General features: G+C 41.1%; 44 protein-coding genes and 4 pseudogenes (2 of these 48 cut by a window edge). 19 read left to right on the forward strand and 29 right to left on the reverse strand.

What is annotated here, in order from left to right; genetic code table 11:
• Both ACZ1G6_RS15595 and ACZ1G6_RS15600 read left to right on the forward strand, forming a co-directional pair.
• Positions 1-635, forward strand: the 3' end of a protein-coding gene (locus ACZ1G6_RS15595; RefSeq protein WP_472617130.1) for a DUF1800 domain-containing protein. The gene continues 1237 nt to the left of window position 1, outside the view; the window shows 635 of its 1872 coding nt (coding positions 1238-1872); the start codon falls outside the window, past its left edge; its stop codon occupies positions 633-635.
• A gap of 11 nt (positions 636-646) precedes the next feature.
• Positions 647-2008 (forward strand): DUF1501 domain-containing protein, encoded by a 1362-nt coding sequence (locus ACZ1G6_RS15600; RefSeq protein WP_472617131.1) that lies wholly within the window; start codon positions 647-649, stop codon positions 2006-2008.
• 148 nt (positions 2009-2156) lie between these two features.
• Here ACZ1G6_RS15600 and ACZ1G6_RS15605 read toward each other — a convergent pair whose 3' ends face one another.
• From ACZ1G6_RS15605 to ACZ1G6_RS15625, 5 genes are read right to left on the reverse strand one after another with little or no spacing between them, the layout of a single operon-like run.
• Positions 2157-2261, reverse strand: coding sequence for a hypothetical protein (locus ACZ1G6_RS15605; protein WP_472617132.1), 105 nt, complete (start codon positions 2259-2261; stop codon positions 2157-2159).
• Between the two features lie 14 nt (positions 2262-2275).
• Positions 2276-2923, reverse strand: coding sequence for a hypothetical protein (locus ACZ1G6_RS15610; RefSeq protein ID WP_472617133.1), 648 nt, complete (start codon positions 2921-2923; stop codon positions 2276-2278).
• 1 nt (position 2924) lies between these two features.
• Positions 2925-3734, reverse strand: coding sequence for an Ig-like domain-containing protein (locus ACZ1G6_RS15615; RefSeq protein ID WP_472617134.1), 810 nt, complete (start codon positions 3732-3734; stop codon positions 2925-2927).
• A 1-nt stretch (position 3735) separates the two neighbouring features.
• Positions 3736-4989: a hypothetical protein gene (locus tag ACZ1G6_RS15620; protein WP_472617135.1), complete on the reverse strand. Its 1254-nt coding sequence runs from the start codon at positions 4987-4989 to the stop codon at positions 3736-3738.
• Positions 4946-16870 carry a tandem-95 repeat protein gene (locus tag ACZ1G6_RS15625; RefSeq protein WP_472617136.1) on the reverse strand — a complete coding sequence of 3975 codons (11925 nt, stop codon included), beginning with the start codon at positions 16868-16870 and terminating at the stop codon, positions 4946-4948. Before ACZ1G6_RS15625 ends, ACZ1G6_RS15620 begins: the two co-directional genes overlap by 44 nt.
• A gap of 417 nt (positions 16871-17287) precedes the next feature.
• On the opposite strand from ACZ1G6_RS15625, the gene ACZ1G6_RS15630 reads away from it, so the two are divergent.
• Both ACZ1G6_RS15630 and ACZ1G6_RS15635 read left to right on the forward strand, forming a co-directional pair.
• Positions 17288-17692: a c-type cytochrome gene (locus tag ACZ1G6_RS15630; RefSeq protein ID WP_472617137.1), complete on the forward strand. Its 405-nt coding sequence runs from the start codon at positions 17288-17290 to the stop codon at positions 17690-17692.
• A gap of 42 nt (positions 17693-17734) precedes the next feature.
• Positions 17735-20317, forward strand: coding sequence for a bifunctional diguanylate cyclase/phosphodiesterase (locus ACZ1G6_RS15635; protein ID WP_472617138.1), 2583 nt, complete (start codon positions 17735-17737; stop codon positions 20315-20317).
• Between the two features lie 10 nt (positions 20318-20327).
• Here ACZ1G6_RS15635 and rep read toward each other — a convergent pair whose 3' ends face one another.
• Positions 20328-22328: a DNA helicase Rep gene (gene rep, locus ACZ1G6_RS15640; protein WP_472617139.1), complete on the reverse strand. Its 2001-nt coding sequence runs from the start codon at positions 22326-22328 to the stop codon at positions 20328-20330.
• 116 nt (positions 22329-22444) lie between these two features.
• On the opposite strand from rep, the pseudogene ubiK reads away from it, so the two are divergent.
• Positions 22445-22701, forward strand: a pseudogene (gene ubiK, locus ACZ1G6_RS15645) (ubiquinone biosynthesis accessory factor UbiK).
• Between the two features lie 50 nt (positions 22702-22751).
• On the opposite strand, the gene ACZ1G6_RS15650 reads toward ubiK, so the two are convergent.
• Together ACZ1G6_RS15650 and ACZ1G6_RS15655 are read right to left on the reverse strand one after the other, a co-directional pair.
• The gene (locus ACZ1G6_RS15650) at positions 22752-22943 is read right to left on the reverse strand and encodes a DUF3185 family protein (protein ID WP_472617140.1); all 192 of its coding nucleotides are present in this window, start codon (positions 22941-22943) and stop codon (positions 22752-22754) included.
• An 18-nt stretch (positions 22944-22961) separates the two neighbouring features.
• Positions 22962-23636: a glutathione S-transferase family protein gene (locus ACZ1G6_RS15655; RefSeq protein ID WP_472617141.1), complete on the reverse strand. Its 675-nt coding sequence runs from the start codon at positions 23634-23636 to the stop codon at positions 22962-22964.
• Between the two features lie 338 nt (positions 23637-23974).
• Between ACZ1G6_RS15655 and ACZ1G6_RS15660 the strand changes: the two genes are divergently transcribed.
• Together ACZ1G6_RS15660 and ACZ1G6_RS15665 are read left to right on the forward strand one after the other, a co-directional pair.
• Positions 23975-24811, forward strand: coding sequence for a substrate-binding periplasmic protein (locus ACZ1G6_RS15660; protein ID WP_472617142.1), 837 nt, complete (start codon positions 23975-23977; stop codon positions 24809-24811).
• A gap of 223 nt (positions 24812-25034) precedes the next feature.
• Positions 25035-25241 (forward strand): PLDc N-terminal domain-containing protein, encoded by a 207-nt coding sequence (locus ACZ1G6_RS15665; protein ID WP_472617143.1) that lies wholly within the window; start codon positions 25035-25037, stop codon positions 25239-25241.
• A 47-nt stretch (positions 25242-25288) separates the two neighbouring features.
• Here ACZ1G6_RS15665 and ACZ1G6_RS15670 read toward each other — a convergent pair.
• The 3 genes and pseudogenes from ACZ1G6_RS15670 to ACZ1G6_RS15680 all read right to left on the reverse strand — a co-directional run bounded on the left by ACZ1G6_RS15670 (position 25289) and on the right by ACZ1G6_RS15680 (position 29944).
• A pseudogene (locus ACZ1G6_RS15670) lies at positions 25289-28394 on the reverse strand (beta-galactosidase).
• Positions 28395-28486: 92 nt separating this feature from the next.
• Positions 28487-29350 (reverse strand): 4-hydroxybenzoate octaprenyltransferase, encoded by an 864-nt coding sequence (ubiA, locus tag ACZ1G6_RS15675; protein WP_472617144.1) that lies wholly within the window; start codon positions 29348-29350, stop codon positions 28487-28489.
• 9 nt (positions 29351-29359) lie between these two features.
• Positions 29360-29944, reverse strand: coding sequence for a chorismate--pyruvate lyase family protein (locus ACZ1G6_RS15680; protein ID WP_472617145.1), 585 nt, complete (start codon positions 29942-29944; stop codon positions 29360-29362).
• A gap of 72 nt (positions 29945-30016) precedes the next feature.
• Here ACZ1G6_RS15680 and ACZ1G6_RS15685 point away from each other — a divergent pair, with 72 nt between their 5' ends.
• Positions 30017-30463, forward strand: a complete 447-nt coding sequence (locus ACZ1G6_RS15685; protein WP_472617146.1) for a flagellar basal body-associated FliL family protein — start codon at positions 30017-30019, stop codon at positions 30461-30463.
• Positions 30464-30476: 13 nt separating this feature from the next.
• On the opposite strand, the gene ACZ1G6_RS15690 is transcribed toward ACZ1G6_RS15685, so the two are convergent.
• The 7 genes from ACZ1G6_RS15690 to ACZ1G6_RS15720 all read right to left on the reverse strand — a co-directional run bounded on the left by ACZ1G6_RS15690 (position 30477) and on the right by ACZ1G6_RS15720 (position 36282).
• Positions 30477-31331: a rhomboid family intramembrane serine protease gene (locus ACZ1G6_RS15690; protein ID WP_472617147.1), complete on the reverse strand. Its 855-nt coding sequence runs from the start codon at positions 31329-31331 to the stop codon at positions 30477-30479.
• A 34-nt stretch (positions 31332-31365) separates the two neighbouring features.
• Complete coding sequence (gene glpE, locus ACZ1G6_RS15695) at positions 31366-31689, reverse strand: thiosulfate sulfurtransferase GlpE (protein ID WP_472617148.1); 324 nt, start codon at positions 31687-31689, stop codon at positions 31366-31368.
• 13 nt (positions 31690-31702) lie between these two features.
• Positions 31703-32731 carry an L-threonine 3-dehydrogenase gene (tdh, locus tag ACZ1G6_RS15700; RefSeq protein ID WP_472617149.1) on the reverse strand — a complete coding sequence of 343 codons (1029 nt, stop codon included), beginning with the start codon at positions 32729-32731 and terminating at the stop codon, positions 31703-31705.
• 1 nt (position 32732) lies between these two features.
• On the reverse strand, positions 32733-33926 hold the full coding sequence (locus ACZ1G6_RS15705) for a glycine C-acetyltransferase (RefSeq protein ID WP_472617150.1): 1194 nt from the start codon (positions 33924-33926) through the stop codon (positions 32733-32735).
• Between the two features lie 198 nt (positions 33927-34124).
• Positions 34125-35165, reverse strand: coding sequence for a glycosyltransferase family 9 protein (locus ACZ1G6_RS15710; RefSeq protein WP_472617151.1), 1041 nt, complete (start codon positions 35163-35165; stop codon positions 34125-34127).
• A gap of 17 nt (positions 35166-35182) precedes the next feature.
• Entirely contained in the window at positions 35183-35485 is a 303-nt protein-coding gene (locus ACZ1G6_RS15715; protein WP_472617152.1) for a glycosyltransferase, read from the reverse strand.
• On the reverse strand, positions 35482-36282 hold the full coding sequence (locus tag ACZ1G6_RS15720) for a glycosyltransferase (RefSeq protein WP_472617153.1): 801 nt from the start codon (positions 36280-36282) through the stop codon (positions 35482-35484). The genes ACZ1G6_RS15715 and ACZ1G6_RS15720 overlap by 4 nt, the downstream gene beginning before the upstream one ends.
• A 119-nt stretch (positions 36283-36401) precedes the next feature.
• On the opposite strand from ACZ1G6_RS15720, the gene ACZ1G6_RS15725 reads away from it, so the two are divergent.
• From ACZ1G6_RS15725 to ACZ1G6_RS15735, 3 genes are all read left to right on the forward strand, one after another.
• Positions 36402-37172, forward strand: a complete 771-nt coding sequence (locus ACZ1G6_RS15725) for a 3-deoxy-D-manno-octulosonic acid kinase (RefSeq protein WP_472617154.1) — start codon at positions 36402-36404, stop codon at positions 37170-37172.
• Between the two features lie 125 nt (positions 37173-37297).
• A complete protein-coding gene (locus ACZ1G6_RS15730) occupies positions 37298-37741 on the forward strand; it encodes a hypothetical protein (RefSeq protein ID WP_472617155.1) in 444 nt (147 codons plus the stop codon).
• A 12-nt stretch (positions 37742-37753) separates the two neighbouring features.
• Positions 37754-38065: a helix-turn-helix transcriptional regulator gene (locus tag ACZ1G6_RS15735; RefSeq protein WP_472617156.1), complete on the forward strand. Its 312-nt coding sequence runs from the start codon at positions 37754-37756 to the stop codon at positions 38063-38065.
• A gap of 29 nt (positions 38066-38094) precedes the next feature.
• Here the strand turns inward: ACZ1G6_RS15735 and ACZ1G6_RS15740 are convergent, their stop codons facing one another.
• Complete coding sequence (locus ACZ1G6_RS15740) at positions 38095-39555, reverse strand: capsule assembly Wzi family protein (RefSeq protein WP_472617157.1); 1461 nt, start codon at positions 39553-39555, stop codon at positions 38095-38097.
• Between the two features lie 164 nt (positions 39556-39719).
• On the opposite strand from ACZ1G6_RS15740, the gene coaD reads away from it, so the two are divergent.
• Positions 39720-40202: a pantetheine-phosphate adenylyltransferase gene (gene coaD, locus ACZ1G6_RS15745; protein ID WP_472617158.1), complete on the forward strand. Its 483-nt coding sequence runs from the start codon at positions 39720-39722 to the stop codon at positions 40200-40202.
• A gap of 22 nt (positions 40203-40224) precedes the next feature.
• On the opposite strand, the gene mutM is transcribed toward coaD, so the two are convergent.
• The 6 genes and pseudogenes from mutM to radC form a co-directional block, all read right to left on the reverse strand.
• Positions 40225-41040, reverse strand: coding sequence for a bifunctional DNA-formamidopyrimidine glycosylase/DNA-(apurinic or apyrimidinic site) lyase (gene mutM / locus ACZ1G6_RS15750; RefSeq protein ID WP_472617159.1), 816 nt, complete (start codon positions 41038-41040; stop codon positions 40225-40227).
• A 19-nt stretch (positions 41041-41059) separates the two neighbouring features.
• On the reverse strand, positions 41060-41539 hold the full coding sequence (locus ACZ1G6_RS15755; protein WP_472617160.1) for a hypothetical protein: 480 nt from the start codon (positions 41537-41539) through the stop codon (positions 41060-41062).
• A gap of 140 nt (positions 41540-41679) precedes the next feature.
• Positions 41680-41836, reverse strand: a pseudogene (gene rpmG / locus ACZ1G6_RS15760) (50S ribosomal protein L33).
• Positions 41837-41847: 11 nt separating this feature from the next.
• Positions 41848-42084, reverse strand: coding sequence for a 50S ribosomal protein L28 (rpmB, locus tag ACZ1G6_RS15765; RefSeq protein ID WP_472617161.1), 237 nt, complete (start codon positions 42082-42084; stop codon positions 41848-41850).
• A 156-nt stretch (positions 42085-42240) separates the two neighbouring features.
• The gene (locus ACZ1G6_RS15770; RefSeq protein WP_472617162.1) at positions 42241-42981 is read right to left on the reverse strand and encodes a glycosyltransferase family 25 protein; all 741 of its coding nucleotides are present in this window, start codon (positions 42979-42981) and stop codon (positions 42241-42243) included.
• Between the two features lie 13 nt (positions 42982-42994).
• Positions 42995-43669 (reverse strand): RadC family protein, encoded by a 675-nt coding sequence (gene radC / locus ACZ1G6_RS15775; RefSeq protein WP_472617163.1) that lies wholly within the window; start codon positions 43667-43669, stop codon positions 42995-42997.
• Between the two features lie 91 nt (positions 43670-43760).
• Here radC and coaBC point away from each other — a divergent pair, with 91 nt between their 5' ends.
• Together coaBC and slmA are read left to right on the forward strand one after the other, a co-directional pair.
• Positions 43761-44972: a bifunctional phosphopantothenoylcysteine decarboxylase/phosphopantothenate--cysteine ligase CoaBC gene (gene coaBC, locus ACZ1G6_RS15780; RefSeq protein ID WP_472617164.1), complete on the forward strand. Its 1212-nt coding sequence runs from the start codon at positions 43761-43763 to the stop codon at positions 44970-44972.
• A gap of 37 nt (positions 44973-45009) precedes the next feature.
• The gene (slmA, locus tag ACZ1G6_RS15785) at positions 45010-45600 is read left to right on the forward strand and encodes a nucleoid occlusion factor SlmA (RefSeq protein WP_472617165.1); all 591 of its coding nucleotides are present in this window, start codon (positions 45010-45012) and stop codon (positions 45598-45600) included.
• Positions 45601-45657: 57 nt separating this feature from the next.
• On the opposite strand, the gene ACZ1G6_RS15790 is transcribed toward slmA, so the two are convergent.
• Both ACZ1G6_RS15790 and ACZ1G6_RS15795 read right to left on the reverse strand, forming a co-directional pair.
• Positions 45658-46470 (reverse strand): hypothetical protein, encoded by an 813-nt coding sequence (locus ACZ1G6_RS15790; protein ID WP_472617166.1) that lies wholly within the window; start codon positions 46468-46470, stop codon positions 45658-45660.
• 151 nt (positions 46471-46621) lie between these two features.
• Positions 46622-48296: pseudogene (locus tag ACZ1G6_RS15795) on the reverse strand (M28 family metallopeptidase).
• A 213-nt stretch (positions 48297-48509) separates the two neighbouring features.
• Here ACZ1G6_RS15795 and ACZ1G6_RS15800 point away from each other — a divergent pair.
• From ACZ1G6_RS15800 to ACZ1G6_RS15810, 3 genes are all read left to right on the forward strand, one after another.
• Positions 48510-49076, forward strand: a complete 567-nt coding sequence (locus tag ACZ1G6_RS15800) for a TetR/AcrR family transcriptional regulator (protein ID WP_472617167.1) — start codon at positions 48510-48512, stop codon at positions 49074-49076.
• A gap of 136 nt (positions 49077-49212) precedes the next feature.
• The gene (locus tag ACZ1G6_RS15805) at positions 49213-51339 is read left to right on the forward strand and encodes a sensor domain-containing diguanylate cyclase (protein WP_472617168.1); all 2127 of its coding nucleotides are present in this window, start codon (positions 49213-49215) and stop codon (positions 51337-51339) included.
• Between the two features lie 97 nt (positions 51340-51436).
• Positions 51437-53992 (forward strand): hypothetical protein, encoded by a 2556-nt coding sequence (locus ACZ1G6_RS15810; protein ID WP_472617169.1) that lies wholly within the window; start codon positions 51437-51439, stop codon positions 53990-53992.
• 22 nt (positions 53993-54014) lie between these two features.
• On the opposite strand, the gene ACZ1G6_RS15815 is transcribed toward ACZ1G6_RS15810, so the two are convergent.
• The gene (locus tag ACZ1G6_RS15815; protein ID WP_472617170.1) at positions 54015-54392 is read right to left on the reverse strand and encodes a GFA family protein; all 378 of its coding nucleotides are present in this window, start codon (positions 54390-54392) and stop codon (positions 54015-54017) included.
• A 1-nt stretch (position 54393) separates the two neighbouring features.
• On the reverse strand, positions 54394-55218 hold the full coding sequence (locus tag ACZ1G6_RS15820) for a sterol desaturase family protein (protein WP_472617171.1): 825 nt from the start codon (positions 55216-55218) through the stop codon (positions 54394-54396).
• Positions 55219-55424: 206 nt separating this feature from the next.
• Between ACZ1G6_RS15820 and ACZ1G6_RS15825 the strand changes: the two genes are divergently transcribed.
• Positions 55425-56234: an SDR family oxidoreductase gene (locus ACZ1G6_RS15825; protein ID WP_472617172.1), complete on the forward strand. Its 810-nt coding sequence runs from the start codon at positions 55425-55427 to the stop codon at positions 56232-56234.
• Between the two features lie 24 nt (positions 56235-56258).
• A protein-coding gene (locus ACZ1G6_RS15830; protein WP_472617173.1) for a DUF4153 domain-containing protein crosses the window boundary here: on the forward strand, positions 56259-57671 show its 5' portion. 327 nt of this gene lie beyond the right edge of the window; 1413 of the gene's 1740 nt are visible here — the first part of the coding sequence; its start codon is at positions 56259-56261; its stop codon lies beyond the right edge, outside the window.

Genomic DNA, 57671 nt, shown 5'->3' on the forward strand with positions numbered 1-57671 from the left:
TAGAAACGGCACTCGGTGATAACACATTTGGCAAGTTGCGAGAACCGGTGTTACGCCTTAGTCATTTTATGCGGGCTTTTAATACTGACATGAGCACGCCAGAATATGTTGCTCAGTTATACGACACGTCTTCTTTGGGTGCTCTAGGGCAGCATCCTTATCGCTCACCGTCAGTATTTAATTTTTATCGCCCCGGATACTTAGCCCCGGGCACTTTATCGGCGCAAGAAGGACTTGTTGCGCCTGAATTACAAATACTCAATGCATCGAGCATACCTGGTTATATCAATCTTCTTTCGTTTGGTACGTTTAGACAGCAAAGTGCTAATCCAGATCAAATGCGAACTGTGTTTACTCGATTTGGTGTTCCCTTTAACCAGAGCCAATCGCGACAAACCTTTATTGCTGATTATCAAGACGCATTGCCGCTGGCTGATAACTCTGAATTGCTTATTGATTACCTAAATGAATTACTCGTTTACGGCACGATTAGTGAAAGTACACGACAAGAATTAATTGCGACCTTAGATACCTATCCACGCAATGGCACTTTGGATGATGACACGCGAGAGCGAATAGTTGGTTACGCCGTGCTCATGGTGATGTCTACACCTGATTATCTAATTCAACGTTAAGGACACTTACTATGAAATTATCCCGACGTGACTTTTTGCGCTATTCGATTTCGGCATCGCTTGCGAGCACTACTTTACTGGGCTTGCCCGGCGCACTCACCGCTCATGCAGCTCAAAGTACTGATTATAAAGCGCTGGTATGCGTGTTTTTATTTGGCGGTATTGACGGCCACGACTTGCTTATTCCTTACGATATTGAGTCGTATAATGGCTTTGCAAACATCAGGCAATCGCTGTTGAATCGATATGATGGTGCTCGCTCAAGAGAAAATCTTTTGCCACTTCGACCCGACAATGCAACAAATTTTGGCAGCCGAGAATTTGCGCTTCCGCCTGAATTAACACGGTTGAAATCAATCTTTGACCAAGGCAGAGCAGCCTTCGTAGGGAATGTTGGCCCCTTAATCGAGCCCGTGAGTCGCCAAACATTTGCTAGTGGTGCAGCACATTTACCTCCGCGCTTATTCTCGCACAACGATCAACAGTCAATATGGCAGTCGAGTGCCCCAGAAGGCGCACAATTTGGCTGGGGCGGTCTATTTGCTGATGCGATCTTAGCTGCAGGTGCCAATAACGGCATAAGCCAATTTACCACCCTTGCGACCGCTGGCGTGGGACCTTTTCTAACTGGTAATGTGGTATCGCCATACCAAGTATCGCCAAACGGCTCGGCAGGTATTACAGCCTTAGATGGAGCAAGTGTGGGTGGCACTAACGGCGAGTTTGCTGACTTTATTGCATCTGCTCGCGATAAATTTAGAGCACAAGGGTTTCGTCCATCTAATATTCTAGCTCAAGATGTTGCTAATAAGCTAAAAACGAGTATTGATGCCAATTCAGTATTTGATGCCGCCCGCTTATCGGCACCCGCGTTAACAACTGAATTTCCATCATCATCACTTGGTAGTCAGCTCAAAGCTGTTGCCGAAACGATGTCTATTCGAAGTAGCCTTTCTGCTAACCGTCAGATCTTTTTTGTTGGCACTGGCGGCTTCGATACTCATTCTAATCAAGCAAGTGACCTTCCTGCTTTGTTGTCACAACTTGACGCTGCCCTGGGCGCATTTGACGCTGCTATGTTAGAGCTTGGTTTGTCGGAAAATGTCACTACATTTACCGCCTCTGATTTTGGTCGTACGTTGACCGTTAATGGTGACGGTACTGATCATGGCTGGGGTAATAATCAAATTGTAATGGGAGGGGCTGTGCGCGGACGTAACATATTCGGTGATATACCACCTGCACTTTTAGGGCACGACTTAGATGCCGGAAATGGTCGGTTTATACCTACCTTAGCGGTCGAGCAATTCGCTTCGCCAATGGGACAATGGTGGGGATTGTCAGATACAGAAATCAGGGAAGCCCTGCCTTAGTTTAGGTAATTTCAATCATGTGAACCTAGGTCTTTTTACCTAACGCTAGCCGCCAAATAAGCAATTAGATAAATTGAGGGCATCCATGTGATGCCCAAACTTACATGATGCCAATTAGATTAAAGTGTATATTGGCAGCCCATCGCTTTTATTCTTCAAAGTGATATGTCAGGCCTAGCCATAACACATCGTCTTCAAAATCATCAAAGTGATAACGCTCAATTTCTAAGTTAGCTTCAAATCTGTCATTCAATTTGTATGATGCACCTAGTCCATAATATAAGTCGTTACCTTTGTCACCTTTAGCAGGCTTTCAAGCTGACGCTGACCAAACACATCAAACGACTGGTACTCGCCTTCCCAGTGAAATAGTCCGCCACGAACATAGGTATACCAATCTTCTGCGACATAAAAACTATATACAAGTCCTACTGTAATCCCCTGTACTTTTTCAGGCCTTACGCTTCGGGCGACATCAAAAAAGCGATCTGGGTCGGTCGTAAAAGTCGAAAACGCAATCGATGCATCGTTAAGCTTTGTATAACCAAACTCAACCACTAAGTCTTTGGTCAAAGTGGCGCCTAATACACCCTTATACGACGCGCTACGGTCACCTACTTCGATATCAAAAGGTTCAAATCCAATGGCCCTTGCAGCGTTAGCAACATCAATATCAGTGACACCGCTTAAGTTCTTGCCACCATAAAAACCTGCATAAAAATACTCAAACACACATTCGCCATCGTTTTTCACGTCTGCACATTTCGATTTATTAAATCCTGCTTTTATCTCATCTGTAAGCTTTGTACTTGCATTGGCATGATGATCAGCTGATGCAGATGTGCTTAGCATGGCTAATCCTAAGCATATAGCTGGCCCGATTAACTTCACGTTTTTGACAGTAAATACCTTCATACTATCTTTCCTTATTTTTATTATTAATTAGGCTGACTAACCCTTGTTTAGAATTTGCAACGCTATGCCATGGTCGTCTAAACACAAGGCATAACATACACAGCAACATCCATAGAATGCTCAAGGTACCGCCACCGGTAGATTCGTTTTCGATTCTAACCAGTTTGCCTTGAACATTAATACGCACAGTTGCAACGGCGATAAGCCCTTGTTCATCGGTAATGGTATATGTCAATGTTGCTTGAGGCCCTACGCCCGGATTCGGCGTGAACTGTATCCGCCCATCAGCCAATATCACTACCGTGCCATCGCTTGAGTTGACCGCCGTTACTTGTATATCGGTGCCTCCAGCTGTTAAGTCAGGGTCACTATCATTTGCTAACACGTTTATAGTGACACTATTGCCAAAGGTAACGCTGGCTGAATCATCAACTGCAATTGGTGGCATATCACCAATTACAATCACAAATATCGTAGCAACGTCAGTCCCACCGTTTCCATCGCTGATGCCATAAGAAATTTGATCAGCACCTGTGAAGCCTATAGCAGGTTGATACAACACTTGATTACCCACAATTGAAACCGTACCGAAGAAAGAATTAACCGACGTAATGGTCAATAAATCTCCGTCAGGATCACTGTCGTTAGCAATCGCGTCAATTGTCACTGGCACTTCTTGGCGTGTTTGTGCAATGTCGTCCTCTGCAACAGGTAATTCATTAGGCTGAGCAAAAACAACTCCCACAAAACCAGGGTCGATAATATTCTTATTGGCAATACCATCAGCATCGTTTGCTTCGCCATCGACCATTTCAAGCTGTACACACCAATGACCTGGATTTAATCCTGGCTGTCCAATAGTCGCCACCTGGTGGTGGACAGAATCCCGGCTCGCCTGGTGTAGACCATAAACGATTACCGCCGGTTTCTTCAAAAAACTCCCAGCCATCTGCTTCAGTGTACTTACGATAAACTGCGTTTTCTGGTACTGGTCGCTGCTGTGGCAAGACTATTTTATAGCTTTGGCCTCTTAATGGCAGACCATAAGCGATGAAGTCAAAAATTCCACCGATATTGGTTGCAATTGGGTCGGCTGGTATTTCTTGTCCTAGTCCCACTTCGCTATCTAGTATTCTGGCGCCGCCGCTGGCTTTACCTAATACAAAGTTACCTAAACGTAAACAAACACCTGGGTCACCTTCAACTAAGAATGCATCTAATGAGTCAGCTTCCTCTGGTAAAACATTGCACTCAGGGATTGCATCTAAATAATCAGGTACTCCGTCACCGTCACTATCATTTAGGCCTTCTTCGTTATCTGGTATGCCATCGCCGTCTGAGTCCTCATCACCTAACACAGGCAGCATATCAGTCACTCTGATAAACAATACGGTGTTATCGGTAAACGTAGGGTCATCAATATCGATAATCTCGACATTAATCTGATACACCCCTACCGGTATGTTCGATGGGTCAAATGTGAAAGTGTTATCTTGAGTATCTACATCAATCAATACACCTTCTTCGTTTGTCCAAATGAAACTGTATTCATTATTTGGATCTGGATGCGTAATCAGACTATCAACTGTTACAAGGCCTGCTGTGTTAAGCACAAAGTTTGTTTGAATGCCATTTTGACTAGGAATAACATCAATCTGTGGATTCACGTTGTCTTCTCTAATTTCAATAATGTGCTCAAACTTATTACCAATGTTAACCGTGTCCGACAAAGTAATAATGACGGTTTCAATTCCCTCATCAATGTTGTCAACAAAGCCTTCAAAGTCGATAAACGTTTCTGTCACATTGTTAAAGACCACCTCTCCAGATATCAGGTTATGGTCACCTCCATCAGCTGTTCCACTAACTTCAAACGGCACTACTAACGGATACACTGGTGCTTGGCCGTTTAAGTGAACCGACACACGCATATTTCGACCTTCAAGCACTGACTGGTCTTTTTGAATCGAGATAAGCGGGTTCACTCTTACAAGCTGACTGGCGATGGTGCGTCGCCCTTCACTATCTTCTGCTACGTAAAACACAGTATTCACGCCTGTACTCATATAAAATCAAACCATCGATTACAGATACCGGCAGTGGATTACCGAAGCGATCAACGGCTGTAGCCACCCCTAAATCGACTTTAGTAAATAAGGCTGTTGCATCAATAAAGATATCATCTGGCACGTTGATAACTGGGAATAAGCTTCCCTCGCCACGGGCAATACTAATTAAGACTCTAGCTGGTGATGTCTCCCCGTCTGGGTCAGTAATGATGTAATCAATAACAGCAACACCTACAAACCCTACTGGCGGCGTATAAACAAGTTGGTTGTTGACTATCTCTACATCACCAATAGTAACTTGTGCAGAAATAACTCTTAAGTCATCACCGTCCGCATCAACATCATTCTCTAATACATTGATTGTTGCACTTGTCGCTTGATCATCTAGCTCTACAAAATCATCAAACGCCACTGGCGGATCGTTTACCGGAATAACGGTAATGGTCACTGTTGCGATATTTGAATCTTCCTCACCGTCATTAGCAAGATACGTAAAGCTTGTGACTCCGGTAAAATCATTTGGTGGAATATAGGTGAAGTTTGGTGCATTACCAAGCAACTGGCCATTAGGTGCACTCACGATGCTAAAGGTAAGTGGGTCAAGCTGCGCATCACTTGCGCTGATTTGCACTTGCACACTGGTATCTTCGAGCGTAGTGAAGTCTGCATCTAAAGCTATAGGTGGCGTATTGGTGATTGTGACCGTAATGGTGATGGTTGAGCACACTTGAACACCAAACTCATCTTCTACACATACAATGGCAATCGCCACACCTTCAAATCCAAATGGCGGCTCAAAAGTCACCGTGCCATCAGGATTAATAGTGATAGTACCTACTGAAACACTGGCATCAACAATAGTAATGTCTGTCGAATCAACATCCGTCACTAAATCAAGAATATTGATATCAGTTGCTTGATTGCCCTCTACATCAATATCAAGATCATCAATAACCGGCGCATCATTCACTCCCACAACATCTACAGTAATGGTAGCGGTTACTGTACCGCCGTTACCATCATCAATGGTGTAAGTTATAAGGGCAGGCCCCTCGTAATTAGCAGGTGGCGTGTAACTAATAGTGCCATCTGAATTAATCACAACCGTGCCAGTATCAACGCTAATCGCACTAATCGTTAAGGTATCATTATCAGGGTCGCTCGCAAGCGGCAGCACATCAATCGTTAGCACTGTATCTTCGTCTATCACTCTAAATAAATCTGGAGCAACAGGAGGATCGTTTACCGGAACAACGGTCACTGTCACAAAACTGCTTGCTACTTCGCCGCTTTCATCTTGAATGACATATTCAATGATGGCTTCGCCCGTAAAGTTTTCATTTGGTGTGAATATGACATCGCCATTAGCGTCAATGGTCACTGTTCCGTTATCTGAACGTGCTTCAATAACGGTTAGTATCTCATTTTCAGCATCGGTATCATTTGCAAGAACATCCACCACGACAGGCGTATCTTCTGGCGTAGTTGCCGTGTCTGGATTTGCTATTGGAGCATCCACAACAGCCTGAACGTTGATGTTAATGGTGACCGCAACTGTACCGCCGTTGCCATCATCCACAAAGTAAGTGATAGTCACAGGGCCGTTAAAGTCAGGCTCAGGTGTGTATGTGATTGTGCCATCAGGGTTAATGACTATTGTACCTGAAGACACCACAACGTCCGTAATTGTTAAGGTATCACCATCTGCATCTGTTGCATTGATAAGTGGGTCAATAACAAGTGGGGTGTCTTCTTGCGTTTGTAATGTTTGATCACTAGCAAGTGGCGGATCATTTACTGGTGTAACTTCAACGCTAGCGGTACCTGTTACTGTCTCACCTGTGCCATCGCTTAAGGTATAGTTAATTGTTGCCGTACCATTAAAATCTGGGTTTGGCGTAAACTCTACCTCACCATCGGCATTGATAGTCACGGTTCCATCAGGTGAAGTTGCGCCTGTAATGGTCAATGGGTCGCCGTCAGGGTCCGTATCATTGGCTAACACATCAATTGTAACAGGCGTGTCTTCAGGCGTTGTAGCTGTATCAGGATTAGCTACTGGTGGATCGGTTAAAGCTGCCACGTTTATCTCAACTGTCACGGTAATAGTACCGCCATTGCCATCATCAACGGTATAGGTAATAACGACAGGACCATTGTAGTTAGGGTCTGGTGTATAAGTAATTGTTCCATCTGGGTTTTGAGTCACCGTGCCATTTGATACAACAATATCAGTCACGGTCAAGGTATCACCGTCTACATCTACCCCATTAGCTAAAGGATCAAACGTAACAGGGCTGTCTTCTTGTCCTTCGAGTATTTGGTCAGGCACAACAGGTGGGTCGTTAACTGGTGTTACGTCGATGGTAACTGTCCCGGTGTCAACTTCACCCGTTGCATCAATGAGTGTGTAAGTAATAACAGCGATACCGGTAAAGTCTGGCGCGGGCGTAAAATCAACCGTGCCATCTGGGTTAAGTACAACGGTGCCATCATTTGACGAAGCATTTGTCACTGATATTGCATCACCATCGCCGTCAAAGTCATTTGCGATGACATCGATATTAACTGGGGTATCTTCTGGTGTTGTTGCTGAATCAGGCACTGCGGTAGGCGCATCACTTTGTGGAGCGACATTAATAGTAATGGTTACTGGCACCACACCACCATTTCCATCATCAACATTATAAGTAATGGTGACAGGTCCGTTAAAGTCTGGGTCTGGCGTAAACTCTAAAGTACCATCAGGATTAACCGTAACTGAGCCACTACTGCTCACAATATCTGTAACTGTTAAGGTATCACCATCAGCATCCGTTGCATTTAACAAAGGGTCAATGGTAATTGGTGTGTCTTCATCAGTTGCTAATGTCTGATCATTTACAACAGGATCATCATTAACCGGCGCAACCGTTACTTCCACTGTGGCGGTGCTTGTACCGCCATTACCATCACTTACGGTATAGGTAATGGTTGTTGTACCATTGAAGTCATCGTTAGGCGTAAAGACCACATCGCCATCGCTATTGATGGTTACTGTTCCATCGGGCGAGCTGGCGGTGGTAACCGTTAAAGTATCGCCATCAGCGTCGGTGTCATTTGCTAAAACGTCTACAATGACAGGCGTATCTTCATCGGTAGTCGCAGTATCATTATTAGCGACAGGATCATCATTTACAGCAGTCACATTGATAGTCACTGTGACTGTGGTCATGCCACCATTGCCATCATCAATGGTATAACTTATCGTCACCACTCCAGTAAAGTCAGGTTCTGGCTCATAGTTAAGTGTACCATCAGGATTAACCGTAACCGTGCCAGAAGACGCTGTTACTCCCGTTACCGTTAATGTGTCATTTTCAGCATCGGTAGCACCTGCAAGCGGATCAATCGTGATTGGCGAATCTTCTGCTGTAGAAAGCGTTTGATTTGGTGCCTGCGGTGGATCGTTTACCGGGGCAACGTTCACTGTCACCGTTGCGGTTGATGTGCCGCCATTACCATCACTGATCGTATAAGTAATGGTGGTGCTTCCGCTGAAGTCTTCACTTGGGGTAAATACAATCTCACCGTCTGCATTAATGACAACGGTACCATTGGGCGAACTTGCAGAATCAATGGTCAATGTATCGCCATCAATATCCGTATCATTGGCAAGGACATCTATAATGACAGCCTCGTCTTCATTGGTAGTCGCGGTATCTGGGTTTGCTACCGGATCATCATTTACACCCGTTACGCTTATCGTTATAACACCAGAAGATGTGCCGCCTGCACCATCAGTAATCGTATATGCGATGGTCTCGTTACCCACAAAATCTTGTGCTGGTCGGTAGTTAATCATGTTCAAGCTGGCATTAAATGTGACACTACCTCCTTGGCTTGGAGTGCCAACAGTGGTGATGCTAAGAGTTTGCCCAGTATCATCGTCGGTATCGTTTGATAGCGGCATGATCATGGTAAAACCTGCATCTTCTTGAATCACCGGATTATCATTTACTGCAACTGGTGGACGGTTATTAAGAATCACTTCAACATCGTCACTACTAATGGTTTGAGCAATATCCAATTCATTATTAAATTGTAAGTTACTAACGACAGTAAAGGTCTGTGTCGCTTGTGTAGGTACAATACTGGTGGTATCGATTATCAGCTCAATAACAAAGCTTGCCGCGTTAACATCGTCATCAGTGGTAAAGACATTTGCTAAATCAACAAACAAAGCACTCTTGTTAGTCCCACTTGAGAACTCAACACTTGGTGTTACATTGACGTATGTATCAGTTGCCGAAGCATTAACACTGCCAGGGTTGCTACCGGCAGATATATTGTTATCAAAAATACGTTTTATACGCGCCGTTGCATCAATATTTTCAAAACCAGAAGGCAAATCAAACACCATTCGTGCATCGCGCGTTAAGCCAACAGGGAAATCTGCTGTAAATTCAAGGGTTAAGAACTCTCCTTGCACGAAATTATTAGCTGTTGTAGACGTATCAGACGTCGCACTAAGTATAGTTGCTACAGCATACTCAGGAGCTGATGTAACCGCTACATTAATCAGTGTAGGCGTTGCACCATCTGATAAATCTGCATTTGCATCTGAATCAACCGGCGTAAAGTTATCACCTGTTACTTGTTGTTGAGAGCTAAGCAATGTATTGACGCTAAGACTGTCAACCGTCACATAGAAACTAGTGGTTACCGTCTCACCCGGTGCAATAGAACCAATGTTTGCGCCATAATTACCAGCTCCAGCATCTGTCACAACGCCTCGGCTAGTTGCGCCACTGTTAGCAACAGCCGTTGTATTAGTCGGTATCGCTTGTCCTGCACTTACATTTGATGCAGTAGCAGAGCCAAGGTTTGTGATGGTGGTCACGTAATCAACCGTATCGCCCGGGTCGACTAAACCATCGCCATCTATATCATTCACCAAGATATAACTTTGTGATACAGCAATGTTCGGCGCTGCTGTTACACCGCTGTCAACCGCGGTAATTGAGACCGCTTGCGCCCCATCATCAGGATTTCCGTTACCGTCTGCTAATAATGTATCAATTTGATCACTTTCGATACTTGCTTGCATAGAAAAGACTTCAGTACCGACATTGCCATCTTCATTTACCAACGGAGAATCAATGTCTACAAGCACGGTGATTGTGATAATTTCACCCGCATCAAGGTTTGCAATTGCGATGTCGATATCACTACCGCTGACACTGATTGTATCATTTGCATCAGCAGGGCCACTAATTAAAGCGGTATTGTCAGAGCTTGTTAACCCTGTTGGTATTAGGTCGCTTAGCGCAAGGTTAGTCAGTGCTAAATTACCGACATTTTCAAGTGTATAAGTGACACGCAACTGGTCGCCTGCGCTAATAGCTTGATTGCTATCTGCATCAACAATTTGACTGATATTTTGTAAAATCGTCAACGCTGGGCTAAGTTCGCTAATAGTGCCGGTTCTTATTTGGTTGGCTTGATCACCATTGCTATCAATGCCATCGGAATCAGTTGGCTCAAGAATCGTACCATCTGAATCTACTTGACCTTGAGCAATAATCACGGTGCCATCTGGCGTGCCTGAATCAACAGTAAATTCAAAGGTGATTGTTACCGTATCGTTTGGCAACATTTCACCCACATCGACATTGATACCACTTGTATCATTTAATGCTCCGGTCGTGCTACTTAGACTTGTAGCGACATAAGTGGTGTTACTAGGAATATCTTCAGTAAACACAACACCCGAAACTCGTGGGCCGTTGTTTGTCAATACAACGGATTTACCCAAGGTATCGCCTGGGTCTGCGACGCCATTTCCATTTACATCATTAGTAATGCTTAGGGTCTGTACCGCATCAATAAAACTTGCATCATCAGAGCGCACTGTTGTTGTATTGGCAAAACTGTAAGCCCTGTCATTTGTTTGCACGCCAGCTTGTGATGAGAAAACACCGTTTTCAATCATAAATATAAAATCAAGATCGATACCTGAGTCATTATCAAGTTGTGCATCAAACACAAAGGTCTTGATACCATCACTTGCTAAGAGCACGTCCATATCTACATTTAGGCGAGTTGGGTCACTTTCATCTATCGTCCCAGGACCTACTAAGGTGCCAGCTTGATAAGTAAAGCCTGAAGGAATCACGATATCAAACACCGTACCTTGTGCATCGGTCGCAAAGTCAGTGGCGCTGATTTCAACGCTAAAGCTTACTATATCACCCAATGTAACAACGCTTTGACTTGGCGTTATGCGCGCACTCACATCAGGCTCAACAATGTCAATGGAAAGAGTACTTGGACCAACGTTCGTGCCAGCACCAGTTGCGCTAGCTGAGTTTTGTAATACAGTGCCTTCGATATTTGCGGGTACATCTAGTACTAGTGCTTCGATTGTGACCGTTAAAAAGTCATTACTTGGGTCGTTGTCTGCGCTGTTGGTAATCGTACCAAAATCAATTTCAATACTATTACTCGAATCAACGCCTAGTCCAGTACCAGTAAAGGTCAGTGTAGCGGGAGCTTCAACGGTAGCCTCAATAAAGCTCAAACCATCTGGCAATATGTTGGTGATGCTAGTATTGGGCTCTTGTCCTTCATTAACATCTAAGCGAATATCAATAAGCACCGTGTCACCAATGGTAAAATCATTATCGGCATGCACTGCACTCAACGAGGACTGAATAGCTAAATTATCGGCTAAGGTTACCGTGCTTGAAGCGCTTTCATTATAGTTGTTTAGATCACTGTCGTTATCATCATCACTATTAGCAGTAGCACCGCTTCGACTATCGGTATCAGCGTTACTATTATAACTGGCGCTACTATTATTCGACAATTGCGCGCCTGCAGCAGCTGTATTGCTAACAACTACCGTGTATTCAATAACAAGGCTACTGTTAGCGGGCATATCCATTGTGCCATTAAGGGCTAATGTGTCGTCACTTACGTTGGTCGTTTGTATAACAAAATCACTATCGCCAATTGCTGTGTTGGTGTTAAAACGTACGACTTCATTTGCAGGGTTGGTGACCGTAATATTGGTAATGGTAGTGCCACTGCCTGTGCCATCTGGAGCACCAAGTAACTGTGCATCTAGCACATCTTGAAGACTCACATTGTAGGCCGTAGCTTGACCTGAAGTATTTCTTATCGTCGTTTGATACTTGATCACATCACCAGCATCAGACCCAGTCGCGCCTTCTACAATAACTTGGTTAATCTCAAGGTTTGCTTCAATAACACTGATTTGATCTGAAGCGATTGGTTGATTTGCACTACGAGAAGCAAACTCAAGTGCAACAGATGGACGCAATACCGTGCTGTTTTGATTACCGGCGATGTTATCGACAATCACATCAAATTCAATCGACACCTCAACCGGTTGGGATTCTGAATTAGCAATATCACCAAAATCTAACACAATAGGACTTGTACCGTTACCAGGATTAGTGTTTGGAGTAAGGCTTGAACTAAAACCAGACACCGGCTCAGTAATACGGATAGTCTCGTTTTGATACAGCAGTCCGCTTGGTAAGCTTAGTGTTAATACAAAATCGTCAGTTGAACCGGTTGGTAGCGACACATCAGTCGTGATAGTGAGCGTTTCGCCCACTTGTAGTCGCTCATCACTTAACACCATATCAATAGTGGGCGACTCAGCGGTAACGGTTGCCGTCTTAGCAAAGTACAAATCATTGACTGACTGACCCGAATCATTGGGTAATCGGCTGCCGGTTCGCTCGCCAGTATCTGAGCTAGGCGCCCCTGGCGCAGAGTTACCGGTACCGTTACTTCCCGGTAGGCTTGTTGCGGTAAAAATAGCACGCCCTGTTGCTTGTTGTTCAAATTGAATATCAGGGTCAACCGCTGCCTCAACACGCACTGTAATGCGTTCGTTTTTGTCTAAATACGCCTGAGCGGCACCTAAACAGCTAGTATCTAAAGTGTATACTTGACCTAACAATGAAATACAGCCTGAAATATCTGTATTACCGCGTGAAAGAATGGCTGACACTACACCAATAGGTGTCAAATCATCTGGTATTTGCTGCTCAAGAGTAAAGTCCCATGCACGCGTATTATAAGTACCGTTAAGGTTGCGTATGGTTGTATCATAAAAAACCGTCGCTCCGCCATTTACGGTCGATGCTCTGACTCTGTAGTCTAAGCGTAGGCGCGGCTCAGCGATTCTAGATACCGCTGAAGTTCTTCTAAATTGTGTTCTATTAGCAGAATTTGCATAAACTAAGTTTGCATTCACCGTTTTACTATTATTACGATTAACGTTGCGTAAGTTTTGTACCAACATATCAAAGGTGATGATGATTTTCTCGTCATTCATATCATCATCATTATTGGTGATATCACCTAGAGCAAACCTGAACTTGTTGCCGATAATGGTAGGGGTAATCGCGGTGTTAGAACCTGATAAGGCACCTAAGTCGACAGTCGTGATACCAGTATCAAACTCTCCCCTTATCTGCGCGCTGCCAGTTTGATATTGATAACCTGTAGGTAACTGAACCTCAAATACATAACCTGCACTTGAGCTTGCGCCCGTTAGGCCCTCTGGGAATGATGTTTCAAACTGATAAGTGACAAGCTCACCGATTGCAAAAATATCTTGTGTTGACGTTCCCGTCCACGCCTCGGATGTACTGATAACTTGTAAATTACCAATACTGGGCGCTTCGGTACTGATTAAAGCTGACTCTTCAGTGCTTGCTGTTCGCTCGACGCTTGGTGTTCCACTTTGGCTAGACCCAGTTGCAGTATTATCAAGATTAAAGCTTGAACCTGCTCGTACACCGTCTTTGACCGTTGCTTGATAAACAAAGGTAATACTATCGCCATTGTTTAAGGTTGTCCCAGCCCCTGCATAATTGACGTTAGGACTAGCAAAACCATAAGTAAAACCAGCAGGCGTAGTTAGTTGGCTGACCGTTGTTAAATCGAATAAATCACCATTTACAATGGAGCTTAAATCTACGTCATAAGCAGGCGCAGTACCAATATTTTCAATCGTGATACTAATATCAATCACGTCTCCAGCTTCAAATCCACTTGTTGCACCATCTGCGCGGGTGGTAGTGGTGGTAACGCTTAAGTCATGCTCTGCAAAATTACTCGACACTTGCGCTGCAGTATTCACACCATCACTACCTGTAAAAGCGCCAGTGGTACCAAGGTTCTTCGTTTGCGTTGCTGCTTTACCATCATTAACAACTTCATCAGCAACAATAACATCAAAGGTAATGCTAAAACTGTCATCGCTTGTGACGTTATTTGACGTAGTAACTAACGTGCCATTTAACACAAGTGATACACTTTGCCCCGTTGCAACTGCTCCGCTAATTGCTTCGCCAATAGAGGCTGGCACGGTGCCGGTGTAGCCTGTAGCATCTGATGAAGCGCTACTTGTTACAAATTCTAATCCCGCTGGCAGACTCAAGTTAACGGTAAAATCATCAACTTCACTTTCAGGCATGGTAATCGTTGTGCGGTAAGTAATGGTATCTCCCACAACGATGTTTCCACTTGAGCCACCGGGATTAACGGCGTCAATTGCAGTGGAAATTGCGAAATCATCTATATTAAGTTCGATTTCAGATTCAATCGCTGGGAAAGGAGCAACGGCAGGTGCACCGGCCCAAGTAGTTTGTGCTAATGACGTTAATGTTTGCTCGGGAGTTACATCATCGGCAATGAGTCGATTGAAAACAAGCACTACTTTTTGGCCAGCAGCAAGCGGCCCATCAATGTTGAAATCACCACTAGCAAAACTACCACTAGTTGAAGGGCTTGCATTTGCAATGCTACCGTCACTATTTTGAATTTCTATGCTATCTAGTAAGGCAGGGTCTAAGCCAAGTGCAGCTGGCACATCGACCTTTATATCAAATGCATCAGCACCGCCGACATTTTCCAAGGTAAGCGTATACTCAACCTCATCGTTACCATCGATAACCGTAGGTAGAACTTGTGTGATTTCGCCTTCAAGAATTGGCGCGCGAGCATCGAATGAAACGGGACTTAATAAAGTTGTTGCAGTAGCTTGGGAGTTATTGGTTTTTAACTCTAATATATTGGTCAGCGTGAGAGGATCTGAAAATGGTTCCGTGCTGATATTTGTTTCTACTTCAAACTCGATAATCTCGCCTGATACCCCAGATAAATCAGAAAATTGCAACACGATAGAATTGGTAGCGGCATCGCGAGTAAAACTGGTAGGCGCTTGTGCCAAGGTATTGCTGGCGCTAAAACGAACATCATTACCAAATGTCGCATCGATATTATTGACATTTAGCACGGCCAACGGAAGATAATCGGTGACCGTAAAAGTATCAATATCACCTGATGGCACGTTGACTCTAAGCACAAAGGTAATTGCTTCACCTGGATCAAACTCAGTTTGTCCGCCAGCAATTGATTTATTAATGCTAACTTGCTGTATTGTTGCGCTTGCGCTTGAATCTTCAAGACATGCACTTGCGCCGCCTGTTAAACCGTACGTAAGCTCAGTACTTACGCCTAATCCATCATTTGCGAGCACATTATCGCCGTTGCCAAATACTTGCTCAACCAAAACAGAGTACTGTACGGTAACTGATTTAGCCGCAGCAACAGCAGCATTGCCGGTATACAAACTTGTCAAATCGAAGGTAAGGACTTCTTGCGCACCGTTGCTGCTTTGTGTAGGTGTTACCGTAAAATTAGTTCCACCAATATTGACATTCACACTGCCATTGAACATTAAACCGTCATCAAGTGTGTCTTCAATCACCAAGGCATTAGGTGTTGCAAAATCACTTATTGCGATGGTATTGGTTACGGTTAAAGTATCACCAGGATTAATAATACTGACTGATAAGCTTTGTAACGTACTGATATGCTTGACGGTCAAAGTGCTTTGGCGATTAGCGGTTGCTAGCGGCGTGCCAGCTGGGAATTCTGCGCTACCTTGACTGCTGCTAATTACTGGTTCGACCGCGCACGAGCTAGCATCTAATACATCACCAATTAACACAGGCAGGCTCACTTGCAAATCGCTCGTTGAATTAGAACCCACGATTTGGTCGCAAAGCACATCAAGCGTCCCTCCACTTGTTGTGGTAGATGGCTCAGCACCTACGATACAATTTACACCACCTGATACAACAGGGCTGCTCGTTGCAGTGTATGCGGCATTTAGTGTTTGTTGAATATTTGCTTGGTCAATCGTACTGCCATTTGCAACGTCAAACGTATGCGTAAAATTTAACGCAGAGCCAGCTACCAACTCACCCTCGGGTGCGCCGCCAGCAAAGGTATATTCAAACAACGTTGGTGTAATGCTTTGAGTAACTGGCGTGCCCTCTACAGGACCGTTGATGCCTGTTGGAGAATCACCAAATTGAAACACCTTGGTCAATGAAACATCTAGTGGTGTTCCAATGACCGCTGCACTATCAATTGTTGCACATATATTCGTGCTTAATTGAGGGCCATTTTCAACAACTGAACCAACTAGCAAGCGCACAATTGAAAACGATTGCCCGGCTTGTCCTGTGATAGTCGTTTGGGTAATTGGGTCTTCAAGCTCAAAGGGAGCAACGAGTGGGAAGGTGCCAACATTCGTTACGCTAATAGGCTGCCCAAAAGCGCTAGCTGAATCAATTTGGATATCTTCATCCGCGACAATACGTATATATGGGCCAAAGCCAGAGGCACCGGAATTGGTAGCATTAGCATCAAAACATACTTGTTGACCGGCAAGCCCTTCAGATGGCAAGCCGTTGCTAATTGAAGGGGTAGTCGCCATAGTCGACATTGACACAAATATAGCACTTAAGGCCAACAAGTTAATGGATGCTCGTTTCAACATATTAATCCCTAGTAGTGGTCAATTATGGACAGATATCTATAAACAAAACGCTATCCTATAATTTCCCTATCAAGTCGTTTTTCTTATTTATAAGATAATACTACATGCTTTGTAACGTCTGACCAGTAGAAACGCGCTAAAAGAGTGAAAAAGTAACCCTTTGGCTACTTTTATAGTGAAGAATTTTTAGCAACTGCCGTTATTTAACACCAAGCATTTACATTTTTTGTAAATTAAGCATGCTAAAAGCAACTTCGCTATGGTCGATTATTTGATACACAAAGTAATAAATGTAAAGCTTTTGCGGCACTTGTCAGCGTTAAAAATGCATAAAAGACTTAAGTAGCAGTTGTTTAGCTACAGTATGTGGTTATAATCACGTAATTATTAAGCACCTTATAGATGCAGGAGAACGTTGTGAAGGTAAAAGCATTATTTGCAGGTCTATTAGCGAGTATCGCAATAGCGGCCGTTAGTATCGCTCAAGAGTCACCAAGTGAACTTGAAAAACGTATTATGCCAGTAGGCAAAGTAAACATTGCAGGCGCCGCGCCAGCAGCAAACGCAGCGGCAGCAGGGCCTCGTTCGGGTAAAGATATTTATACCGCCGCGTGTACAGCATGTCACGCAGTTGGTGTACTGGGTGCACCAAAAACACAGGTTGCCGCTGATTGGCAACCGCGTTTAGACGAAAAAGGTTTTGACACCGTTTGGAAAAACGCTGTTGACGGCATCAATGCAATGCCTCCAATGGGGACATGCGGCGACTGTAGCGAAGATGACATCAAAGCTGCAATAGAATACATGATTGAGGGTATCTAAAGTTCCATTCCCTTAGTCGAAACTTTGGGAATGTGAGCATTCATGATAAATGATACGAGCGTTGGTAGCTTAACAGAGTCTGAATTGAGGGCATTGGTCCCTCAGTTACAGAGTTTAACTGAGAAATATAAGCGCTCGGAACTTATCCAAAAAGCCCTATATGAAATTAGTGAACTGTCCAGTTCATTAGAAAATTACGACAAAATATATCACGAGATCCACGAGATTGTCGGTGGCTTTATGAAAGCCGATAACTTCTTTGTGGCATTTCATGAACAAGGCGATGAGCGCATTGATTTTGCCTATTTTGTTGACGAACAAGACGAAGAAACTCTTCGCACCATACCTTTTGAAAAAGTAAAAGACGGCATCACTGCTCATATACTGCGTTCTGGTGAGAATCTCGTCATGACCAAAGAAAACTTCAGCGAGCTTGCGAATAAATTTAAATTTACTGTATTAGGCACACCGCCTGTAGATCTTATCGGCGTACCAATCATCTCTGATTCAGGTGTTATTGGCGCAATGGTTGTGCAAAGTTATGACGAATCAGTGCGATATGACAGCGATGATTTAGAAATTCTTGTATTTATTTCACAACATATCGTCACCTTGCGCGAACGAGTCATGCAGCGAGAATTAACTGAAACGCTTATTCGTGACCGCACGCGCCAATTAGTCGAAACTAACGCCTCACTTGAAAGTGAAATTGCCGAGCGTGAACGTATCGCATCTTTACAAAAATCACTATATGAAATATCAGAACTATCTACGGTGGTAGACGAAAATATCGTCGATTTTTATCAAAAAATACATAGCAATCTTCAATCATTAATCAACGCGTCAAATTGTTATATCGCCTTAGTTGATGATGAAAATGAGAATTTAACTTTCCCCTATTTTGTTGGCCGAGATTCAGACTATAACAGCACAAGAAAAATGACACGTGGATTGACTGAGCATGTGATTAGAAGTAATGAAGCAACGCTGGTAGATAGCCAATCGGTAATAGATTTGGTCGAATCAGGTGACATTGAGCATAAGTTTGTTGTACGCATGATAGAGAGTAAAAACTCTTGGATGGGTTCTCCTCTTACCGTGGATGAAACCGTAAAAGGTGTTATTGCAGTGCAAACATATGGTGAATCGGATGACTACAAGGAAGAAGACCTAGATGTTTTGCGATTTGTATCACAACATATCTCTGTTGCGATTCAACGAAGAGAAGCCGCAGATGCTTTGATTAAATATAATAAACGACTTACCGAAAAGGTCGAAGAGCGCACAGCTGAGTTAAATAAATCCAATCAATCCCTTAAAAGTCAAATAGAACAACGTAAAGAAATAGAATTAAAACTAATTCATGATGCCCATCATGATGCTCTCACAAATTTACCTAACCGAGCCATGTTTAACCAGCGTCTTGAACTAGCGATTGCGAGTAAGCAGCGTTATCCAGAACATAATTTTGCTTTGTTGTTTATCGATTTAGATAGGTTTAAAACAATTAACGATACTCTGGGCCATCACGCAGGTGATGAATTTTTAATTGAAGTGTCAAAACGACTTAGTGCATGCAAGCGAAGTCATGATTTACTTGCAAGGCTAGGTGGCGATGAATTTGTTATTTTAGTCGATAACTTTAAGCTGCTCACAGATGTAGAGGCGGTAGCGCAGCGCATTGTTGAAACGATTGGCATGCCATTTGTGATTGATGGAAAAGAAGTATTTTCAGGTGCAAGTGTGGGTGTTGCACAAATCACGCCTGACTATCGATTAGCCGATGATGCTTTACGTGATGCAGATTCTGCAATGTATCAAGCAAAAAGTTTGGGTCGTAACCGTTATGTAATCTTTAATATCAGTATGCGTAACCAACTGATGCAAGAAATCGATCAAGAACACGAATTTAGACGTGCATTTAAAGCCAATCAATTTACTTACTCAACTCAAGCGATTAAAAATATCGAAAATGATGAGGTACTTTTCCATGAATGCACCGTAAGTTGGCCTGAATCTTCTTTTTGTAACAACGCGGATGCCTTTTGGTCTTTAGCCGACAAATGCAGCCTAAGCTATTCCTTAAACCAACGCTTGCTAAGTCGCACTATCCGGCTATTACAAACATGGCAACTAGATACTGACATGCGAAAACAAAAAGTGGGGCTTACATTATCAGTAGAGTACTTATTGCATAAGCCCTCTTTAGAAGATCTTATCCAGCAATTAGAGAATTTAGGCGATAGTTGTGATCAATTAATTTTTGAACTCTCAGAAAGAAGCTTGGCTAAATTTAGTCAATATCTTCCCTCTATATTAGATAAAATCCGGCAGTACGGCGTAACACTTATCCTCCGAAACTTTGCAAAAGAGTCAGCTGCTATCAATCATTTATTTAAGTACGACTTTGATTACGTCAAACTTAATCCAAACTTAGTGAATGCATTTGGAATGTCTGACAAATATTATCGATTGCTAAAAGCAATCGTGATGGTTGCTAACGAAAACGGCATTGGCGTCATTGCAGACGGCGTGAATGATGAGCTATGTTTGCACGAAATTGCGGAAGTCGGCTGTCACTTTGCTCAGGGCGACAGCATGTCTGCAGTTCAAAAGCTCAATTGATTGCTTATTATTACCCTAAGATGTCCTTTAAATTTGCAATACCTTTAGCGGCTTTTTGTTGGCGTTCTTCAGCAGTTGCTGGTTTTTTCTGAAACTCCCACTCGATATCATCTGCAGGTAGTTCATACAAAAACCTCGACGGTGTCGGCTCTATAAGCTCCCCCATCATTCTTCGTTCTCTGGCAATAGTAAAATATAATTGCTGTTGGGCACGGGTAATACCCACATATGCTAACCTGCGTTCTTCACTTATATTATCTTCATCTATACTGCTTTGATGAGGTAACAATCCTTCTTCGGCGCCTACCATAAAAACAATCGGAAATTCGAGGCCCTTTGAGGCGTGCAAGGTCATCAGTTGTACTTGATCTGCGTCTTGGTCGTCTTCAGAGCGCTCCATCATGTCTCTAAGCGTTAAGCGCTGAACAACCTCAGCCAAGGTCATTGGTGGATTTAACTCATCTCCTTGCAACAAATCTTGAACCCAAGTAAATAATGTTGAGACATTATTCATTGCCATTTCAGCTGCCTTTGGATTATTGGCCTGTGCATACAAATACTCTTCATATTCTAGTGCTTTAATAAAATCTCTTAGTACAGCTTTTGTATCCCCTCTGCATGCGTTATCTGAGGTACTCACGATTGCCTTGGTAAATGCCTCTACTGACAAGCCGGCTTTTTCTCCCAATACTTGCCTCATACCAGGATGGCACATAGCTTCAAAAAGACCCATTTGATGGGTATTGGCAAACTCTCCGATTGTTGCCAAAGTCACTCTGCCAATTCCTCGCGGCGGTGTGTTAATAATCCGCAGTAAGGCATTGTCATCATCTTGGTTAGTAAGCACCCTTAAGTAGGCCATTGTATCTTTAACTTCTGCACGACCAAAAAAAGACATCCCACCACTTATTTTGTATGGAATTCTATTTTTCATTAGCGCTTTTTCAAAAGTCCGTGATTGATGGTTTCCACGGTACAAAATGGCGTATTCTTTATAAGCGGTGTCATTCATGAAACGATGCGCCAATAATTCTGCAATGACTTTATCCGCTTCATTATCTTCATTTTTTGCCACCAGTACTTTAAGCTTTTCACCTTGACCTAGTTCGCTAAACAAACGTTTATCAAATAAATGTTCGTTGTTCTGTATGAGAATATTAGCACTGTGCAATATGCGCTGACATGAACGATAGTTCTGCTCTAGTTTGACAAGGCGTAAGGAAGGATAGTCTTGCTTTAATAAGCTAAGGTTTTTAGGTTGTGCGCCTCGCCAGTAATAAATTGACTGGTCGTCATCTCCAACCACAGTAAATCGAGCTCGTTCGCCAACTATTAGCTTCACCAGCTCATATTGGCTGGTATTCGTATCTTGATATTCGTCTACCAAAAGATACTGAATCGCCGTTTGCCAGCGCTGTCTGATATCCTTATGGTGCTTTAGTAATAGGGTTGGTAATAAAATCAAATCATCAAAATCAAGCGCATTATACGCCTTCATGTGGCGCGTGTATTCTTGGTAAAAAAGCGCATGCTCTTCATTAATTTGACTTTTGAGTGCTTGTTCGGGCATTAGCAACTCATTTTTCCAATTTGAAATACTGCGAGCAAGCCCATTAAGCGCGTCTTTGTCACCATCATACACATCACCCGTTAAATCATTTAATAGTGCATAAGTATCTTTGTCGTCAAACAAAGAAAAACCCGCTTTATAACCCAAAGTAGTGACATGCTTTTTGATGATATTTAGGCCTAGTGTATGAAAGGTAGATACCTTTAAGCCTCTTGATGCTTTTTTACCTAATGTTTGAGAGACACGCTCTTTCATTTCTCGAGCCGCTTTATTGGTAAACGTGACCGCAGCAATACTCGACGGCTTATACCGACACTCGTTGACTAAGTATGCAATCTTGTTCGTAATAACACGTGTTTTGCCACTGCCAGCGCCCGCTAGCACTAAGCATGGCCCACTTATGTATTCAACGGCTGCTTGCTGAGCCTGATTTAACTTCATGTTTATATCGATATTTTCTTGATGGAAACAAATTATAACAAATCAATACGAGATCTGACTGATTTCTTTGCAAACTAACGCTACAATAAAAGTATAAACTTAACGAGGCAAAGCGAATGATTGATCCTAAAAAAATAGAAGAGATTGCTAAAAACATCTCTAATGCAATACCCTTGGCGTCAAAACGATGGCTGATGAAGCGGAAGTTAAAGTGAAGCAAGTATTGCAATCGCAGCTTAATAAACTCGATTTCGTCAGCCGTGAAGAATTTGATGTACAAAGCAATGTGCTGATTCGTACGAGAGAAAAACTAGAAGCACTAGAAGCAAAACTTGCGGCCTTAGAAGCATCTCTAGAGAAAGATGCGCAATAAGAAATAGTGAATTAAGATGCTCTGTTCAATAGAGCATCTTATTGATTTGGCTATTTAAGTCTAAACACACCAATAATTACGCAAACAGCCCCACCAACCAAGCCAGCCCAGGCTTCTATTGGTGTTTCTCCGCTAACTGCCCGAGAAAGCTGAGCGCTTGCAGCATCATATTGATCGTATCCCCACACAATAAGTGCAATGCCGATAGCAATCATCACTAAACTGATTATTTTTTTATTCATTATTATTCCTCTGTATTACTATTTTGCAGTTTTCTTAAATGCTTGCGCCAGATACGCATTAAATGCTGGTGCTGCCGCTTTTTTATCCTGAGCAATTATTTGTACTTCTTCCATAGCATTTAATTTCTCCATTAGCGCCTTTGCCCCTAGTGCATGTTCAAGTAAGTCTATATTAAATAACTTTTTAGCGACACCCGATGCTAAATCCGCCGAATACAAAAAGAATATATCAGCACCACTTATTTTATCGCCCGCCAGATATGGTGAGAACGATGCAACACGAGCGATAGACTGCATACCATTAAGCAAAGCGCGCTTGACTTCTTTTTTAGTTACCTCGTGAACCGGCACTCCCCAAAAAGCTTCTGTATGACAACGTCTTGCCGGCAATTCGACGTATAACTCTATCATTTTCATTAACTCTCTTATTCGAGCCCTTTCAAATGCGTTGCCAAAAATAAGTGGCGATTGAGGTGCAATCTCGTCAAGGTATTCAAACACAACGTTGGTCTCAATAATGACGCCCTGCGGTGTTGCTAAAGCTGGCACTTTACCGGTTGGGCAAATACCTAAATATTCTGGCGTTTGATTGGGGTAAGTGATAACCGCTTCGTATTCTACTCCTTTTAAGGCCATAGCAAGCTTAATCATATTGTAGTAATTACTAACGTCGAATCCATATAATTTTAACATTGGTATCTCTTCTTATTTTATTTGGCTTTTATTTGGCAATGACACTTTTTACTATAAACTGCGTGAAACTAACAAGGCTACATTAATATTGTGATAGTTAAGTATTCACGCTATTACTGAGTAAAAATAGACTGAGTGAAAATACGCAGCCGCGCTATTTTCGTTTCTTTACTTAATAATTTTACCTATCTGTCGTTAGCTTATCTATAGACTAAAGTCGCAAAATTATACGCTTTGACATATGCTATAGAAATCTAAGATAACAAGCGCCCTTATCTATTTTTGAAAGGCGCCCTTAAATGTATGCTCAAAAAAGTAAGGTACTCCGCTAAAACATTATGAATTCATTGATATCAATTTTTGTTTTATTTACGCTAATCGTATCGATTCACTTCGCCGCAAACGCTGAGCAAAAAACCGTACTAACGATATATACAGAAGAATTCCCACCTTATAACTTTGAAGCAAACAATGAACTACGGGGTATTAATTTAGAAATCACGCAAGCCGTTTGTGCATTAGCAAATATTGATTGTAAATTTGAGTTATATCCATGGAATCGCTCGATGCGAATGGCCTTAAACAACAAAATGAGTGGCTTAGTATCAACCGCCCGCACTAGTGAGCGTGAATACAAGTTTCAATGGGTCGGTCCATTTTCTTCAAGTACAAGCTGCTTGTTCAAACTCAGTGATCGCGACGATATTGTGATTGACGACATCACATCAGCAAACCAATATATCTTGGGCGGCTCTAGTGATAATGCGTATAGCGATTTTAGAGACAGTCTTGGGTTTGAAGAGGGCAAAAATTTAAGCTTGTTTAAAGGTAAATATGGCAATCTTAAACCTTTTGCTGCCGGACGAGTTGATCTTGTGATTATGTCTTCGTTCAGTATCTCTCGTCAGCTTGAATTAGCGGGTATCAAACTAGTTGACGTTACGCCTGTTGCGCAAATCGACAAGCGCTTTTTAAATGGGAACTATTTAGCACTTAACAATGCAGTACCTCAAGACATCGTTGAACGACTCCAAAAAGCCATGGATACATTAAATGAAGGGCCGATTCCCGAACAAGCCAAAGCACGTTATATTGAAACAATCGAGGCATCTGGTAATCAAGTACAAGATAAGGATTTGTGGCAAGCCTGTGTCAAAAGGCAAATTGTTCAATAACAAGAGCTTTCCAACAAGAGCTTCGTCAAAAAAAGCGTATCGCCCACTTTCACTATAATTTAGTAATTTAGACCACTTTGTTCAAACTAGGCTAGATCATTAAAATCGTAAGCCTATGAAAACAATAACTTTTATATTTGGCATTTGCTTTGCAACGTCTTCTAAGTATGTATCTACATCATTAATCGTAATGCACTATATTGCGATACACTAGGAGAAAACAATGGAAGCAATTTTAGGTTTCTTTATATTTTTAATCGTTGCAGTTGTCTGGCTAATACCCCTGATTGTAATTTTATCTTCAGATCGAACCTCTGGCGGCGAAAAAGCAGCATGGATTCTGGCGGTTATTTTTGTATCGTGGTTTGCGTGGGTTTTTTATCTCTTATTAGCTCCGCTAAAAAGCGAGAAGAAGGCATATTATCGCTAAGTATCGTCAGGTACGCTCAAATTTAAGAGCGTACCTGACGCAAATATCTATCTGTGTTTAGATGATAAGGTTAAGCAGTAATTATAGCGTTTTTCTTTCAATAAAAACGCCTCATGAGTACTAGGACTCCACGAGTCGTCACCTCCTACACCCATATGCGCATGGTCGATATAGACGTAAATACTATTGCCTTTTTTCAAGTCCCGAGTGTGTTTAGCTTTTGCAAGTGCCGTTTGACAATAATGGCTTGAGGCAAATAAAAACGCTCCTTGAGCTTGAAGAGATCCTATTTCAAGAAATTCACAATCACTACGAATGCCATTATCGCTTGGAAAAATATAAGGCGTGTGCAGGGCATCAATCGAGGCCGTATATGCTCCAAATCTGGCGGCGGCTTTTCGGTCAGGATAATTCTCAAAAGGTCCTAATCCACGCCAACTCGCTTCCACTTCATTGTCATTGCCAATACTGGTTAACAAACCAATTCTTGGCATTGGAGGAAGCTCTTGATGAAGGTCAACGGCTACGTTAAGCGTTATCTTACCATGTGAGTCTATCTCATAAATCCATCGGGTTTGCGCTTGTATTACCTGTTTATATTGATAGCTAAACCTTACATCAACGCAAACACCCTGTTTAGTAGTGGTGGCAATACAACTATCACAATGTCTAGTCCAGCTCCCAATGCCTGCGCGAGTCCATCTTGCTTCCCAAGGCATTTGGGTCAACATTGTCAACTTCACTAATACCAATATCGTTATCCAGTGGTGCCCGATAAAAATTGTCCTCAAGCGGGCTAGAAATGACATCATCACCCTGAGTTTGCCACTGAGCGATAAGGCCGGTTTCGCGACTAAATACGATTAAGCTATCGGGGCATACAATCTCAATTAAATTTTCATCTTGTTTGATGTGTAAATGTTCATTCGAATTATCAGCCGCTATAGCGCTTTTTAGACCCATTGGATTAATCAAAGCAAACTGCTCAGTTGCGCAAACATGACCTGCACTTGCAAATGGCTCGTCGCGAATAAGCATGACATCAATATTAAGATGATAAGACAATCCGGCGACAAAACTGTGGTCCAAGTCAATATCAACGCTTTTCTTACCCTGTGCATTAATCAAAATGGTAAATTCACCCTGCTCAACAAGCCGCCCGCTCTCAAGCAATGACCATTGAAGTTTTTCATTATTGGTCGCTTTAAATACATGCTCATTGCTAAGGGTTAATTGATAGGATGAAGTCGTTGACTGTTTTAACGAAAACTGAAAATACTGCTGGCAATATTTTGCTTCATGCAAACTTGGATGTGGGCTTCTATCTGGGAAAACCAAGCCATTTATACAAAACTGCCTATCATTTTGTTCGTCACCAAAATCACCGCCATACGCCCAATATTGATTGCCATGCTCATCTGTTTTAGATAAGCCTTGATCAACCCAGTCCCATATAAACCCGCCTTGAAGGCGAGGATACGCTTTAAACGCATCCCAATAATCTTTGAAACTGCCAAGGCTGTTACCCATAGCGTGGGCATACTCGCACAATATTAAAGGCCGAGTTTCGTTCGGCAAAGCAATCCATTTTTTAATTGAAAATTTGGGTACTGCTTCATCTTCAATATCACTGTCGACTCGCGCATACATGGGACAAATAATATCTGTGGCACTTGTGTTGGCGCCGCCCCCTTCATATTGCACAGGACGCGAAGGGTCAAAGCTTTTAGACCATGCATACATGGCGTCATGACTAGGACCATAGCCTGATTCATTACCCAAAGACCATATAATAATGCTGGGGTGATTCTTATCACGTTCTACCATTTGTGTGTAACGAGACATAAATGCGCCAAGCCAATGAGGGTCATTCGCCAAGCGACCCATCGGAAACATACCATGTGTTTCTATATTAGCTTCATCAACCACGTATAATCCATATTCATCGCATAACTCGTACCATCGCGGATGATTAGGATAATGCGCCGTTCTTACCGCATTGAAGTTATTTTGTTTCATCAGTTTGATGTCTTCAAGCATATCGGCTTCAGATACCGTATGCCCGTTTTTGGGGTGATGCTCGTGGCGATTCACTCCACGAATCAACAATGCTTTGCCGTTGAGGCACAATTGACCCTTAATTATTTCTATTTTTCTAAAACCAACGCGATAGCTTTCAGCTTGTACTAAGTGGCCATGCTCATCATGCAAACTAACAACACAGGTATATAGTGTAGGCGTTTCGGCCGTCCATTTATCGGGCGAATTGACATCTAAGGTATGAAAAACACGGTCTTCCCAACCGCCTTTTTCATCTATTCGCCTATTATTAGGTGATTGAATTGTTTTTGCTGTAATTGCGTTGGCTTTGTTATCAAAAAGTTGAGCATGCACGGTATAAGAGCTAGGCGCAGTAATTTTAGTTTGAATGTGCAAATGCGCATCTTGATAACATGCATCTAAGTCAGGCGTAATAAATACATCTTCAATGCAAGATTGTGGTTTAGATAACAGGTAAACATCACGGAAAATACCACTTAACCACCACATATCCTGATCTTCTAAATAGCTACCATCACTCCACCTAAAAACAATGACAACAATGTCGTTTTTACCTGCATGTAAAAAGTGCTGCAAGCAAAACTCGCTGGGTAAACGGCTATCTTGTGAATAACCAACCCATTGACCATTGCACCATAAGTGAAAAGCACTATTAACCCCCTCAAAAACAATACTTGTGGTAGCTTCTAGCTGCTGATGGCTAATATCAAATGAAGTTCGATAACATCCTGTTGGGTTGTCCTTGGGAACATAGGGAGGATTGACATCAAAAGGGTATTTAACATTACAATAAATAGGGTTATCAGTAGTGCTAAACTGCCAGTTAGACGGCACGGGCATGGACGACCATCTAGCTTGTTCATCAGATGATAACTCCAATGACAAGATTGCATCATCAATATTTTCTGGCCTATCAAATAAGATAAATTGCCAATTACCATTAAGTAGACGGCGTGACGGTCGAGTAAATGACAAGGCATCATCTGCGCTTGTATATGCATGCAAAGGGCTATGGGCCTTGGTTTGATTGGCTTGTACTGAATGGGGGTTTTCCCAATCGCGCCTTGCGATAATCTCAGATAGTGTAGTCATGGATACTCGCTCACAAATAATTAGCTAAAAAATACATGACATTAAGTAATTACGCTACTAATTAAGTTTATAACTAAACGATTTCTTATACGCTACGCAACAAAGTACTCATAGGCAATCGTTAGCGTAACCACCATTCCCACCCAGTTATTATGAAGAAATGCGCGAAAGCAACTAGCTTCAAGTCTTCCTTTACATAGCATGAATTGGTAGATAAATAGTATGGTCACCACTAACAAACCAATATAAGAAAGCTGAGAAAACTGGTTAAAAGCGAATACCCAAGCAAGTAATCCTACCGTGGCAACTTGCAAAACGGTGATGGCAAGTAGATCCCATTTACCAAACAAAATAGCCGTTGATTTAACACCGATTTTTAGGTCATCTTGTCTGTCGACCATCGCATATTGGGTATCATATGCAACCGTCCAACAAAGATTCGCAAGGTATAAAACCCACATCCACATAGGCAGTGACTCGGTAATTGCCATAAACGCCATGGGAATAGACCAAGCAAACGCTGCCCCCAAAACCACTTGAGGCAAATGAGTATAACGCTTCATAAAGGGGTAAGCACTTGCTAACGTAACTGCAACAATAGATAAAACAATAGTCTGCCAATTGAGACTTAGTACTAATAAAAAAGCAAACATTACCAACACTAAAAATAATTGAATCGCTTCAGATGAGCTGACAGCACCTGTTGCCAAGGGACGTTGTGCCGTGCGTTTAACTTGTCCATCGACTTTACGATCAGCAAAGTCATTGATGACACAACCTGCGCTGCGCATCAGTACTACCCCCATTACGAACACAATCGATATGTGCAAGGAGGGAAGCCCCTTAGCGGCCATTAATAATCCCCAAAGTGTTGGCCATAACAGTAGATATATACCAATAGGCTTATCGGCTCGCATGAGCAAAAAATAGTGATGTTTGTTAGCAAAATTAAGCATGTTGTTCTCTTAATAAGCCGGGCTGTCAGGTAAAAAAGCTTCAGCCACAATCAATTCATGCTCATTGATAGAGAATTTCGAACGCCTAGCCCAATATGCTTCTTTTTCACAGAACATTTGTTGAGTTATAGGGTGATATTGAAGCTTCCCGATTTCAAAGTCACTGCGAACAAAAGTGGGATCGTTGAAAATACGTTGTCCCAGGGGCTGACTCCCCAGATTAGCCCACTCACTCTGGCAAAGCGCATCTGGCAAAATACTTCTAGCAAACACCCAATTTTGATGCCCTGTAGATGAGGTTTGTTGATTCGTTACTATTTCAGGAATGGCTTGTAACAATACCTCACGTATTTGCCATTTCTCATTGCCATGTGGTTTGAGCATTGATAATTCATCATTTTGTGGTTTGAGTATCTGTTGCCCCAAGACGTTTACACGAAAATCAGACGACACAGCCTGTAATCGCTCAGTCAGTGAACCGGTATTAAGTAGCCAATCTTTAGTATGTTCAGGGATTTGATCGTGTTTATCATCGCCGATTGGTTTAAACCAATTTACAGGCATTGAAAAGGGGAATTGTTTTTGCTCAATCAACACTGCAGTTTTTCAGATAATTACCGATATAAATAGTCTAACACACATGTGAATACCATTGGTTAACTTAATATGCGGATTAAATCGTTCTTTTTTTCATTAACCTTTTATTTTACTATCGCCGTAGTAGCGGTACTTGCGACTCCTGCAAATCAAGCGGTAGCGCAAGAGGATACTGTCACCTTACCTTCTATCGCGTATATTGCCCTAGAACCTGATATTGTGACCAATTACGCTGGCGATAACTCAAATCGTTTAGGATACTTACGTCTCACTATTGAAATGATGATTGAGCAACCCCAATACATTAGCAAAATCGAGCATCACATGCCCTTATTAAGGGCAACAGCCATAGAGGTAATTGGTTCGCAAAACGAACAAAGTGTGCGCTCGTTGACGGGGCGAGAGGAAATGCGCAGACAAATTTTGACCCGCTTTAGAGATATTATGGTCCGCGAAGTAGGGGAAGAAGTGATTAAAGACATCATATTTACCAAATACTTACGCCAAGGCGGCTAAGGTACAATTGATTTCAGTAAATAGGCTTTTTCTTACTTCCAAAATGCAAGGCTAAAGCTAATACACAGCCGCTTATTAAACCAAATAAGTGGCCCTCGTTAGCCATTGCTTGCGGTAACACATCAGCATAGCCAATTACAATCCACAGCAATAAGAAAATAATAATACCTTTAGGCAGTTCAAGTCCCCACTCTGGTCGTAACCAAGCTAAAAACCAAATTAGACCAAATATCGCATATACAACGCCCGATAAACCAAAAAAATTGGGGCCTGAGAACCATAATTGAGCAAAGTTGGTGACCACGTTGGCAAAGCAAAACAGAATTAGCAACGCAGAAAACCCAAACTTACGCTCTAATTTACCCCCTAAGGCCCACCAAATAACAACATTAAATAGTAGATGACTAAGTGATGCATGCATGATGCTTGGACCTAGGATTCGATAATATTGGTGAGATATCGATAATTCCCAAACATACTGCATATTTAAAGCTAAAAATATACGATTAGGGTCGCCCAAGACCATCAATATATAAATAGATATGCATAACACTGCAATGAAAGTCGTGAATTTTTGATGATACCAAGTACTGACCCCGATAATTGAAAAACCGGAAAAAATAGAACTTACGGCAGAAGTGGGTGATGCTTGTTCCCAAGCTGCTTGCTGAAACTTAGAGGCTAAGGGGTTCTTAAGGTACTCTTCAATTAGAACTAGGGCTTTTTGACTTTGCGACTCATCTAACAAGCAAACGTGAAAAGTACCGTCAACGTTCTCGAGTACGGCGCCTACGTCTTGTTGCATCAAATAGGCGCACAAATTAGATGCTGGTATTTCATGTTTAAACGAAACGACTGGAATCGACAATTAATGCCTCCAACAAATTGGCATCAATAAGATGCTATTTGCTACCAATGCTAAAATCATATTGCGCTCGCCACGCTTCAAAGCCACCATCCATGCTGTACACCTCATCAAAGCCTTGATGAAGTAAATACTGAGCAGCTTGTTGACTACTTATACCGTGATAGCAAACAACCACTACTGGCGTATCGAAATCGTTTTCATTCATAAATTGAGTAATAGACCCATTACTTAAATGAAAAGACGACTCGATGTGACCCGCCTCAAATGATTGATCATCGCGAATATCAACAATCTTCACTTCACCTTTATCAAGCCTGTCTTTGGTTTGCTCAACTGAAATGTGCTCAAATTGTTCCATGATGTTTTTCTCCTTATGCTGTCCAATCAAGTATCACTTTGCCAGACTTTCCTGAGCCCATTATCTCAAAGCCTTTTTGGAAATCATCAACTGGCATTGTATGAGTAATTATCGGTGATAAATCAAGACCACTTTGGAGCAAACTCACCATTTTATACCATGTTTCAAACATTTCGCGCCCGTATATACCTTTAATCGTGAGCCCTTTGAAAATCACTTGGTTCCAATCGATTGCGACGCCTTGTGGCGGTATACCTAACATCGCAATTTTGCCGCCGTGATTCATCTTATCCAGCATATCGCCAAATGCTTGCGGTACACCCGACATTTCAAGACCGACGTCAAAACCTTCTGTCATCCCAAGGTCATCCATTACCGTTGAAAGTGATTCTTGCGCAACATTCACCGCTCGCGTCGCGCCCATCTTGCGTGCAAGCGATAAGCGATATTCATTGATATCGGTAATAACAACGTGTCTGGCGCCTACATGCTTAGCAACGGCTGCAGCCATAATACCAATTGGACCTGCGCCAGTGATTAGTACATCTTCGCCGACCAAATCAAACGATAAAGCGGTATGCACGGCATTACCAAAAGGGTCAAAAATTGAGGCAAGCTCATCACTAATATTATCTGGAATTTTAAACGCATTAAAAGCAGGTATTACTAAATATTCAGCAAAAGCACCTTGCCGATTAACACCAACACCCACAGTGTTTCTGCAAAGGTGAATGCGTCCAGCTCGGCAGTTTCTGCAGTGACCACATGTGATATGCCCTTCGCCCGATACCCTATCGTTAAGTGAAAAGCCTTTTACTTCCGAGCCTATTTCAACGACTTCTCCTACGTACTCATGTCCAACAATCATCGGCACTGGTATAGTATTTTGAGACCATTCATCCCAATTAAAGATATGCATGTCAGTGCCACATATTGCTGTCTTGCGTATTTTTATTTTCAGATCATTAGGACCAATTTTTGGTATTGGGTTATCGACTAACCAAATACCGGGTTTACTGTGTGTTTTTGCTAGTGACTTCATCTTAAATCACCCCAAGCTCTTTACCCACTTCAATAAACGCGTCAACCGCGATATCAATTTGCTCAATTGAATGAGCCGCTGACATTTGCGTACGTATACGAGCTTCTCCTTTAGGAACTACGGGGAATGAGAATCCAATCACATAGATATTCTTCGCCAGTAATTTTTCGGCCATTGCACTGGCTAACTTAGCATCGCCTAACATGACGGGAATAATAGGATGATCTTTACCAGATAAAACAAACCCTGCATCTTCCATACGTTGCCTAAAATGCTTTGCATTACGCGTAAGAGCGCTACGCAAGTCGGCTCCATGTTTCATCATATCAAAAACTTTTAATGACGCCGCGACAATAGGCGGTGCAACAGAGTTTGAAAACAGATAAGGGCGAGAACGTTGACGTAACCACTCCACAAGCTCTTTTTTGCCTGAGGTGAAACCACCAGAAGCTCCACCAAGCGCCTTACCCAAGGTGCCTGTTATGATATCTACTCGACCCATAACATCACAGTATTCATGGCTACCTTTACCCGTTTCACCAACAAAACCCGTTGCATGACAATCATCCACCATTACCATTGCGTCATACTTGTCTGCTAAATCACATACTCCTTTAAGGTTAGCAATGACACCATCCATAGAGAATACGCCATCGGTTGCAATCAACTTAAACCTTGCACCGTCTTCGGTGGCTTTAATGAGCTGTTCTTCTAAGGCTTGCATATCGTTACTTTGATATCGATACCTCATCGCTTTGGACAGTCGAACCCCATCGATAATACTAGCGTGATTCAAAGAATCAGAAATGATCGCGTCTTCTTTACCTAGGATAGTTTCAAACAAGCCACCATTTGCATCGAAACACGAAGGATACAAAATAGTATCTTCCATTCCTAAAAACTCACTGATGCTAGTCTCTAATTGTTTATGAATGTCTTGAGTGCCGCATATAAACCGCACACTTGCCACACCAAACCCATGCGAGTCTAATCCAGATTTAGCTGCGTCAATCAAAGCATCATGATTGGCTAAGCCCAAGTAATTATTTGCGCAGAAATTCAGTACCTGTTGGCCCCCTTGGATTCCGATATCTGAAAATTGAGACGATGTAATCACTCGTTCATTTTTGTATAAACCTTGATCCTTTGTGTCTTGAATTTGTTGTTGGAGATGCTTAATGAAGCCTTGTGACATGACCTATCCTCTGTGCGCAAAAATATTTCGACATGCGATAAATTGTTAAACCTAGGTAATTATAACTGCTTTAAGCAATATTGGTTAGTATAAAGCCATGATTAATAACAAGGTGGATGTGATAAGCAATGTACATAAATAAACACGCCAACTTTACACAAATTTGGGAGACCGCAATTAATAAGTGCTAAATCAATCTTAAGACTCAGTCAGTTGTTCCAAAAGAGCATCAATTTTTGATGTTACCTGTGCAACGCTTATTTGCTCCATCAAATCTGCGCCTTTATTTCTTGTTCCCCAAGGTAGGCTTTGCCATGGTTTCCCATGTTGCGTCAATACCGAAGTATCATAAACAGAGGCAACATAGTCTTGGCTAAAATAAGGCCCCGTGCGTCGAGGGTTACTATGCGCATAAATTCCAACAACAGGGGTGCTTTGTGCACTTGCCATATGGGCAGGGCCCGTGTCTGGCGCCACGACCAACTGAGCATGTTTAAGAATGCACATCAACCGCATCAACGACGTTTTGGCAACTAAGTTATGTTGGATATTTTTAGTATGCAACAAGATATGTTGCGCAATTTGCTTATCTAGTTCACTAGGTCCACCACACAGCACAACCTCAAACCCTTTTTGCTTAAGATAATCTGCAATAGCAGCATAACGTTCGGGTAACCAGTTTCTCTCTGCATTAGATGCCGCAGGACTAATTACTGCGAATGGTTTTTGAAAGGATTGCCTACACCATGTTTCATCTTCATCTAGACAGGGTATTGATAACAAAGGCGTATCAGGTTTACTGACGCCAATAGCCTCTGCAAAGGCCATAAAACCGTCTAAGACATGCGGGTGCTTTTGTGGTGCGATAGATTCATTAATGAATAAGCTATGAAATTCTTTTGCACGCTTACGGTCAAAACCGATGATACGTTTTGCTCTAATAGCTGTTGATAACAAGCTTGCTCTAAATGCAACTTGCATTAAAAACAATGCATCAAATACACGTTTGTTTAATTGGGCTTTAAGTCCTTTTCTAGAGTTGGCGGTATCTTGTTTGTCGTAAACTATAAACTCAATATCATCGAGATGTTTCAACAGCTGATATTCTACTTTGCCAATTACCCATGTGATTTTGATATGTGGCTTTTGACGCTGTATTTCATTCACCATTGCTACCGCATGACAAACATCGCCAATTGCTGATAATCGCAAAATACAAAGTGATTGAATATCCGACACTGATTAACTTTCCTTAGTTAGTTTGGTGATTCACATAAGCTAAGATACTGTTTTGTGATTGTTTCAATTGAAACGTGCTGCAAAATAGCAATATTTGTTAGCTCCGGTGGTTCAATTAAGGCTTGATTTATCGCCTTGCCTAAGGCTTTTGCATCGCCAACATCTACAAGATATTTGGCTAACTCTCCAGTCATAATTTCTTCTGGCCCATGTGGGCACCGAGTCGAAACCACCGGCGTATCAACTATTAGTGACTCAAGTAGTACCATTGATAAGCCTTCAAAATCAGAACTCAGCACCACTAAATTGGCGGCTTTCATCCAAGCATAGGGATTATGACTGAAACTATAGGTGTTATTACTCTATCAGATATCTGATATTGCTTAGCCAGTTTATTTAACTTTTTTTGATTCGTACTTAAACATACAAGACGGATATCTTGCTCTACATCTTTCATTGCTTTGAACAAAATATCATGTCGCTTGGCTTTAGCAGCTCTACCAACATGGAGTATAAAAGGCTTATTAACCAAGACTTCATCATCCAATAAACTCATTTTCTTTATGTCATCAATCGGAAAAGGATTATAGATATGTCTAATTGAACGAGCCTTAAACAAACCAGACGCTTGAAGCTCTTGAGTGACACCTTTTGAAACACCGATAAGATCTTTATCATTAAGCATTTTTAATATGTGTTTCATATAAAAATACTTCAACGGTCCCATCTTTAACTCGCGTTTTAACTCTTGTACAAAAGAGTTATGAATCACATAGTAGACCTTGTTCAAATTACACGCAGAAACAACTTTATAACTCTCGTGTAAATTAACAAGTATCAAATCAAACGCTTGGTCACCTTGATGCTCGTGCATACTGGCTTTGAGCATTGACGCTAGTCTTTGTCGATTAAACCAAGACCTAAGACTGCCTTTATGTTCACTCAAGGGAAATACTAAATTGATGCCCTTAGGTACTTCATATTGAGTCAATGTTTTAAGTGAAAAAAGCGTCACGCGGTGACCTCTTTTAAGCATGTGACTTGCCAAGTTAAGCATCACTTTTTCGGCTCCACCACCGGCTAGTGAATCCAGCACTATGGCTATGTTTTTCAACATCCAACTATATCCTTATATCACAGTTTGTAAGGCATGCTTCAAGACAAAATTGGCAAGATAATGTTCTGATTGGTATGCTTATGCGAGTATATACCAACCAAGCGACCTAAGCTAACCACGTGAAACTAAGTTCATTAGCCAATAAGCAAACCTTGATTATCACAGACAAGGGTAAAAAATTATCCCTTACCAGTGAATTGTTTGAACCCAAATATTTAATCGACGAAAATTTGGTCAGCGCAACCGCAAGTGGCAGAGGGCAAGTGTTTATCTTTAAATGGCAAGGGCAAAACCTTGTATTGCGCCATTACCGCCGTGGGGGGCTTGTAGCAAAATTTAACGCCGACCGGTTTTTATTTACGGGTATTACTCATACTCGTGCCTATCAAGAGCTCAGTATCCTTGAAAAACTACAAATACATGGTGTGAATGTACCCAACCCAATCGCAGCAAAAATTCAACGTAATTTGGGGCTTTGTAATTTGGGGCTTTGTAATTTGGGGTTTTATAGCGCCGATATCATTACCGAGCTGGTTGCAAACACTCAAGAACTTGACCAAAGGCTTAAAAGTAGCCAAGTCCCCAGTACATACTGGCAAGTCATTGGTGAACAAATTGCCAAAATGCACAACGCACAAGTTTGTCATTATGACCTCAATGTTAAAAATATCCTGTTACTAAACAATGAAGACAAGGCCTACTTAATTGACTTTGATAAGTGCTTTGAGAGAAAAGGAAGCCGATGGAAATCGCAAAACATCGCGCGTTTACACCGGTCGATTCAAAAACAAATTAAAAAGGCTGCCATATCAGGAGAAAATTATCATGTTAGCCAAGAAAACTGGGACACCTTGATTCACGGATACAATGAGGCTCTCAAACAAGATTGAGCGACTAATAACGATGCCTGTCATATAGATGTCGTGTCGAAAGTGCTTATGTCGGGTTAATGTCGTTTATAAATATGTAGATTTTCATAAACTACACGCCGGTTCAATTCAGGAGTTAATTCGTTATGAATGCTAATCACGATAATACAAACATGACATCGGTCCGCTCAGACAAAGTCGATTATAGAGAACTATCTATTGACGGAAACTGGGTTCATCTAGTCGATGGCGATTTGCAAATTGACATCTATGTGTCTAACTTTTTCTGGCGTCAGGCGGTGTTTATCAACGGTAAAAAAGTATCACAAAAAACCGCCTATGCGACTCATAAATTTACCCATGCTAGTCAGTCTTACACATTGAAATTCAGTTATTCTAGTTGGTCAGAGGGCGAGTGCCGCTTATTAAAAAATGGACAACTGGTAGACTCTAACGCCTATACACTTTATGAAGAAGAATCAAAACATGATTTTCAAAAGCTTGTGGTTATTCATTCAATATTTGCATTAGGTTTAGGTTTGTCCATCTTTATTTTGATTGGTTTGCTTTCAAAAATGTTGTTTAACTAGCTAGAAGCAATTATGAACATTAATAAAACCTTGATTAAAGAATTGCGAATCAAAAAGGCTTGGACACAAGAACAGTTGGCAGAAATTATCGGCCTTAGTACAAGGACAGTGCAAAGAATCGAGAGTACTGGTATCACTTCTATGGATACTGTTTGTGCTTTAAGTGCGGTGTTTGAAGTAACGAAAGAAAGCTTACTCATCAAAGAAACTACAGTAGCGAATAAAAGAATCAATGGTACATTTTTTATGCTACTGCTTTTTGTCTTTGGGATAATCTTAGGTGCTGTGTCATCATTAATTATTTTCAAAATGTTTTTTCTGTAGCTCGCAAGCACTAAGCTTACTATGCACAACTAAAATGCGTATTGCGCCCTAAGGTAGACAAGGGCATCTACTTCATCATCGATGTTGGCAAACTGGCGATTTGCTATGGAACCTCCCGCTTTCACAAGCCAGTTACCTATCGGTTTTTGATAAAATCCTGACAGCTCAATTACGTCTTCTGTTACGTCCTCAGTAAGCACGGGTGAGGGAAGTGTACCGTCTTCATTAAGCTGTGCACTGCGCAAATATAGCTCAGCGACATCGCCATTTTCAAAGCGAATATTCGCACCTACAGTGATTTGTTTTGCATCACTATCAAAAGTGCTTCCCAAAGTACGCCCATACAAACGATATCCACTTCGGTAAATACCGTTTTCATAATAACAGTTAAACAGTGCTTTATTGTCACCACAAGCAATATTTGTATCGCTTGTTTCAATAAATATTTTGGCATTTTTATAGTAGGTAGATATGCCAAACAGATTTGCATTGTCGGTTATTTTATAACCGTCGACTGAGTCCTCTCCCACGCGCTGCAAATATGCCGTAAATGGCCTACCCAGCATATGATACGTATAACTGATGTCTATACCCGCGATATGGTTGCCTAGCTTTGTCAATTGCGCGTCTGTGCATTCCCCGCTGGGTCTTGCACACACATTTTGAAAGGTAATAAGATCAATAAACTCTTCTAAACCACCGGCTTGTCCTTCTCCGGCCCACATTGCTGACCACGATAAACCAAATTCAAACCCTTTAAATGGCCGAGCGTTAAATCGATTCATGAAAATACGCGTATCGGGCACAGCACGTTGAGATTCCATTTGACCCATTTGTGTAGTCAAGTACCAAGGCCCCAGCCATGAGAGTAAAGGTGATTCAGAGCGAGTATTTGTGGAACGCGATAATGCGATGGCTTTAACTGGCCGCGTATTGTTACTCATAATAAGGCTTGAAGACTGCGCTGGTCCCCACCATTGATCTAGCGAGCCAATACGTAAATTCCAATCACCAAATTGATAAGCTATAAATGAGTTATCAAAATTTGATTCGCCACCGCTTGAGTGATTTACAGTGACTTGTCCTGACCAACGACCAGAATAAAACTCACTAGATAGTGATAATTTAAAGGTATCTTCGACGCCATCGTCCAAACTACGGAACCTTACATCGTCGCTTGCCCCCTGTAAGCTAACAAAACGCCTAGAACGTTGTTGTTTATTAAGACTTAAATAATGATTGAGTCGAAGGTAGGCCTGTTTTGGCCTAAATGCACTAATCTGACTTGGGTCTAGCTTTTCAAGTTCTTTTGCTACGCCCAACCAAGGAACGGGAAATGTAGTTACTGCTGTGTCCAAATATCCCCATTCGGCGAGCGTCAATAAGTCATAATGTAATTGCTTATCTTGTGTCCCTACGTATACAGAGCTTCGCGTTGGAGAAGAAAATAAAAGCACACATATGGTGCTTAAAATGATGAAATACTTCACTGTACATCCTATATCAGTTAAAAGTGATAAATAAAAAACTCATAATATAATATATTGGTCTAGGATAGCATTGTTTATTGCAAAAACATTGTTATTATCCCTGCCCAGTCGGTTAAACGTATATTTACACTTAGTAAAACTACTGATACACAGGAAAGCATTATATGGCGCAACATAGAGCGATTTACCCGGGCACATTTGATCCTATTACAAATGGCCATGCAGACTTAATACAACGAGCTGCTGATATGTTTGATGAGGTCATTGTGGCAATTGCGTCAAACCCATCAAAACAGCCATTGTTTAGTCTAGAGGAACGAGTGACATTAATCACCCAAGTGTGTGCGAATTTGCCCAACGTCACTGTGACAGGGTTTACCGGTTTACTTGCTGAATTTGCCAGACAAAACAATGCCGATATATTGATTAGAGGACTACGTGCAGTTAGCGATTTTGAATATGAATTTCAATTAGCCAATATGAATCGTCGTCTGAATCCTGACTTAGAAAGTGTTTTTTTAACGCCGTCTGAAGAAAACTCATTTATCTCATCCACGCTTGTCAAAGAAGTCGCATTACACAAAGGTGATGTGTCACAGTTTTGCCATCCGATTGTCTTGGAAGCCTTGAAATCAAAATTAAACTAAGTTGTTGGTGTGCTCAAGGCGCCTACTTTTGGCATTGAGGGCAAAAAAAGGTATTTCGCTGCCCTATTACAACCGAACGAATTGTAGTCGTACAGATATCACAACTTTGTCCTGCTCGACCATATACATTAAGTTGTTGCGCAAAATAACCTGGCTTGCCATCAGCTTGTGCAAAGTCTCGCAAAGTCGTTCCGCCTTGGGTAATTGCATTTGCTAGTACTGATTTGATTTGCTGGGTGAGTGCTTGGTATCGTTTTTGGCTTACTCTACCTGCTTGTCGTCTTGGATCTATACCGGTATTAAATAAGCTCTCATTAGCATAAATATTGCCAACACCCACCACCACTGCATTGTCCATGATAAAGTTTTTAACGGGGGATTTTCTACCACGGCTCATTTGATATAAACGTTTATTATCAAAGTCATCGGTAAGCGGTTCTGGTCCTAAATTACTTAGCATAGGTAAAGCTTGACTGTTGCTGCTATCTTGCCACAAACAGCTACCAAAACGTCTTGGATCGTTTAACACTAACTTTTTGCCTGAATCCAATAATATCTCTATATGGTCATGCTTTTTACGCTCAGTCGCTGTGTCAATAACTCGCATGTTTCCAGACATCCCAAGGTGGAGGATGATGTCACCTGCATGAGTATGAATAAAGAGATATTTTGCTCGCCTGCTGACATCGTTTATTACCAAGCCGTGGGTTTTAAATACATCCTTTGGTACCGGCCAACGCATTTTTACTTGATGAACAAGTACTTTATCGATGGTTTGGCCAATTAGAAATGGCGATATTCCCAAGCGCGTGACTTCAACTTCTGGTAATTCTGGCATAAAAGTATGTATCCGTTATCTATTGCTTAACATTGACGATAGGTTCGACAAGCTCAGAAATAGCTGGCGACACTAAGACATAAACTTGCCCATCAATAATCAAAAATAGCTGCTGTTCCACAATTTTCATTCCCACTAACTGTGGTTCTGACTTACCTGCTAAAGCCAATAGAATTAGAAGATCTGGATCGGAGAAAACAAGTGGATCAAAGTCAATTTCAGCAAGTCTAACATAAGCTTGTTGCCATGCTTTTACAATACTGGCTAACTGCTGTGCTGATGGCATTACCTCTGGTTGGATTCCTTGAGGGTCGATTCTCCAAGTTTGTGCAAGCTTTTCAATTTCTACCTGATTGATTTGCATACTTAAGATAAACTCGCCTTCGGCAACGATTAAACGAGGACCGTCCTCTTGAGGTCTGAATTTGTCTATGTTGAAAATAAGAATGAGTATCAGCACAGAAAAAATCAATACATTATTCCAGACGCGCTGTGACATGCGGATCATAAATATTGACTCATTTAGTAGCATTCATGTGGTTGTTATTAGGAAGTATAAAGCGTAAAAACGACAAAACCCAGCAAAAGCTGGGTCATGTGGAGACAAATCAAACGCATTCACTTTACGTGAATGATAGTTTACTTGATTTTTGCTTCCTTAAATACAACATGCTTACGCACTTTAGGATCAAACTTTTTGATCTCCATTTTGCTAAGGCATATTTCTTTTGTTTTTGTCTGTGGTGTAGTAAAAACCAGTACCAGCAGTAGAAACTAATTTAATTTTTTCGCGCATAGTAATAGTCCTTAAATTTTCTCGCCACGAGCACGGATGTCAGTTAATACTGAATCAATACCCTTTTTATCAATAATACGCATACCCTTAGTAGATAGACGTAATTTTACGAAACGATTCTCGCTCTCAACCCAAAAACGGTGAGTGTGAAGATTTGGTAAAAAGCGACGGCGTGTCGCGTTTCTGGCGTGCGAACGGTTGTTTCCTACCGCTGGGCGCTTACCAGTTACAATACATACTTTTGACATTTTTGTCTCCAGAACAAATGTTTATCTGCTCGATTCGTTCTACTGACGCTTTACAAAAAAAGCGACATTGCCGACATCGAACTCTGTTAATTAAGAGGGCGCATTTTATACAGTAATTGAGTGAAAAACACAAACATTTTCTGCATAAACATCAAACTATTTTTGCTCGCCAAAATGCAGTTTTAGCTGTTTCCTATTGTTTGTAGCAAAATAGACTTTATGAAGATACTGTTTTATAAGGCTTTTACGTACATTTTTTCGGTTACTAAGCGCATCAATTGTGCTACCTCCCGAAACATCGATATCGACTGGGTAAGGCCGTAATCCAAAAACATGTAAATCCATTTCCCACCAGTGCTGAAAGTCAATGTCGACAGGTCGCTTTAGGACCTTACTTGCGCTTAGCATTTTTTGCGCGCCCTGCTTAGAAATAACATACGCCCCAGTTCGTGAGGGAATTTTGTTATATCGAATGAGGTGTTTATCAATACACATTGTTGACCAAATTGATTTACGCTTTTGTGGATATTCAAGTAGCTTTATACAATCCCATGGCTGCTGGATTGCAGCAAGGTAGTCAGGTAATGCACTTAGATCTTCATTCAATATAAAATCATCTTCTAGTATTACCGCATAATCATGACCCTGTTCTAATAGTAAGGTCCAACATTTACGGTGGCTTAAGTAGCATCCTATTTCACCTACATTTAAAATCTTGTAGTATGCTTCAAAATCTTTACCTAGCATCGATGAGAGCGCCTCAGACGAGAGATCTTTGCCAACAACTGCACTTACGCGCTCAAATAAGATATTAAAGCGTGCTAGCTCTTTTGTAGACTTTTGGAGCCTTTCAAAAGATTCATCCATATTGATCAGATAGATTGTTGGCGCATTCAAACCGTTTGGACTCTTATAATAAACCACGTTGCGCAAATGATACCGCATTTGAATGACCAATCACAAAATGATCAAGCACTGATACATCAACTAAAGCCAGCGCATCTTTTATTCTGGTAGTAATATGGATATCTGCTTGCGACGGCTCTGCAACACCAGAAGGGTGGTTGTGTGCTAAAATAACCGCAGCGGCATTATCATCCATTGCCTGCTTTACTAGTTCGCGAGGATAAACCGCTGCACTGTTGATTGTGCCAAAAAACATCTCTCGATAAGCAATGAGTTGATGCTGGCTATTGAGCAATAGCATGGCAAATATTTCTTTTGGCTGACAAGACAATCTTGCACGCAGGTAATTTGATGCATGATCAGCGTTGGTAAAACATGCTTTTTGTTTCAATTGTTCTTCAAGTGCTCTGGTAAACAACTCTGCATAAGCCTGCATTGATGCATAACGACGAGTGCCAAAACCTTCACGCTGCGTTAAGTGCTTTTTTGACGCGTACAATAGGGCTTGAAGGCTTTCAAAATCGTTGATCGCATTGCTAGCGAGTTCATAAGCGCTTTTGCCTTTGATCCCCGTATTTAACACAATCGATAACAGCTCGGTGTCTGACAAATGACTAGCACCTTCGTGCAACAGTTTTTCGCGAGGTCGGTCATTTTCTGGCAGCTGTTTTATTTTCATGTTTCCATTCCCTTGTAATCAATGTTTTAATAAATAGCATCTAGCAAAGACTGTGGTCTTTTACTTCAACACATATTCGAAACCATTAACGATGACAACACAACTTGAACAAAAGAACGTTTTATTAGCGGTGAGTGGCGGTATAGCAGCGTACAAAACACCCGACTTAGTTCGTAAACTAACAGCGTGTGGTGCAAACGTTCGCGTTGTGCTTACGCAATCAGCAACACATTTTGTTAGTGCACTGTCGCTTCAAGCAGTATCGGGTAATAAAGTCAGCGTTAGTTTGCTAGATGAAGATGCAGAGGCAGGTATGGGTCATATTGAGCTTGCGCGCTGGGCTGACTATTTCCTAGTTGCACCTGCAACAGCCAATACTATTGCCAAACTAGCCTTGGGGTTAGCAGATGACTTACTTAGCACGCTTGCACTTGCAACAAACGCAATGCTTTTTGTTGCACCTGCGATGAATCAGCAGATGTGGGCGTCAAAAGCAACCTTGCGCAATGTAGCAAGCCTACAAGAGTACGGCTATCACATTTTAGGCCCCGCAGCAGGCGAGCAAGCATGCGGCGATATTGGATATGGTCGTATGCTAGAGCCTGAAGAAATCGTCAGTGAGATGAGTGAATTATCAAGCACTGATAAAATATTTTCAGGTATTAAGATTATGATAACCGCAGGGCCTACACGTGAAGCGATAGACCCCGTTAGATATATTTCAAATCACAGTTCAGGCAAGATGGGCTTTGCTATTGCAAAAGCAGCCGCGGATATGGGAGCAACTGTCAATTTAATAACAGGCCCAGTACAATTACCAAGCCCAAGAGGGGTTACGCGTACCGATATCATTAGTGCTGATGACATGTATAAACAGGTACATAGCAATATTGATTCACAGGATATATTCATTGCTTGCGCGGCAGTTGCTGATTATAAGCTTGAAAAAATCAGTGACCAAAAAATGAAAAAACAGTCATGCGATGAAAGTCTTAATTTATCACTGACACAAAACCCAGACATTCTAAAAAGTGTAGCCAATCTTCCTAAAAGCCCTTTCACTGTTGGCTTTGCGGCAGAAACGCAAAACGTCGAACAATACGCAAAATCTAAATTAATCAATAAAAAATTGAACATGATCGCGGCAAATGATGTATCAAAATCAGATTTGGGCTTTAATTCTGATCAAAACGCGCTTATAGTCATAAGCCAAAGACAGACAAAGTCGCTACCACAAGATAGTAAACACTCACTAGCTATCAAGTTATTGAAATTGGTGCATGAAGAATTCAAGTCTTCATAATAGTGTTTGCGATACACTGAACAATAAGAAGTAAAAAATGCCTGCAACTAAAAAATCAAATCGCAAAGCGCAAATATTACAAGCGCTTGCTGGAATGCTCGAATCACATCATGGACAAAGAATCACCACAGCAAAGCTCGCAGAGACCGTAGGCGTTTCTGAAGCGGCTTTGTATCGTCATTTTCCTAGCAAAGCACGCATGTTTGAAGGCTTGATAGAATTTATCGAGGATACGTTATTTTCGCGCATCAATAAGATCATGAGTGAAGAAAAGGATGCGGCTAATAGGTGTCAACTCATCCTGCATTTAATTCTTGGTTTTGCAGAAAAAAACCCTAGTATCACACGAATCTTGAATGGCGATGCACTTATGGGCGAACAAGAACGTCTTAGAGAGCGCATTGCACAGCTATTTGATAGACTGGAAACGCAAATAAAACAAATATTAAGAGAACGTAAGTTGCGTGAAGGTAAAACTGCAGTGGTAGACGAAGGCTTATTAGCCAATATGTTAATTTGTTTCGTGGATGGAAAAATAAATCAATATGTTCGTAGCCAATTTGAACGCAGACCTACTGCCCAATTTGCTGAGCACTGGGGCCATATTAAACAGCACTATTTACACTAAATAGAAAGGTAACAACACAACACCGCCGTTTCAGGCAACAGCGGCGTTAAAGTGCTATTAAAAACGAAAAGCACCCAATAGTGTTGCTGTTTGTAAGGTTCCATCTTCTAAATCAGCGCCTAATCCAAACTTAATAGACGAGCGAGGTGAAAACCAGTATTCGGAGCCAAGCTCACCAATGGTAGATGAGCCAAATCTGCCTTCGTCTTGGTTAATTAAGTCAACAAAAACGCTCCAATTTGCTTGAAAGTAATAGTCACTTGTCAATTCAATTGAAAAATCATCATCACCTAGCACATTTGCAGACAATGCTATATCCCAGCCGGGAGAAAATTGACGCTTTGTACCAGCAAAGCTTGTGTATCGTACATAAACATTAAGATTTGTTTGCGAATCACTAATATCAAAACGATCGTCGTCAATCGAGACATGAAAGTAATCTACACCCGCTCCTACTTCCCAATTAGGCGCTACAAATTGGCCAAATTCTGCATTCAATCGATGTTGAACTTGATCCGCGCCTAGAAATAAATCCTCATTGGCATACTCATACCTGCCTCTTACTACCCAGTCATTTCCAATAAATTTTTGCCCATTTACGCCGTATAACTGGAAGTCGTCTATTGCAAAAAGTGTTACGCCAATATCATCGACTTTTTGCAAATATGGACTGATAGACCATGGCTGCGCATCAATGAAAACCGGATCTAAGTAATGTGTATACGATAGGCCCAAAAAATTATCACTACTGCTTCTTAAATCTGTAAACCCTATTGATATTTCATTATTAATAGTATTTGTTTGAGCAAATGATTGTGCGGCAAAAAAGCCAGTTGAAACGGCTAAAACGATAGCGGATTTATATTGCATTGAACGGTCCTTGTTAGCATAAATTTGTTTACTTATGACACGCTAAAATTAATAAGTTCATAAAGAATAAACATTTAACTTTATTTTGTAGGCAATAAAAACGCGGGCTAAAAAGGCCCGCGTTTTTGCTAGATGTATGTATTAACGTAAATTAGCGACCAAATGTTTGACCAAAGAAACTATCTTCATACCAAACTGGACGATTTTTATCATTGGCAAGGGTTAAGCCAATTTCAAAATTTACTCTTGTAAAAGTGTCTGCTGCAGACCAAACAAAATCCTGCGTCATATCATCCGAAGGTTTATGATAATTGGTTGCCAAAAAATTATTTAATACTTCACTACCGTCAATTCCCGGTGTTTTTGACTCTATTCCAGTCACTAAAAAGACAGCAGGTATACCTTGTTTAACAAAGGCATAATGGTCAGAACGTGTAAATAGGTTTAATTCGGGCCATGGATCATCTGTTAAGGTAATGTCAGCATTAGCAACCGCTGCTTTGACCTTTTCTCCCATCGTACTATGAGAAGCCCCAAAAGCTATTACATCCGCAAACTCATAGGTAAGTAAAGGCATATCTAAATTAACATTCGCGACGAGGCTTTCAACAGGAACCGTAGGTTGGCGTGCGAAATAATCGGCACCCAATAAACCACGCTCTTCTCCGGTGACGGCCAAAAATATAATTGAACGCTTTGGCGCCTCAGGTAATTGTGAGAACAAGCGAGCGGTTTCCATCAAAACAGACGTACCCGTTGCATTATCCATTGCTCCGTTATTAATTTTGTCTTTTTCTACTGACTTTGAAATACCAAGGTGGTCAGAATGCGCAGTATAAACCACGTACTCATCCTTAAGGGTAGGATCGCTACCTTCTAGCATGCCAGCAATATTTGGACTAGTAACATCTTTGTGAGTTGTTTCGTAGCTTAAGTCCGCACTGTAAGCTAAATCAAATCCACTAGGTATCTCATTGTTTTCTAGCATTGCGTAAACTTCATCTAAACTTTTTAAAGCTCCTTTGAAAAAATGTTGAGCAGCTTCGATACTTAAAAACGCACTACCTTTTATCTCAGCCCTAGCATTGCTAAGGCACACCATCTTTACCAATCCATGTCATTCTAGGCACTCGGATAAAGTTGATAGAACGAGCATAAGGTCTTCTTGCTTCACTAGCAGGCGTTTGAATGGTGATATAACCTACTGCACCGCGCTGCGCCGCATAATTTCTTTTTTGAGTACCAGAAGCAACATGAGCACCAACCTCTGAACTAAAAGCGCTAGGTCTGCCTGCAAGCACCACAACTATTTTGCCCTCAACATCAAGACCCTCGTAGTCATTATGGTCTAACTGAGGTGCAACAATTCCATATCCAGCAAAAACTAAGGGAGCGTTTACTGATGTAACAGGAGATGCTAAATCAGGACCCGTAATAAAGTGTTTAGGATATTCCAACTCAAGCGATGTTTCGCCTTGTTTAAGGACCAATTTTGGCGATTCTTGAACTAACAAACCTTGCCTAAAAGTCACTCGCTGCTCAAATGAACCATTTTCTCCCGCCGGCTTCAAACCGTATTTTTGGAATTCAGTTGTGATATACAATGATGCTATTTCATGCCCTCGAGAACCGGTATCTCGGCCTTCTAATAAGTCATGAGCAAGAAAATTCATATGTCCTTTGATATTTTCAACGTTTGGGGTAATTGATTTGGCAGTCAGGGCAGCGTCGCTATCTGAACTATTTTGTGTCAAAGCGCATCCTGAAATCGTTAGGCCAGCAGCCACAATAAGTGCACCTAACTTAAATGTAGAGTGTAATTTCACGTTAATATTCCGAAGTGTTTAATGTCAGACAAGTCAACTACTAGGCGAGCTTGTATGGCGTTGTGTGAGTAAAAATCTAATTCCTAAGCAAAAATTGTAACAAAAAATACTCAATATTTTTAGTGGCAATTGTTAATAGATGTTTCAAGCTTGTTAAATGTAGGGTATTGGGTTAGCTTTAGTGTTACACCGAAATTGTTTGGATTTATGTTGATGCCTCGTAAGCCGCTTTACGACATAAAGAGCGTGTTTGATGCTGCAATACCCGTAATCTTGCAAAGCGGTTATCGCGGGTGCTCTATGGACAAATTAATTGCACTTACCGATTTTAATCGAAGAGCCTTTTATCTGGAATTTAAGAGCAAACAAGGTTTTATTCATGCGCTGCTCGCTTATTATATCGACACACAGCTACTCCCGCTTCAAGACGATTTAGTTAGTCATGACGCGCAACATTCCCATATCGATAAAATTATTCAATATTTTGAACGGTATCAGCAACATATCAACACTAACGGGTGTTTGTTAGTGCGTTTAATTTTAGAATTGGGAAAAGAAGATGAGCAGGTTCAAAGCATAGCTCGACGTTATTATGATGGCTTACAACTTAGTTTTATCGCTAGCCTTGAAAAAGCATCTAACGCCGACCAAGTTAAGCATATCAATATTGAGTCTTTGGCATTAAAACTGAGCTGCCTTGCACAAGGTATTGCGGTTGCTAGCAATCTACAACAAGGAGAATCAGACACCCTATTAGTCATTCGCGACTTGTTTGCGTAGTGTAATTTACATGGGGAAGAATCTGTATAGAAAAGTGTAAAAAAGCCGATAAAACTAACACCGGCATTGAATAAATGCCCATAATACAAAACTAAATCTTTAATTTGAAAACGACTATGAGTATTTATCCGAATATATGACCAATCGAGTACCTACCAAAGATAATAGTGCATGGAATATGTGCATTGCGTTGGGCCTTGCTAGTTTTTTTGCCAACACTTTTATCTTTGTCGATATGTTCGGTGACATCAGCATCTACGCGGGTAGCTTTTTTGTTGTTTTATCATTATTAATTTTACCCGCAAAAAAAACACTCTTCGTTTTTGTTGCTAGCATCCTACCCTTTGTCCTTTTTGACCGGGGGATTCTGCATATTACGATTTCTACCTTTGAATTTATCTGCATCATTGTTCTACTGCGATGCAAATTAAGCTTACTTAATACAAGCAGCATCACATGGCTGTTGCTTATTTTCCCCGCATTAAGTTTTGGTATTTATTTGTATGTGTCCTTTCACGTATTAACCGCAGTATTTATTACTTTGATCATTTGCCTGAACGGATACTTTTTTGCAAATGCTGCTGTATTAAGCTATTCCTTTATTCCGTTTAAAAGTAAATGGCGCCACTATAAACCCTCTCCACCAAAATTTTCGGACGTTGTTTTTGAAATAAACCTTATCAGTGTCATGTTACCTATAATCTTTGTAACTTTAGTGTTTACTTGGCGTTCGGTTGGCCAAAATGAAGAGGCACTTAGCAAAGAATTATCATTTGCAAATGCTCAAATCAGCTTTAGTGTTGCCAATGTACTTAAAGAAAAACAAGAAATGCTCATTGAAACAGCAGCGATGTTGTCAAATGATGTATATAAAGGCCAAGAAGACATTATTTTAAATAGCATTGCTAATTCTAATACGAGTGTTGAGAGTATGACGGTAGCAGATGCTGATGGCACTGTTTTATTTGCTGCACCAGAGCAATATGCTCAAATCATTCAACAAGCAACTAACCTTAGCATTGCAAGTAGAGACTATTTTCAACAAACTCGCATCAATAAAGCGCCTGTTGTTTCTGATGCCTTGCAAGGTCGAGGGCTTGGTAGTTTAAAAATTGTCGCATTGACTGCCCCTATTATCCAAAACGATGCCTTTACCGGCCTGGCGCAAGCAGCCGTTATATTGCAAAATTTTGTGGATTTAAGCGTAGTGAACACGATTGAATCAAACGATATGCTAGTGGTCATTACCGATACTTCAGACTCCATCATATATCGCTCTGCCATATTAGGTTTTGATGAAAAAGACCTATTTCGTTACTCCTGGTCTTCACATCCCATAGTTAGGGACACGCAGACTTTGTTAATTAACAATGAACAATACATCTATTTACAACAAACCAATAATCAGGGTTGGCATATCTATACCCTAGCGCCAGTCAATAAAGTATTTACCAGTATCGAAGGATATATTTTGTTTGTGGCACTTACTATCATCGGTAGCATCGCACTCATTACGCTGATGGCAAATCGCTTAGCATTTAAGATCACCCGTCCTTTGGTGAATCTAGAGAAGTTTATTGCCAATGAAAAAAATCAAGATGATGTCATTGCAGAGGCACAAATAAGCAAAGAAATGATGACGGTTACTAATCGATTTATTGATTCTCATCTAATATCAAAAAGTTTCCAACAGCGCTTGGGTGAAGAAGTTGAGCAAAAAACAAGGGAACTAAATCTACTTAATAAGAAACTAGTCAAGCTTTCTCAAATAGATAAGCTATCGGGCTTATACAACAGAGGCGCATTTGACTCCTTATCGAAAACCGCGCACAGCTTTTGTGTTAATAAGCGCCAAGCGTATTCAATTTGTATGGTAGATATTGATAATTTCAAACAAATTAACGACACATATGGCCACCAAATTGGCGACCAATGCATTAAAGAAATCTCGACTATATTAAACAGAGCCTTTAAACGACAAGGCGATATCGCTGCTCGATATGGCGGTGAAGAATTTATAATATTTACTTCACGAGATGAAGTCCAAAAAAACCAGAATTATATTCACAAAATACATCAGGCAATATCTGAACATGTTGTTTATGCTGATGACAGGCGCTTATCCTTTACCATTAGTATCGGTGTCTGTAGTGTTGAAGTAGACTTTTCTAACTCCCTAAACACAGTTATTAAACTTGCCGACGAAGCGCTTTACAAAAGTAAGGAAGAAGGCCGTAATCGAATAAGCGTCATCAATCTATAAGGCTTAAAAGCCAAACCGCCGATAAACATTGTATCGCTTTTGATTGTCATTTATGCTTTTTATCTGAGCAATAAATAGTCAATAAAAGGACATGTCGATGCAATGGGAACGCGTTTATAACGTGTTAAGGCAGCAAATAGTGAACATTCAGCAAAGCCGATTTGCGCTTAGCCTTGTCCATTTTGTTGTATTGCTAGGATTGACGCCTTATTTTTTCAACCTCTCTTTATATAGTATTGGAAGCGACCAATACTTACCCTCGCAGTATACGCTAGACCCGATTCGGTTTGAGTTTATCAATCAAAATCTTGTTGAAAAATATGACGAAAACGGTCTTATTAAACAAACAGATCCCGTCCTGTTAGATACAAACGCTATTCCCTTAACGAGCCAATATGCAATTGATATGTGCCAAGAACTTGTACTAAGTGACCACTACCATGCAGTACAAATTAGAAGCCAACAAGATTTCAAATCCAAATGTCTCACCTTCTTAAATGCTTATAATCAATACAAAATACGTCTTAATCGACAGCGCTATCTTTCTCAAACGTTATCATCCGTCGAAACAGAAAAAGCGCTCGATACCTTCTCAATTGAAGCGTTTAACTGGCTCAATGGTGAAGCAAACTCACTTCAATTTGAAACGCCTCAAGTGACGGCCTTTGCGCCTGAGTACTATAATTGGTTGTTAGCAAACTTAAGTATTGAAAATGCCAATCAGAAAGATTTGACCATAAGCAACCCATATTCAGCTTTTCAGCTAATGCAATTCCCATCTTGGATTTTGGGTTTAATATTGATTATTCCGGCCATATTAATCTGTTTAATCAAAAGAATGTGGCTGCTGGCAATGATATTGTTTGCCATTCCTTTTTATAATTACATCACCTATATTCTGTCAATAGTCGGCAACGCTGAGCGTGAGTTTAAAGTCATTTCCATTGCCTTTGTGCAATTAAGTTTTATCTGGCTTATTTGCACCTGCAAAGCCAGAAGCAAAGCGTTTTTAGCCTTTTTAGTCCTTGCTATTTTAAGTATCTATTTCCCACTATATGCAGCAAATTGGTTTGAACAAATAAGTAAAGAACACCTATATTATTCGTCCAATCAACCATTTATGATGCTTGCAATTTTTGTCCTCTTATTTTGTATTGGTCGTTTATTTGTCAAAGGTGCGAAACAAAATTTTGCACTACTTAAAGACCTCGGATGGCTAAGTAACGTCAAGCTTGCGCTTCGTTCTTTATTTTTATGGTTACCTATGGCCGTTTTATGTTTGCCATTTTTCTACTTTAGTTATTACAAAATACCCCAAGCTCTTAGTGATAATTTACATAGTAACAATATCCTGTTGTACAATTATGAAAGTAACGAAGTGATGTTGGATAATTCACTTCAATCCTCAGCATATCATTTTGATAAAACACGCTTGTTTTGGTTTGTGTATACCGAAAGGTTAAAACAAGATCTAGCGCAGTCAGGGAAAACACTGCAAGAAATTGATCTTGCAAGATCAGTTGAACAATATTTTGAGACCGTTTTCCCAAAAGACCTACAATTTAGAGTGAAAAAATCAAGAAGCCGTTTCTTTGTTGGTGCAGTTGTTAACGAGGTTAATAAACAAACGCACAAATCGTTACAACGTTCTTACCGTGCATTACGAACGCAAATCAAAAACAAACTTTTACAAATCGCCAACCAGCAACAAGGCACCTTTGAAACCTTTACCGGAGAAGCCGTAGACAAAGGGACAAATGATATCAATGCCTTTTACCTTAGTGGCAGAGCCGCTATCACACAACAAGAATTGAGTATGCAACAGTCCTTACATTCATTGTTTACCAGCTTATCTGTCTATCATTTTTTCATGACGATTTTATTTGTGTATGTGTGCATTAAAAGTTATTTGTATGTTTTCTCACGTGTAAGTTTTCATCCAAATACAGGCATTGAAGTTACCTTATCAAATGAGCAACAACCAGATTCGGACTCGCATTTAAGTGGAACAATTACAGCATTAGGTAGTGACTTTGAATTGAAAGCTAGCACATATACTAGGTATTACATTTCAAGACGCTTTCAATGCCGAGGAGCCGCACCTAACTTAAGATTTGTTCAAATGATAAGTGCGCCAATTGGCAGGATCCTGCATGGCGTGTATGGTATGAATAGAATTGATGTATATCCTGATTCTGAGACAATATCGTGCAGTTCAACACAGGGCATTCAATATTTTGAATGGTCGTTAGGCAAGAATGAAAAAGTACTGTTTGATTTAAAATCCTTTGTTGGTATGACGGATACTGTAAGTCTTTCGACATTGGTTAGCCCTAAAATATCCTCTTTGCTTTTAGGCAAGATTTTTTACACTCAAGCAACCGGACCAGGAAAGTTATTACTTGTAGCAAAAGGCAGCGCGCAAATATCAGTTGGAGAAAACGAAATACAAAGCATGCCTCCTGAACGCGTAATTGCTATGGGACAACAAACTAGGATGCAGGTAGAAAGCCAGTTAGATATGCTCAATATTTATTTTAGCAACGCCTATATCAAACCTGTGGAAGGTCAAATGCTAATAGATGTTGACACGCAAGGCGGCACTAAATCAGGTTCCGCAGCATTTATTCGACACTTTTTGTTACCTGGATAAGGCTACTTTTATTCTAGCGTCATTATTTAGATTTATGCGCAAGGGCCGCGGCATTTTGCTCCCAATTTTGCCCATCAAAATCCACAATTTTAACTGTAGATGGCAATGTATCAAGGGCCGCAATATTAATACTAATACCGTCTGGGTTTGATCTAGGAGTATAAAACGGCTTCACGCCACAGACTTTACAAAACGTATGCTGAGCGATTTTCTTATTAAAAGTATAGACACTAAGCGCCTCTTGTCCTTTTATTAAAGTAAATACACGCAAAGGAACAATCATTTGAACTAAACCAGATTTAGCGCAAATACTACAATTGCAACGTTCACATTCTATTGTATCTGGCAAATCCACTTCAAATGCTACAGCGCCGCAATGGCAACTTCCTTTGTATATCATGTTAGGCCTTCTTATTCGTTAACTTGTTACTAGGCTTGGTTTTTATCAATGGCCAAAATAATTGCTCTTTCCAATTGGCTTTACGCATCCCTTCTACTCCATAGCTTTTAGGGTATTGCCTAGTTATTTTAGCCGTTTGAAAGACAATATCCCATATAAACAACATGTTGCCATAGTTGCCTTTGTAGTGCGTCGCAGGATCATCACCTCTAAGTCCGTGATGACCACTATGAGTAGAGGGCGTTGAAATGATGCGTTCAATACACCACATCAGCGGATGCAAGCGCTTGTTCTTATAAAGAGGAGCATCCCACTTCCATTCAGAATGCGCCCCCATGATAATCGTTAACTTAGCCACTAAATAAAACGCGTATACCCAGCCTAAACCAAGGTAGATAAGAATGCCTGATAGCCATAAAGAAGGCATCAATAAGTAATAGAAAAAGTTATTGCGATAGACAATTCGAATGCTCATGTATTTTGCATTATGGTGCGCTCGATGCAATTTGTATAAGGGGATGTAACTGTGACTTAAGCGATGCCACCAATATTGCATCATGTCATCAAAAATAAGTAATAACAAAAGTTGTAATGCAATCGAAGAATCAGATAGCGCACCAGCGTATTGAGGCACTACCCAAGCAGCAATCGCTGCGGCGCTAAATAGTACAAAAGGCTGGGTAAATATAAACAGCAACAGCGTGCCAATAAGTTCAACCTTACCGTCATCTTGTACTTCATCCGTTTTGTTAAAAAGCTGACTATGCCTTGCCTCGATAAGTGCAAAGATAACAAATATTGTGAAAATGGCGATTTGATAATGCAATAGAGTCTCCTAAGAAATCTTACATTAGCATAAGATGGTATTTAAGATATAGTATCAAGATGCTATGGCGCTTTAGCATTAAAGTTTCTTTGGCGCTAAACATGATAGAGAAGCGTTCGATATGAATCTCAAGCTTTATTAATTGAATACCTTTCTATTCATAGAGTACACTTCAACAAACAAAAAATAACAACAGAGACATATGGATGAGCAATAAGCGTATTTTTATCACAGGAGGTGCAAGCGGCTTAGGAAAAGCAATCGCTCTGCATTATGCAGCTCAGGGCTACAAGGTAGCGATCGGTGATATAAACCGTGACGCCCTTGAGGATACCCAAAAAGAGTTATTAATTTACACTGCAGATGTGATTACGCTTGCATGCGACACCACAGATATCGACAGTCTTGAAAGTGCTCGTTCGCAGATCGAAGACAAATGGCAAGGCCTGGATATTCTAGTAAATAACGCGGGCGTTGCCGGTACATTTGGTGCGACCGAATTTGTGAATCTTGATGATTGGAAAAACGTCCTTGATATTAACTTAATGGGCGTTGTCAGGGGTTGTAAAGCCTTCATTCCTTTATTTAAAAAGCAATCCAGTGGAGCAATTGTGAACATTGCTTCGATGGCCGGTTTACTTGCACCACCGAATGCAGGTGCTTACAACGCATCAAAAGCAGCGGTTATTGCCCTATCTGAAACCGTTCGGTACGAAATGTTACCATTTAACGTAAACGTACATGTTGTTTGTCCTGCTTTTTTTAAAACAAATTTGACTGACTCTTTAAAATCGCCAGCAAAAACAAAAGCATTTATCGATAAGGAGATGGAACGCTCGTCTTTATCTGCCCTTGATGTTGCCTCATTGATTGCCAGACAAGTTGAAGATAATCAATTTATGATGCTCACCCACAAAAAAGAAAAACGCCTATGGCAATTCAAACGCTTTTTACCGCTTATGTATGATAGCTTTGCCATTAAAACGTTTAAAAAGTTACTTAAAAAAACAGGATAAATAAACGCAAAGAAAGGATGCGCTATGACAAATCAAAAAAGCACAATTGAACACGATTGGTTCACCGCTACCATGGCGATTATTCAAGCATGCATTTTGTATTTTTTATATGTCACTGTAGATGAAAATAAAGCATTTGCACAATACCCTGAGTATCTAAATTCAGTTGCCGGTGTCGCTATTGCTTTTCCACTTATTTTACTTTTCATTCGACGAGGCGCGCCGCAAACAAAAGCCCTACTAATTGCACTATTTGCATCTATTGTGATTGCACTTTGTGGTGTGTATGCCGGACTACAATCTAAGCCCATTGATAAATTATCAACTGGTATGATTACGGCTGTTTTTGTCCTATGTAGTTTAATTATTGCGTTTAAAGTCGTGATATATGCTCAACAATACTTGTCGCGCCTACCTTTTACGTTTGCTAATCTATATCAAAGTTCTTGGCGGACATTTATTGTTGGTATCGAAGCATGGATTTTCACATGGCTGCTATTTGGCGTTTTATTTTTGGGCGCAGCACTTTTTAAAATCATTGGTATATCAATATTTGTTGATTTACTTGATGAAGCCTACATCACTATTCCTATCTTCACCCTAAGCTTTTCTTTTGCAATTAATTACTTCCAAACAAGCGAAAAAGTTGCCGATACTATTGCCATGGTACTGCAAACAATTATCAAATTTATTTTGCCATTAATTGCAGTTATTTTGATTGGCTTTGCGATAAGCATCGCATTTACTGGTGTTGGAACACTGTGGGAAGATGGTCCAGGCTCTGTATTGATATTATGGCTTCAAGCCTTAGCGTTGTTTTTTGTTAATACTGTCTATATGGGTACCCAACAAGCCCCTCCCTACTCTCGTTGGCTACATAAATTAGTGCTAACAGGCATTGCATTTTTACCCATCTATTGTGTTTTGGCGACTTATGGCTTGTGGCTTCGCATTGATCAATACGGGCTAACCCCCTCACGGGGCTTTGGAATGTTGGTAAACTTGCTTATTACTACGTTTAGCCTTAGCTACTTTATAGCAATTGTCAAAGCTCGAGATGAATGGTATCTAATCAAGAATAAAATAAATGTCGCCGTGGGTATCGCTGTTGTAATAGTTTGCATTTTGTTAAATACACCTATATTGAGTATGCAGAAGTGGTCAACAGCCAGTCAAATGGCACGATTAGACCTCACCACAACACTTGAAGCTCAGGATATGCGCTTTTTTCAACGCGAATTAGGCGCTAGCGGATATAAAGCCTTGCTAGATATAAAAGAAGATATGCTAGCCATCGACATAAGCTACGAAAAAAGGCTTAACGATGTCTTTGTCAATTGGCGCTTTGACAATGATTTTAATAATAACGATGCCGATAATACTAGGGTTACGCCAAACTATGCTACCTTACCTAAAAATGTTGACGTTCCTCAAAGC

The sequence above is a fragment of the Glaciecola sp. HA4-3 genome (assembly GCF_055693685.1).

Coding starts and splice junctions, on each gene's coding strand:
- ACZ1G6_RS15615 (WP_472617134.1), bottom strand. CDS start 3,734: ATGGTCGATGGCGAAGCAAACGATGCTGATGGTATTGCCAATAAGAAT.
- ACZ1G6_RS15730 (WP_472617155.1), top strand. CDS start 37,298: ATGAATGCTAATCACGATAATACAAACATGACATCGGTCCGCTCAGAC.
- radC (WP_472617163.1), bottom strand. CDS start 43,669: ATGAAAATAAAACAGCTGCCAGAAAATGACCGACCTCGCGAAAAACTG.
- ACZ1G6_RS15705 (WP_472617150.1), bottom strand. CDS start 33,926: ATGTCACAAGGCTTCATTAAGCATCTCCAACAACAAATTCAAGACACA.
- ACZ1G6_RS15660 (WP_472617142.1), top strand. CDS start 23,975: ATGAATTCATTGATATCAATTTTTGTTTTATTTACGCTAATCGTATCG.
- ACZ1G6_RS15735 (WP_472617156.1), top strand. CDS start 37,754: ATGAACATTAATAAAACCTTGATTAAAGAATTGCGAATCAAAAAGGCT.
- ACZ1G6_RS15720 (WP_472617153.1), bottom strand. CDS start 36,282: ATGTTGAAAAACATAGCCATAGTGCTGGATTCACTAGCCGGTGGTGGA.
- glpE (WP_472617148.1), bottom strand. CDS start 31,689: ATGGAACAATTTGAGCACATTTCAGTTGAGCAAACCAAAGACAGGCTT.
- ACZ1G6_RS15610 (WP_472617133.1), bottom strand. CDS start 2,923: ATGAAGGTATTTACTGTCAAAAACGTGAAGTTAATCGGGCCAGCTATA.
- mutM (WP_472617159.1), bottom strand. CDS start 41,040: ATGCCAGAATTACCAGAAGTTGAAGTCACGCGCTTGGGAATATCGCCA.
- ACZ1G6_RS15650 (WP_472617140.1), bottom strand. CDS start 22,943: ATGAATAAAAAAATAATCAGTTTAGTGATGATTGCTATCGGCATTGCA.
- ACZ1G6_RS15635 (WP_472617138.1), top strand. CDS start 17,735: ATGATAAATGATACGAGCGTTGGTAGCTTAACAGAGTCTGAATTGAGG.
- ACZ1G6_RS15620 (WP_472617135.1), bottom strand. CDS start 4,989: ATGAGTACAGGCGTGAATACTGTGTTTTACGTAGCAGAAGATAGTGAA.
- ACZ1G6_RS15800 (WP_472617167.1), top strand. CDS start 48,510: ATGCCTCGTAAGCCGCTTTACGACATAAAGAGCGTGTTTGATGCTGCA.
- tdh (WP_472617149.1), bottom strand. CDS start 32,731: ATGAAGTCACTAGCAAAAACACACAGTAAACCCGGTATTTGGTTAGTC.
- ACZ1G6_RS15665 (WP_472617143.1), top strand. CDS start 25,035: ATGGAAGCAATTTTAGGTTTCTTTATATTTTTAATCGTTGCAGTTGTC.
- rpmB (WP_472617161.1), bottom strand. CDS start 42,084: ATGTCAAAAGTATGTATTGTAACTGGTAAGCGCCCAGCGGTAGGAAAC.
- ACZ1G6_RS15600 (WP_472617131.1), top strand. CDS start 647: ATGAAATTATCCCGACGTGACTTTTTGCGCTATTCGATTTCGGCATCG.
- ACZ1G6_RS15805 (WP_472617168.1), top strand. CDS start 49,213: ATGACCAATCGAGTACCTACCAAAGATAATAGTGCATGGAATATGTGC.
- slmA (WP_472617165.1), top strand. CDS start 45,010: ATGCCTGCAACTAAAAAATCAAATCGCAAAGCGCAAATATTACAAGCG.
- coaD (WP_472617158.1), top strand. CDS start 39,720: ATGGCGCAACATAGAGCGATTTACCCGGGCACATTTGATCCTATTACA.
- ACZ1G6_RS15715 (WP_472617152.1), bottom strand. CDS start 35,485: ATGAAAGCCGCCAATTTAGTGGTGCTGAGTTCTGATTTTGAAGGCTTA.
- rep (WP_472617139.1), bottom strand. CDS start 22,328: ATGAAGTTAAATCAGGCTCAGCAAGCAGCCGTTGAATACATAAGTGGG.
- ACZ1G6_RS15790 (WP_472617166.1), bottom strand. CDS start 46,470: ATGCAATATAAATCCGCTATCGTTTTAGCCGTTTCAACTGGCTTTTTT.
- ACZ1G6_RS15810 (WP_472617169.1), top strand. CDS start 51,437: ATGCAATGGGAACGCGTTTATAACGTGTTAAGGCAGCAAATAGTGAAC.
- ACZ1G6_RS15625 (WP_472617136.1), bottom strand. CDS start 16,870: ATGTTGAAACGAGCATCCATTAACTTGTTGGCCTTAAGTGCTATATTT.
- ACZ1G6_RS15755 (WP_472617160.1), bottom strand. CDS start 41,539: ATGTCACAGCGCGTCTGGAATAATGTATTGATTTTTTCTGTGCTGATA.
- coaBC (WP_472617164.1), top strand. CDS start 43,761: ATGACAACACAACTTGAACAAAAGAACGTTTTATTAGCGGTGAGTGGC.
- ACZ1G6_RS15685 (WP_472617146.1), top strand. CDS start 30,017: ATGCGGATTAAATCGTTCTTTTTTTCATTAACCTTTTATTTTACTATC.
- ACZ1G6_RS15825 (WP_472617172.1), top strand. CDS start 55,425: ATGAGCAATAAGCGTATTTTTATCACAGGAGGTGCAAGCGGCTTAGGA.
- ACZ1G6_RS15655 (WP_472617141.1), bottom strand. CDS start 23,636: ATGTTAAAATTATATGGATTCGACGTTAGTAATTACTACAATATGATT.
- ACZ1G6_RS15815 (WP_472617170.1), bottom strand. CDS start 54,392: ATGATATACAAAGGAAGTTGCCATTGCGGCGCTGTAGCATTTGAAGTG.
- ubiA (WP_472617144.1), bottom strand. CDS start 29,350: ATGCTTAATTTTGCTAACAAACATCACTATTTTTTGCTCATGCGAGCC.